Below are 56561 nucleotides of genomic sequence, written 5' to 3'. Positions count from 1 at the left end.
TGAGGAACGCCAGCGGCTTGTCGGCGCCCGCATCCAGCATCCGGACCACGACCTTCTTGCCGGGGAACGCCGCCAGCAGTTCGCGATACGACTCGCGCTGCTGCGCGATGGTGGGTGCCTGCGCCGAGGACAGGAACAGGAACTCGGTGCGGAACAGCCCGACGCCCTCGGCCCCCCGAACGACCGCATCGGCCGCGTCTGCAGGCTTCCCCAGATTCGCGAGCAGCGCGACAGGCGTGCCGTCGGCGAGAGCGCCGGGAGTGGGTGGGGCCGCGTCGGCCGACTGGCGAGCGGCTGCGCGCTCCGTGGCTCGGGCCTTCTCGTCATCCGTCGGTTCGCGTGTGACGACGCCGCTGGCCGCGTCGACGATCACGGTCTCGCCGGTGGTGAGCATCTCGCCGTCGGCGACTCCGACGATCGCGACGATGCCCTTCTCCCGAGCGAGGATCGCGGTGTGGGAGGTCGGGCCGCCATCGGTGGTGATCAGCGCGAGCACCTGCTCCAGATCGAGGAGCGCCGTGTCGGCGGGGGCGAGGTCGCGTGCGACCAGGACGAACGGGTGTCCCGGGTTCGGAACGCCGGGGGCGTCGACGCCGCGGAGGCGTGCGAGCACGCGCTGCGCGATGTCGTCGAGGTCGGCTGCGCGCTCGCCGAGGTAGCCGCCGACGGCTTCGAGCGTGGCGCGGAATCCGGCGAATGCATCGTGCACAGCCCATTCGGCCGTCGCGCCCGCGTCGATCCGGCTGTCGACCTCGTCCTGGAGGGTCGGGTCCTCGGCGATCATGGCCTGGGCCTCGAGCACCTCCTGCGCGGATCCGCCGGCGGCCTCGCCCCGTTCGTTCAGCTCGTTCGCAACGGTGGAGACGGCGTCGCGGACTCGGGCGCGTTCCGCATCAGCACCCGCGGTGCTGGGTGTGTTCTCCGGAGCGGGCATCGCCTCGGCCATGCGGACGATCGGCCCCTGGGCGACCCCGAGACCGATCCCCACTCCCCGGAGCTCGCTCATGCGGAGTCCTGATCGTGGTCGGTGGTGAGGAGTTCGGTGAGCGTGTCGAGTACGTTCTCGGCGCCCTCGCCGTCGGCCGTGAGCGTCACGTAGTCGCCGTGCTCGACGGCCAGGGCGATGACCCCGAGGATGCTCGCCGCGTTGACCGGCTTGCCCGAGTCCTTGGCGATCGTCACGGCGATGCCGGAATCCTTCGCGGCCTGCGCGAAGAGCTTCGCGGGGCGGGCGTGCAATCCGTGCGAGGAGCCGATCCGAACGGTGCGGGTGGCGGTCATGATGTTCCTTTCGGGGTTTCGCCGGCGGCGGCGAGGATCGATAGGGCGAGGTCGAGCGTGCGCGAGCCGTCGAGATCGGCGAAGACGTCGTCCGGAAGCACCGCGACGGGCGCGCGCGCACCTTCGCGGATGGCGTCGAGGCGGTCGCTCAGATGAGGGCCGACGAGGACGAGGTCATGGTCGGATCCGGCGACGGAGCTCTCCATGCCGGCCGCCGCGTCCCAATCGAGACCGGCCGCGGCTGCCGCACGGCGGAGCCGCTGCGCGACGAACGTGCTCGATGCTCCCGCACCGCACACCACGAGAATCCTCATCGATGCCCACCCTTCCTGAGAACAGTCTGGGAACGGTGGAGGGGTGCGCGCCAACACGTTCCTTTCCGCCCCCGCGGAACAGGCCCTTCCGCCCGAGGGCGCCGGGCACCTGACATCATGGAGAACACGTCGAGACAGTGCGGTCAGCACGCGGAAGGGGAGGATCATGTCGCGCCAGCGCCAGGACCAGCTCCTCGCGGCGTTGCTGCGCCAGGAGGGGTGGGCGACGGCGGCGAGCCTCGCCGACCTGATGGGCGTCACCCCGCGCAGCATCCGCTCCTATGTCGCGGCGCTGAACGCCCGCACGCCCGGGGCCGCGGTGATCGAGTCGGGTCCTGCGGGCTACCGTGCCGGATCCGGCGCCCGTGGCGCGCTGCGGATGCGCCAGACGGGGGATTCCGCACCCCGCGACCGTCTGCACACCCTGGTACGGCTCCTGCTCGACGAGCACGGAGGCATCGACGTGTTCGACACCGCCGAGGATCTGCACGTCAGTGAAGCGACGCTCGAAGCGGACCTGGTGCGCGTGCGGGGTCTGCTCGACGGCACGGACCTGGTGCTCGAGCGCGAGCGCGAGACCGTGCGACTGCGCGGCAACGAGACGGCGCAGCGCCGCCTGCTCAGCAGGCTCGCCCACGACGAGATGGACGACGCCTCGTTCCATCCGGAGACATTCCGTCGGGCGCTCTCCGGATCGGCGGTGGCCGCCAGCGCGGTCGGGCCGTTCAAGTCCGCGCTCGTGCGCGAACTCGGTGAGCTCGGCTACTACGTGAACGAGCTCGCGATCTCCGATGTGCTGCTGCACATCGCGATCGCCGCCGAGCGGGTCGCCGCTGGACACACCCTCGAATCGACCCCGGCCGGCACCCGCGAGGAGATCCCGCGCGTCGGGACCGTCGTCGCCCGCCTCGCCTTCGAGCATTTCTCCGTGGTCCTCGGCGAGGGGGACAGCGGTCATCTCGCATCCCTCGTGCTCACCCGCATCGTCGCGCCGGGCGAGGACGCGACGCGTGAGGTCGCCCGCAGCGGCGTGGATCCGGGAGTCGAGGCCGCGGTACGCGCGGAGATCGCCCGAGCGGCGGAGGACTTCCAGGTCGACCTCGTCGACGAGACCTTCGTGCTGCGTCTCGCCCTGCACGTGCAGAATCTGCTGCGCCGCGCCGAGGAGAGCGCGCTCACCCGCAATCCGCTCACCCGGTCGCTGAAGACGACGTACCCGATGATCTTCGAGGTGGCCGTCTCGATCGCCAGCGGCCTGCACGACCGGGTCGGCACACCCATCCACGACGACGAGATCGCCTACATCGCCATGCACGTGGGTGGGCGTCTCGAACGCAGCCGCAAGGCCGAGTCGATCCTCACCGCCACCATCGTCTGCCCGGGCTATCACGAGTTGCATGAGCTGCTCCGCTCCAGCGTCGACCGCTCTCTGGGATCGGCGATCGAGGTCACGACCGTCGTGACCAACGTCGACCCCGACTGGGCGTCCTTCGACACCGACCTCGTGCTCAGCACGATCGAACCGGGGTCGTCCGGCGACCGATTCGTGCGCATCCAGCCGTTCCTGACCGACGCCGACGTCGACCGGATCCAGCAGGCGGCCGCTCGGGTGCGCCGGGGGCGCCGTCTCACGCGCCTCCGTGGGGAACTCGCCCGCTACTTCCTCGCCGACGCGTACGTGTTCCCGCTTCCCGATGAGGGGGAGGAGGCGATCATCCGTCGTCTCGGCGGTCTCCTGGTGCAGGCCGGCCTGATCGGCGAGGACTACGTCGAGAACACCATCGTGCGCGAGCGGATGTCGTCGACGGCGTTCACCGATGCACTCGCCGTCCCCCACGCACTCCAGATGACCGCCACCCGCACCGCGATCGCCATCGGCGTCGCGGACGGCTCAGCGGCCTGGGGTGGCGGACGCGTGCAGGTCGTCGCGCTCGCCGCGTTCAGCGAGAGCGATCGTGCGGCGTTCCAGACCGTGTTCGAGCAGCTCGTCGAAGTGTTCAGCGAACGCGAGAGCGTGCAGCGGATCGTCCGGAAGGGAACGACGTTCGAGGCGTTCCTCGATGAGCTCGTCGCTGTGATCGACGGCTGACGGCGCAGCGGTCACCCGCGGGGAGCGAGTACCTCCGCGAGCTGGTCGAGAACGGCCTCCGCCGTCGCGGAGGGCGCCGTCTCGATCACCACGGAGTCCCCGGAGGCGATCCCCAGGTCCATGACCGCCAGCACGCTCGTCAGATCGACGGTCGTGCCGTCGGCCGTGCGCAGGGTCACCGGAGCGTCGTGCGACTGCGCGAGTCGCACGAGCTCGGCCACCGGACGCGCGTGAACCCCGTTGTGCGCGCTGACGATGAGGCTTCGGACCGGCATGCTCAGGAGCGTTCGTCGAGGAGGGCGCGGACGCCCGCTTCGAGCTCCGCGACGGCGTCACGTGCGCTCTCGGCCGACTCCGCCCTCGCATCGATGTAGACCTTCAGCTTGGGCTCGGTCCCGCTGGGGCGCACGATCACACGGGAGCCGTCGCCGAGACGGTACCGCAGCACGTCTCCGGAGGGCTGACCCGGTGCGGCCTGCAGCAGGTCCTCGGCCGAGGCGATCGATCGGCCGCCGATGTGCGTCGGCGGGAGTGTGCGCAGCGCGAGCATCACGGAGCCGATGACGGCGAGGTCCTCGACCCGCACCGACACCTGACCGCTCGCGAAATGCCCGTACGTCTCACCCAGCTCGTCGAGCAGATCGACGAGCGTGGCTCCGCGATCGCGGGCCTCGGCGGCGAGGCCGAGGATGGCGATGGCCGCCGACACCCCGTCCTTGTCGCGCACGGTCTCCGGATTCACCAGGTAGCCGAGAGCCTCTTCGAAGCCGAAGACGATACCCGGGGCCCGGGAGATCCATTTGAAGCCGGTGAGGGTCTCGTGGAAGTCCAACCCGTGATGGGCGGCGATGGCGCCGAGGCCGGGGGAGGAGACGAGAGAGCAGGCGAGCGAGGCGCCCGGTGTGCCGGCCGCCGCGCGTGCGGCTCTCGCGCCGAGCAGGAGACCGACCTCGTTGCCGGTGAGACGACGCCAGCCGTCGGGGGCGGAGTCGTCGGGGACCGCGACGGCCAGTCGATCCGCATCGGGGTCGTTCGCCAGGATGAAGTCGGCCTTCACCCGCCGGGCTCGCGCGAACGCGAGATCCATCGCCCCCGGTTCCTCCGGATTCGGGAACGACACGGTGCGGAACGTGGCGTCGGGGGTGAGCTGCTCGTCGACGACGAACGGCTGCGGGTATCCCGCTTCCTTGACGATGCGGGACAGCGTCTCCCAGCCGACCCCGTGCATCGCGGTGTACACCCACCGCATCCCGGTCGTCCCGGCGGGTGCTGGCGCCACGGCCACGGTTGCCGCGATGTAGGCTTCGACGACCTCTTCGCCGGCCGTCTCATACTCGGTGGAGCGCGGCAACGTGGTGATGGAGCCCGCGTCGGCGATGCGCTGGATGTGCGCGGCGATCTCGGCGTCCGCCGGGGCGACGATCTGGGATCCCTGGTCGGCGCCACCGAGGTACACCTTGTAGCCGTTGTCGTTCGGCGGGTTGTGGCTCGCCGTCACCATCACGCCGGCATCGGCGCCGAAGTGGCGCACGGCGAAGGCGAGGACGGGCGTCGGGAGCAGGCGGGGAAGCAGGATCGCCCGCAGACCGGCTCCGGCGAACAGCTCGGCGGAGTCCGTCGCGAACACGCGGGAGTTCCGGCGCCCGTCGTAGCCGATCACGACCGTCGGGGTCGCGCCGTGCGACTTCTCGCGCAGGTAGGCGGCGAAGCCGGCTGCGGCCTGGCCGACGAGAACCCGGTTCATCCGGTTGCTGCCGGCGCCGAGTTCGCCGCGGAGACCCGCGGTTCCGAAGGCGAGGCGAGTGCGGAAGCGGTCGTCGAGGTCGGCGACGGCCTCTCGGTCGCCGGCGGCCGCACGTGTGATCACGCCGGCCAGCTCGTCGCGCGTCTGCGGATCCGGGTCCTGTCGCAACCAGGCGCGGGCCTGGGCGAGCCGCTCGTCGCTCACAGGGCCTCGACCACCCTGGCCAGAAGCGCGGAGATCACCGGTTCGGCCTCGCGCCCGGCCTCGATCACCTCGGCATGGCTGAGCGGTGTCTGCTGGATACCGGCGGCGAGGTTGGTGATGAGCGAGAACCCGAGGATCTCCATGCCGGCCTCGCGGGCGGCGATCGCCTCGAGCGCGGTCGACATGCCCACGATGTGGCCACCGATGTGCTTCGCCATCTGCACCTCCGCCGGCGTCTCGTAGTGGGGGCCGCGGAACTGCGTGTAGACGCCCTCGTCGAGCATCGGGTCGATCGTCCGGGCGATCTCGCGCAGACGCTTCGAGTAGAGGTCGGTGAGGTCGACGAACGTGGCGCCTTCGAGCGGAGAGTCGGCGGTGAGGTTGATGTGGTCGCTGATGAGCACGGGCTGACCGGGCGTCCACGTCTCGCGGATGCCGCCGGCGCCGTTCGTGAGCACCATGATCTTGGCGCCCGTCGCGGCGGCGGTGCGCACGCTGTGCACGACACGGCGCACACCGTGGGCTTCGTAGTAGTGGGTGCGCGCGCCGATGACGAGGACGTTCTTGCCGTCGGGGGTGCGGATGCTGCGCAGCGTACCGACGTGTCCTTCGAGCGCGGGCTTGGAGAAGCCGGTGACCTCGGTCGCGGGGATCGTCGCCACGGTCTCGCCGATGATGTCCGCGGCCTTGCCCCAGCCGCTGCCGAGGGTGAGGGCGATGTCGTGCTTCTCGACGCCGGTCAGACGGGCGATGTCGGCGGCGGCCTGTGCGGCGACCTCGAACGGGTTCGCGGTCGGGTCGTCGAGGGGGTTGCTGTGCGTTTCGGGCATGAATCCACTCTAGGAAGGTGCAGGCTCGGGTGCCAGGATTGCGCGAGAATGGATTCCATGTCTTCCACCACTTTCGAGCGCACTCAGCGCGTCGCCGTCCTCGGCGGCGGTCCCGGCGGCTACGAGGCGGCCCTCGCGGCAGCCCAGTTGGGGGCCGAGGTCACCCTGGTCGAGCGCGTGGGAGTCGGCGGATCCGCCGTCCTCACCGACGTCGTGCCCTCGAAGAGCCTGATCGCCACCGCCGATGCGGCCGTCGCCATCTCCGAGGCGAGCGACCTCGGGGTCAACTTCTACGCCAAGGGCGACCACTCGCGACCCCTCAAGCCCGAGATCGCGATCAACCTCGCCGCCGTGAACAAGCGGCTCCTCGCGCTGGCGGGTCAGCAGTCCGAGGACATGCGTGCGACGCTCCTCGAAGCCGGCGTACGCATCCTCTCCGGTCACGGTCGCCTCGAGGGACCCACCGCGATCATCGTGTCGACGGGCCAGGGCGGGACCGACTTCGATCGGGTCGAGGCCGACACGATCATCGTGGCGGTCGGTGCCTCTCCGCGCGAGCTGGACTCGGCCAAGCCCGACGGCAAGCGCATCCTGACGTGGACGCAGCTGTACGACATGAAGGCGCTCCCCGAGCACCTCATCGTGGTCGGTTCCGGTGTCACCGGTGCGGAGTTCGCCTCCGCCTACATGAACCTCGGTGCCAAGGTGACCTTGATCTCCAGCCGCGAGCAGGTGCTCCCGGGCGAGGACAAGGATGCGGCGAGCGTTCTGGAGAAGGTCTTCAAGCGCGGGGGCATGCAGGTGCTCTCCAAGTCCCGTGCCGACCGCGTCGAGGTCACGGATGACGGGGTCACGGTCACCCTGTCGGACGGGCGCACGGTCGATGGCAGCCACTGCCTGATGGCGGTCGGTTCCATCCCGAACACCGCAGGCATCGGTCTAGAGGAGGCGGGTGTCGAGCTCGACGAGTCGGGACACGTGCGGGTGAACCGGGTCGCGCGCACCTCGGTCCCCAACGTGTACGCGGTCGGCGACTGCACGAACTTCTTCCCGCTGGCCTCAGTGGCCTCGATGCAGGGGCGCACGGCCGTCTTCCACGCCCTCGGCGACATCGTCATCCCGCTCGAACAGATCAAGATCACCTCGAACATCTTCACCGCGCCCGAGATCGCCACGGTCGGCTACGGCGAGAAGGATGTCGAGGACGGTGTGGCCGACGGCCTGGTCTACAAGCTCCCGCTCGCGGCGAACCCGCGCGCGAAGATGATGGGCATCAAGGACGGCTTCGTCAAGCTCATCGCGCGCAAGGGATCGGGCACCGTGATCGGCGGCGTGATCGTGGCGCCGAAGGCATCGGAGCTGATCTACCCGATCGCGGTCGCCGTCGAACGCCGTCTCACGGTCGACCAGGTCTCGCGGGTCTTCGCGGCATACCCCTCGCTCTCCAGCAGCATCACCGATGCGAGCAGGGCGATGCATCTCGTGAACATCTCCTGATCCCGGGAGAGATGCGGAAAGGGCGCCCCACCTCGGTGGGGCGCCCTTTCCGCTGATGCCGGGTGTCAGCTGATCGTGAGCAGCTGGTGTCCTGCGGAGACCGTGGCGCCGGCATCCGCGTTGATGTTGCCGACCACGCCGTCCTTGTGCGCCTGCAGCGGCTGCTCCATCTTCATGGCTTCGAGCACGACCACCAGGTCGCCCTTGACGACCTGCTGTCCGTCGGCGACGGCGATCTTGACGACGGTCGCCTGCATGGGCGACTTCACCGCGTCGCCGGAGGCCCCGGCGTTGGCGGTGGTGGCGTGGCTGCGGCGCGACGGCGGAACCGCTGCCGGGCGTCCGGCGGTACCGGCGGCGACGGCCACGCGGTCGGGGAGGCTCACCTCGAGGCGCTTGCCGGAGACCTCGACGACCACGGTGTGACGTGCTTCGGCGGAGGTCGGTGCTTCGAGCTCCCCGTCCCACGCGGGGATGTCGTTGACGAACTCGGTCTCGATCCAGCGGGTGAAGATCCCGAACTCGCCGTCCTCCGCCGTGAACGCGGGATCGCGCACGACCTTGCGGTGGAACGGGATGACGGTGGGGAGACCGGCGACCTCGAACTCATCGAGTGCGCGGCGCGAGCGCTCCAGCGCTTCCGCCCTGTCCTTGCCTGTCACGATGATCTTCGCGAGCAGGGAGTCGAAGGCGCCGGACACCGAGTCGCCGGCGGTGACGCCGGAGTCGAGACGGATGCCGGGGCCTCCGAAGGTCTTGAAGACGTGGATCGGGCCGGGCTGGGGCAGGAATCCGCGACCGGGGTCCTCGCCGTTGATGCGGAACTCGATCGAGTGCCCCTGGGGCTTCGGGTCGTCGTAGTCGATGGTGCCGCCGGCCGCGATGCGGAACTGCTCGCGCACCAGATCGATACCGGTGACCTCTTCGGAGACGGGGTGCTCGACCTGCAGGCGCGTGTTCACCTCGAGGAATGAGACCGTGCCGTCGGCGCCGATGAGGAACTCGCAGGTGCCGGCACCGACGTATCCGACCTCCTTCAGGATGGCCTTCGATGCCGAGTAGAGCAGCTCGTTCTGCTCCTCCGTGAGGAACGGGGCCGGTGCCTCTTCGACGAGCTTCTGGTGGCGGCGCTGCAGCGAGCAGTCGCGCGTCGAGATGACGACGACGTTTCCTGCGGCATCGGCCAGACACTGGGTCTCGACGTGACGCGGCTTGTCGAGGTACTTCTCGACGAAGCACTCGCCGCGTCCGAAGGCGGCGACGGCCTCGCGGGTGGCGGATTCGAAGAGCTCGGCGACCTCGTCGAGCTCGCGGGCGACCTTGAGGCCGCGTCCGCCGCCGCCGTACGCGGCCTTGATGGCGATCGGGAGGCCGAACTCCTTCGCGAAGGCGATGACCTCATCGGCGCCTTCGACGGGGCCGGGGGTGCCGGGAGCGAGAGGCGCGCCGACCTTCTCAGCGACGTGACGCGCGGTCACCTTGTCGCCGAGAGCCTCGATGGCCTCCGGAGACGGGCCGATCCAGGTCATCCCCGCCTCGATGATGGCGCGTGCGAACTCGGCGTTCTCGGCGAGGAACCCGTAGCCGGGGTGCACGGCGTCGGCACCGGCGCGGCGGGCGATGGAGAGGATCTTCTCGATCTGGAGGTAGGTCTCCGCGCTGGTCGAGCCGCCGAGAGCGTAGGCCTCGTCGGCGAGGCGGGTGTGCAGGGCATCCCGGTCCTGGTCGGCGTAGACGGCGACCGAGGCGATCCCGGAGTCGCGGGCGGCGCGGATGATGCGGACGGCGATCTCGCCGCGGTTGGCGATGAGCACCTTGGCGATAGCAGGCATGCTTGCCAGCCTAGCGAGAACGACCCCGATCCCTTTGACGACTCCCCACAAGAAAGTCGGGAAAACGTGGAGGGGAGTCTACGACCAGAGGTCGGTCCAACGGACACCGAGCTCGGTGGCGAGACGGCGGACGGTCGACAGGGACATGCCGACGACCGTCGAAGGATCGCCGTCCACACGGGTGATGAATGCCCCGCCCAGGCTGTCGACGGTGAAGGCTCCCGCCACGAGGAGCGGCTCTCCGGAGGCGACGTACGCGGCGATCTCGGCGTCGCTCACGTCGTCGGCGAACGTCACGGCGGCCGCGGCGACCGCGGTGGCCTCTTTGGGTTCGGCGTCGGGGGAGACCCGGAACACCGAGTGCCCGGAATGCAGGATGCCGGTCTCGCCGCGCATCTCCTGCCAGCGCCTGGTCGCCTCCTCGGCGGTGTACGGCTTGCCGTAGACCCGCCCGCCGAGCGCGAACATCGAATCCCCGCCGATCACCAGGCCGTCGAAGGTCCCGTCCGCAGCGAGGCTCCGTGCGACGGCGGCCGCCTTCGCGCGGGCGAGCAGAAGCACCAGTTCCTCGGGCGCGAGGGGGGCGCCCCTCTTCTCCTCCTCGGCGGCAGCGACCGCATCCTCATCGACGTCGGGCGACACCGTGAGCGGTTCGATTCCCGCCTGCCGGAGCAGCATGAGGCGGGCGGGCGAGGTGGAGGCGAGGCAGACGCGCATGTCCACCACCGTATCCTCGAAGAATGACTTCCTCCCCAGCCGACGTGCTCGAACTCGACATCACCGGCATCGCGCACGGGGGCACGTTCATCGCCCGCCACGAGGGACGCGTGGTCTTCGTCTCCGACGCGATCCCCGGAGAGCGGGTCCGGGCCCGGGTGATCGCCCCGCAGGAGGGGGCGGACGCCTCGACCCGCAGCTTCTGGCGGGCCGAGACCATCGAGGTGCTGGAGGCGTCGGAGCACCGTCGCCCGCACGTGTGGGCGGAAGCCGACGTGTCGCGGGACCCGGCCGACCGCCCCGGTGGCGCCGACCTCGGCCATATCGACATCGACCACCAGCGTGAGCTCAAGCAGCGCGTGCTGACCGAGGCGCTGGAGCGTTTCGCAGGCAGCGGTCTGGTCGCCCCCGAGATCGAGTCGGTGGAATCGGGCGACGGTCTCGGATGGCGCACACGCGTCACCCTGCATGTCGACGACACGGGAGTCGCCGGTCCGTTCGCCGCACGCAGCCACCGCGTCGTCCCCGTGACCTCGCATCCGCTGGCCAGGCCCGCGATCGCCGAAGCGGCGCTCGCGCTGCAGGGCGAGGCCCCCGGCCGCATCGAACTCGTCGAGCCCGCCGACGGCACGGTGCGCGTCATCCGACGTGAGGAGACCGAGCGCGCCCCCCGCGTGCAGCGTGGGTTCCGCAAGCGTCCCACTCCCGAGGTGATCCACGAGATGGTCAACGACCGTCGATTCGAGGTCGACGCCACGGGCTTCTGGCAGGTGCACCCGCGTGCGGCCTCCGTGCTCGACGCCGCGGTCTACGGAATCCTCGACGGACATGTCGACGACCAGAAGACGCACTACGACCTGTATGGAGGGGTCGGACTGTTCGCCGCGACGCTCGCCGATCTCGGCGGGACCGACATCGTGACGGTCGAGTCCAGTGCACGCGCCACTGCGCACGCCGCCGCGAATCTCGCGCCGCTCGAAGTGAACGCCGTGACGGCGCGCGTCGATCGCTTCCTGGCGACGCAGAAGAGCGGGCGCACGGGCGCCGTCGTGCTCGACCCGCCCCGCGCCGGTGCCGGTCGGCAGGTCGTCGAAGCGGTGCACGCACTCGCGCCGGAGGCCATCGCGTACGTCGCGTGCGACCCCGTGGCACTCGCCCGGGATCTCGGCACCTTCCGCACCCTCGGTTGGAACGTCGACCGACTTCGGGGCTTCGATCTGTTCCCGCACTCGCACCACTTCGAAGTCGTCGCGCTGCTCACACGATGAGCGATCCGCGGCTTCTCGGGGGGACTCAGTAGGCTGAGGGGATGAGCACGGTCGCACTCATCGACGATCACGAGTCCGTTCGCCTCGGCCTCGAGGCCGCGTGCGCGCGTGATTCGCAGACCGTGGTCTTCTCCGGGAGCACGGTGGTCTCCTACCTCGAATGGCGCAAAGCCACCGCGGCCGCACCTGCCGAGGTGGTCGTCCTCGACCTCACCCTCGGCGACGGCACGACCGTGACCGAGAACGTGACCTCGCTGGTCAACGACGGCGCGAGCGTCGTGATCCACAGCGTCGCCGATCGGCCGGCAGCCGTGCGCGAGGCGCTCGCCGCCGGGGCCGCCGGCGTGGTGAGCAAGTCCTCCGCCCTCGACGACGTGCTCGACGCGATCCGCACGGTGGCGCAAGGCGAGGCTCTCAACAACGTCGAATGGGCGAGCGCGGTCGAGGGAGACCGGGCGTTCGCCGATGCGCAGCTCGCCACGCGCGAACGCGAGGTGCTCCGTCTGTATGCGACGGGGCTGCCGTTGAAGGCCGTCGCCGAGAAGCTGGGTGTCGCCTACTCCACGGCCAAGGAGAACATCACCCGCATCCGCGTGAAGTACGTCGAGGTCGGGCGTCCGGCGCCGACGAAGGTCGATCTGCTGCGCCGGGCGATGGAAGACGGGATCGTCACGGCTGACGAGGCACCCGGTGGCCGCTGAGCCGCTCAGCATCCGCGACGCGTGGAGCAAGATCCCCTCTCCGGGGAGCACGGAGACGGCGTACGAGCGCTTCACCGGCACACGCATGGAGCGGATCCTCGCGATCGTCGTCGCGATCGGCTCGGCGGTTCTCGGCGCGCAGGCGCTGATCTCTGCGATGGCGTCGCTCTCGCACGCGGATCCTGCGCACGTCGTCACCCTGATCGTGGTGTTCGTGCCGTTGGCTGCGATGCTGGTCGCTTGTCTGGTGGGCCGGGGGGTGCGCACCTTCTCCGGTATCTTCGCCGTGGTCTACGTCCTCGCGCTCGCCGCCTGGCCGACGATCGTCGACCCGTCGGACAAGGGCGCCGGCGAGCAGCCCTGGATCTTCTTCCTGGTCAATGTCGGCGTGGTCGCGGCGATGCTCGCGTTCCCGTTGCCGCTCCAGTTCGCCTGGGCGGCGGGGATGCCGTTCGTCTACGGCTACGTGCGGCTCGTCCAGGGGGAGTTCTCGCGCGAGTTCTGGGTGACGACGGCGTTCGACGTGTCGTTCACCCTCATCCTCGGGGTCGTCATCATCTCCCTGGGCTGGATGTTCCGTTCCGTCGCCGCCGGCGTGGACGAGGCCAGGGGACAGGCGGTGGCGTCGTACTCGACAGCGGCTGCGGCGGCCGCCGCGGAGGAGGAGCGGGCGACGATGTCCGCACTGATGCATGACAGCGTCCTCGCCGCGCTGATCGCCGCGGAGCGGGCTGAGGGGGAGCGTGCCGAAGAGCTCGCCGTCGCCATGGCCCGGGAGGCACTCACTCGCCTCGCCAATACCGAAGCGGCCGTCGCGCAGGAGGGCAGTGACGAGCCGGTCGGCACGGCGCAGATCGTCGTGGAGCTGCGTAGAGCCCTGTCCGAGCTCGGCGCTGATGCGATCGTCGAGGAGCGCGGCGGCATCGGCCTCATACCCGGGCGGGCCGCTCGCGCACTCGTGCTCGCCGCGCGGCAGGCGATCGGCAACGCCGTGTCCCACGCCAACGGTCGTGGACTCCACATCATCGTCGAGGGGCACGGCGACGAGGGGATCGGCGTGACGGTTTCGGACACCGGCGGCGGCTTCGACGTGGCGTCGATCGGTGCCGACCGTCTCGGGATCCGGGCGTCGATCTTCGCACGTATGGCGGGCGTCGCCGGCACGGCCGACATCGTCTCCGACGCGCACGGCACGACCGTGACGCTGGGATGGGAGCGCGCGTGAACCGCACCGTGCGCAGCGTCGCCACCTCTCTCGCCGTCGGCTTCGCCCTGTACTTCGTCGCACGGGGGATCTGGTGGATCGAGCAGCCGACCGCTCCGCTGCTCATGGTCCTCGCCATCGGCCTGTATCTCGTGGTCGTGAACATCGCCATCCTCGGCGACGGCTCCTCGGTGCGGATGCCGACGTGGTCGGCGGTCCTCGCGCTGCTCGCGAGCATGGCGATTCCCGTGCTCGTGACCTTCTCGCTCGAGCCGGCGGATCGTACCGCCCCGTTCGCGACCTGGTACATCGGGGCGCTCGGACTGCTCGCGGTCGTGTGTGTGGTGCGTCGGCGGTCTCTGATCGGCTGGCTCGTGTTGGCGGTGCTCGTCCTGGCCGCGTCGGTGGCTCTGGGGTTCGTCGTGGCCCTCAACCTGGGGCTGGTCGGCTCGATCATGTGGGTGGCCGTCGCTCGACTCCTCGTGATGTTCTGGGATCGTGCGGTGCGCGACACCGAGCGCCTCGCCGAGATCCAGCAGGCGGTGTCCGCGTGGCATGCCACGCAGCGGGTGCGTCAGCGCGAGAGGCGTCTGCGCACGCAGTTCGCTCTGGCTGTCGCCGGTCCGGTGCTCAGCAGAGTGGTCGCGGCGCGAGGTGTGTTGAACGATCAGGAACGTCTGGACGCGCGGCTCGCCGAGGGCAGGCTGCGCGACGAACTGCGCGGCGCCGACCTCCTCAACGACGCGGTACGCAACGCGATCGAAGCTGCCCGACGGCGTGGAGTGGTCGTGACCGTCTTCGATGAGGGCGGGTTCGACGGCATAGACGAGTCCCGTCGCAAGGCGATCAGGGACGAACTGGCGGTCGTGCTGAGTCATGCACAGACATCTCGGCTCATCATCCGCTCGGGGCGGGACCCGCGTGTCGCCGTGACGGTGGTGGGCCGCGCGGGCACCCGCTCCTCGGGTGATGACGACGCGGTCGACCTCTGGCACGAGATTCCGCGCTGACGGAAGAACTTTCGGCAGGACCGGTGAGCGACCTCGGCTCCGTCCTCGGCCCCGGCCTGGGGAGGTGACCGGAGTCGAGGATGTGAGAGTGGGAGAGGGGCGGCGAATCCGCCTGCCCCTCTCCGTGCGGACAGTTACCCGAAAACCATCCGCTGGTGGCCGATCAGCGTCTGTCTACCCTGGGACAGAGAGACCAGCCGAACGCGAAGCGTCCTCTTCAGTCTGAGGGGTTCCGCAAACATTGTCTGTAGGTATTTTGGGGGACAAGATTCGGCATTTCGGGGGACACGATTTTCCCGTCGATGGGGGATCATTGGACGATGGGAACGCGTCGTGGCACCAATCTTCCGCGTATGGGCGACTTCAACCAGTCCGTGATCCTGGAGGCGATCCGCCAATCAGGCGAGGGGTTGAGCAGGATCGAGCTGTCGACCGCGACCCGGCTGTCGGCGCAGACCGTCACCAACATCACTCGGCGACTGCTCGATGACGGCTTCATCCGAGAGGCCGGCCGCACGATCAATGGACCGGGCAAGCCGCGCGTGACCCTGCGGCTCGTCGCCGACAGCCGCTTCGCGGTCGGCGTGCACCTCGATCCCGCCCTGATGACGTTCGTGCTGCTCGACCTGTCCGGCGCCATCGTCAGACGCCGGAGTGTGCGCACGCCGGCCGATGATCCGCTCCGGATCGTGGAGGCCATGGCGGAGACGATCGATGCCCTGATCGCGGAGTCCGGTGTGGATCGTTCGCGGATCGCAGGGGTGGGAGTCGCGGCTCCCGGTCCGCTCGACGCCGAGAAGGGCACGGTCATCGACCCGCCGAAGCTCGCCGGGTGGCATCGTGTGCCGCTGCGCGCGGTGCTGGCGGAGATGACGGCGATGCCGGTGGTGCTCGAGAAGGACACGACGTCGGCCGCGGTCGGAGAGCTGTGGACACGACGCGAGTCGGCCGACGACTCCTTCGTGTTCGTCTACCTGGGGATCGGCATCGGCGCCGCCCTGGCGAGAGACGGCGAGGCGGTCCGCGGGAGCACACGCAACATCGGCGAGGTCGGGCACATCATCGTCGACCCCGACGGGCCCTCATGCTGGTGCGGGTCCCGAGGGTGCGTGGAGGTCGTCTGCACCCCGCAGGCGATCGTCGAACGGGCTGAGCGCGCGGGAGTGTTCGACGACGCCCACCAGGCGTCCGATGCTGCGGCAGTCGATGCGAGATTCAGCCGACTGTGCGAGTACGCAGCGGACGGGAATGCCGCGGCGGTCGAGGTTCTGCGACAGGCAGCGGCACACATCGCGGTGCTGACGGCGGCTCTGACGAACATGCTCGATGTGGATCGGGTCGTGTTCGGAGGCCCTTTCTGGTCACGGCTCGCCGATGTGTACCTCCGAGAGGTTCCCGGCAGGCTCGATCACGCGAGTGCGACCCGCGCGGTGCGCACTCTCCCCGTCGATGGCACCGTCGTCGGGGACGACGTCGGTGCCGTGGGGGCCGCGTGCGTCGTGCTCGATTCCGTTCTCAGCCCTCGCGCCTCCGACCTGTTGCTCGAGAGCTGATCTCCGGACCCTACGCCGTCCGGCAGCGGTCGAGGTCGCGGGTTTGCGACTATAAGTCTATTCGATGTAGTATTTGGCGTTCCCCCAACGATCAGACCAGGGGAATCCACCGTCTCCCCGTGCGCTCGGCACCGTCGCACGTCGAGAAAGCGATTCCGGTCTGAGCCGGGGTGGACGCCCGACCCTTCACGGGAAGGGTGAGGCGGCAACGGGGAACGTCGCCGAGCGGGGCTCTGGGGGTCCTGCGACGATCGTCTGCGTGATTCGTGAAGCGGAGGGTTCTCGGATCACGCAGACGCACTCTTACGTCACCGGAGGCGACGCATGATGCTCCGCAGCTGTCAGCCCGCGAAACGTCCCCACGGGATGTCGCGCCGCAGCGGACGGCGGAGCGGACGCTGTGTCCGCGTCCACGCCGATACAGACGGCTCCTCGGCGACGGCATCCGCCGCCTCGGTCGCGTAGGCCTCGCTGATCACGGCGATGAGGGCGGCGAGTTCTTCTTCCGTAGCCGTCCCGCGCATGATGTCGAGCATCGGCGCCTCCGAACTCGAAGCACCGTGGTCCTGCGTGTCATGCCCGGTCACAGCGGGATGTTCCCGTGCTTCTTCGGGGGCAGCTCGGCACGCTTGCCACGCAGCGCGCGCAGCGCCTTCGCGATCGAGACGCGGGTGTTGGCCGGCTCGATGATCCCGTCGAGCTCGCCGCGCTCTGCCGCGAGGAACGGGGAGGCCACGTTGTAGGTGTACTCGTTCGCGAGTCGGGTGCGGACGGCCGCGACGTCCTCGCCGGCCTCCTCCGCCTTCTTGATCTCGCCCCGATACAGGATGTTGACCGCGCCCTGGCCGCCCATCACCGCGATCTCGGCCGTCGGCCATGCGAGGTTCACGTCGGCGCCGAGCTGCTTCGAGCCCATCACGATGTAGGCACCGCCGTAGGCCTTGCGCAGGATGACGGTGACCAGCGGCACGGTCGCCTCGGCGTATGCATAGAGCAGTTTCGCACCGCGGCGGATGACGCCGGTCCACTCCTGATCGGTGCCGGGGAGGTAGCCGGGGACATCGACGAGCGTGACGATCGAGATCGAGAAGGCATCGCAGAAGCGTACGAAGCGGCTCGCCTTCTCGCCGGCTTCGATGTTTAGCGTGCCGGCCATCTGCGAAGGCTGGTTGGCGATGATGCCGACCGACCGGCCCTCGATGCGTCCGAAGCCGATCACGATGTTGGGCGCGAAGAGCGGCTGGACCTCGAGGAAGTCGCCTTCGTCGACCACGTGCTCGATGACGGTGTGGATGTCGTACGGCTGGTTGGTCGAGTCGGGGACGAGCGTGTTCAGCGCGCGGTCGGCGTCGGTCGTCTCGAACTCGAAGGTGCTCTCGTATGTGGGAAGCTCCGCCATGTTGTTGTCCGGCAGGAAGCTGAGGAGCGTGCGGGCGTAGTCGATCGCGTCGTCCTCGTCTTCGGCGAGATAGTGCGCGACGCCCGATCGGGTGTTGTGCGTGTAGGCGCCGCCGAGCTCTTCCATTCCGACGTCCTCGCCGGTGACCGTCTTGATCACGTCGGGGCCGGTCACGAACATCTGGCTGGTCTTGTCGACCATGATCACGAAGTCGGTGAGGGCGGGGGAGTACACCGCGCCGCCCGCAGCCGGCCCCATGATGATGGAGATCTGCGGGATCACTCCGGACGCGCGGGTGTTCAGGCGGAAGATCTCGCCGTACTTGCCGAGGGCGACGACGCCTTCCTGGATGCGTGCGCCCCCCGAGTCGAGGATCCCGATGCAGGGCATCCCGCCGGCGAGGGCGAACTCCATGATCTTGATGATCTTCTCGCCGGCGACTTCGCCGAGCGAACCGCCGAAGGTGGAGAAGTCCTGCGAGTACACCGCGACCGTGCGGCCGTTGATCGTGCCGACGCCGGTGACGACCGAGTCGCCGTACGGTCGCGAACGATCCATGCCGAAGGCCGTGGTGCGGTGGCGCACATACTCGTCGAACTCGACGAAGCTCCCGGGGTCGACGAGCAGCTCGATGCGCTCGCGGGCGGTCATCTTGCCCTTCGCGTGCTGCTTCTCCTTCGCCTTCGCTTCTGCGTCGACGACGGCTTCTGTATAGCGAGCGCGCAGATCCGCGATCTTGCCGGCGGTGGTAAAGAGGTCGGGCTTGTCCGTCACGGATTCCACCTTATCGTCGGCTCGCCTCCGGCTGTTGGATGCTCGCCACAACGGGTCGCCCGATCCTTTGGCGAAGTGCGCTCAGCGCTCGGGTTCACCGGACTCGAGCTCCGGGTCGGTCTTGGGGCGGCGGCCGATCGAGCGGGCCTTGCGTCCCGCCCACTCCACCCCGCGCACGGTCGTGCCGGCCGCTCCCGCGACCGCGTTGCCCGCGTAGCGGGCACCTCGCAGCATCCGCAGCTCCAGCTTCTCGGCGCCGGGCACGGGTTCCAACTCGAGGGGAAGGTCCATCGGGGCGGCACCGAAGGCCTTGTGGGACGTCGTCAGCACGCGACGGCCGAGGATGTTGTTCCCCGCGCCTCCGATCGCAGCGCCGATGCCGAACGGGAGTGCCTTGCCGATGACCGAAGCGCCGCCCTTCGCCGCGAACTGCTTCACGAACATGCTCTTGAGCTGATCGACGAGGGGGCCGACCGCGGCGCGGGGGAGCGACTTCGTGACGAGCTCGCCCCAGTACGACGATCTGCTTCCTCCGCGCCCGGCCACCTGACCGGCGAGCTGTCCGACGAGGTCGACGCCCTCTTTGCCGAGCATCAGCGTCATCACCAGCGCTCTGGCGCGATCCGGGTTCGCGACCGCGATCCCGTGCACCTCGGCGACCGACTGCGCGAACAGAGCGGTGGACTCCACGAAGCCGACCGTCTCCACGCCGGAGAGCGCGAGCGTGATGCCAGTGCCGATCCCGGGGACGACCGCCGTCGCGCCGACCGCCGCTCCGCCCGTCGTCACGGCTGCGAGGTATCGACGCTCCAGGATGCGGATGATCTCCGCAGGCGATGCCTGCGGATTGCGCAGGCGGATGCTCCGGATGTGCGCCAGGACGAGCGGGCGCTGGATCGACAGCACCCGGTCGAGGCCGCGCACCATCATCGGGTGCTCCGCCGATCCGGCAGGGGGCACGCCCTTGTCCCACGGAGCGTCGTCCGGGAGCGAATGGATCTTGTGCACCTTGGGAGCCATGGTGCGATCCTATGGAGCCCGCCCGCGAAAACGCCGAAAGCCCGGCCCCTCCGAGAGGCCGGGCTTTCGAGTCGAGCGATCAGACGAAGAGGTTCGCACGCTCCAGGTCTTCCGCGAAATCGACCTCGACCGCGTACAGGTCGGACACGTCCATCGGCTCGAGCAGCAGGCCGTCCTCGGCGATCGCGAGTTCGAGCCCGCGCTCGAAGTAGTCCTGGTCCTCGACGCGCTGCAGCTGACGCATGAACGCCTTCTTGTGCGCGGAGGAGATGTAGTTGATTCCCACGGCCTCGCCGAGTCCGCCCTTGACGGTCTTGGACAGCTCATTGATGAAGCCCTCGGCCGTGACCGTGTACTTCACCTCTTCGTCGCTGACCTTGGAGGTGTTCACCGTGACGAACGACTGGTCGCGCTCGATGTACTCGAGTGCGCGGCCGAGGATCATCGGGTCGAAGACGACATCGCCGTTCATCCAGAGAACTCCGCCGCGACCGGTCGCGCCCAGGGCGCGCAGGAGGCTCTTCGAGGTGTTGGTCTCGTCATAACGCTCGTTGTGGACGTAGTTGACCTGCGGGAACGCGTCGATGATGGTCTCGGCGCGGTAGCCGACGACGGTGGTGATGCGGGCGTCCGAACCGAATGCGGCGCGGATGTTGTCGTGCTGCTGGCCCATGATCGTGCGGCCGTCGCTCAGTTCGGTGAGCGGCTTCGGCAGCGCGCGGCCGAGGCGCGAGCCCATTCCGGCGGCGAGGATGACGGTCTGAAGAGTCACGAGTGCTCCTAAAGGAAGTTGTGTTCACGGTCGATTAACCGACCAGACACTTCGTCGTGCCGCGTTCATGGTATCGATTCCGCCTGGGAAGCTCAGGGCCGGGAGGCCCCTGTTGTCATTTCGTGACCGACTACACACCGGATGCACAGGGTTCCGTCTCCCGTGCGATCGCGGCGGAAATGCGCGATCCGAGGGCAGTTTATTGCGCGGCGGCCTTGGCGTACAGGCACCCGTTGATACCGTAGGACGGTGACTGCCTCCCCTGACGACCGCACCGCCCAGGTGGACCAAACCGAGACCGCGCAAGAGAAGACGTCGGCGAAGCGCGCGCCGGCGAAGAAGCAGAGTCCGGACGCGGCATCCGCCGCCGAGAAGTCGGCGCGACCGCCCGCGGTGAAGAAGCCCGCCGCGAAGACGCCCGCCGCGAAGAAACCCGCGGTGAAGAAGCCTGCGAGCGCGAGCACCTCCGCGGGTTCGAAGGCCGGCAGTGCCGCGGTGTCGAAGTCGTCGGCTGGGAAGTCGTCGGCAGCGACGTCCGGGACGCAGGCTGCTGCCGAGAAAGCGGCTCCCAGTGCGGATGTCGTGGTCGAGCCGCTCGTTAAGGCCGTCAACGGCTCGACGGCGAACCTCTCGTCGACCGCGAGCTCCGCCCGGAGCACCGCCGCGGCGCGCAATGCCGACGCGAAGGCCACGGCTGCGAAGACCACCGCGGCCAAGACGACGGCTGCGAGGACGACGGCGGCGAGGACGACGGCTGCGAAGACGACGGCTGCGAAGACGACGGCGGCGAAGACCACGGCGGCGAAGACCACGGCGGCGAAGACGACGGCGGCGAAGACAGCGGCTGCGAAGACGACGGCCGCGGCCAAGACGGCCGCGGCCAAGACGACGGCGGCCAAGACGACGGCGGCCAAGACGACGGCAGCCAAGACGACGGCGGCGAAGGCCGCTGCATCCAAAGCGGCCGCGGCGAAGACCACGGCGCGCTCGGCTGCCGCGAAGACCACGGCCGCGAAGGCCACGGCCGCCAAGATGGCGGCCGCGAAGAAGGCGGCGGCGAAGAAGGCCGCAGAGGAGGCGAAGGCGGCCACGGAGACGGCGGTGACCGCACCCGAAGCTCCGTCCGTCGCGGCCGCTCCTCTTGCGGCCTCTCCCGTGCTCGAGACCGAATCGGTCGTCGAGACCGTTCCTCCGGCCGCATCCGCTGCGGCGCCGACCGGGTCTGTCGCGGAGCCTGCGCCCGCCGCCGAGCCTGCGCCCGTGCCCGCCTCGGAGTCGCCTCTCGCCGCGGATCCTGTCGAGGAATCTGTCAGTGCGGAACTTCTCGAGACCGAAACGGCCGCCGGCGATCCGTCCGAGGCGGAGTCGATCGAGGTCATCCAGGCGATCGGGGACTCCGACGACGCAGCTTCCGACGCCGTGAAGCCCGATGAGGTCCTCTCCGCCGGCGAGGCGATCAGCATCCGCGGGCTCGTGAAGCAGTTCGGCGACAACCGCGCAGTCGACGGCATCGACCTGACCGTGCCCGCGGGGTCGTTCTACGGAATCGTCGGGCCCAACGGTGCCGGCAAGACCACGACGCTCTCGATCGTCGCCGGGCTTCTCCGCGCCGACGCGGGCAGCGTCGTCATCTGCGGTGTCGACCAGGCCAAGAAGCCGCTCGCGGCGAAGAGGCTGATGGGTGTGCTCCCCGATCGGTTGCGCACGTTCGACCGCCTCACCGGTCGGCAACTGCTCTACTACTACGGGTTGCTGCGCGGCCTCGCCGCGGATGTGATCGAGAAGCGCGCGGCCGACCTCGCTCGTGCCTTCGATCTGGGCGATGCCCTCGGCCGCGTGGTCTCGGACTACTCGGCCGGCATGACGAAGAAGATCATGCTCGCAGGGGCCATGATCCATTCGCCGCGCGTGCTGGTCCTCGATGAGCCGTTCGAGTCGGTGGACCCCGTCTCGTCGGCGGTCATCCTGGACATCCTCCGCGCCTATGTGTCGCACGGCGGCACGGTGATCCTCTCCAGCCACGGCATGGATCTCGTCGAACGCGTGTGTTCGCGCGTCGCGATCATCGTCGGCGGAGAAGTGCTGGCCGAGGGGACGATCGACGAGGTGCGCGCGGGTCAGACGCTCGAAGCGCGCTTCGTGGAACTCGCCGGCACCAGCGGAGAGGTGGAGGGGCTCGAGTGGCTGCACACGTTCTCCGACTGAGACTCGCGCTTCTTCTCGGTTCCCTGCGCGGCGACCGTCGGGTTCGATCGATCGTCTCGTTCGTCGCGGTGGTCGCGGTCACCGCCGCGGTGTGCGTCGCCGTGTTCAGCCTTGCCGCAGCCTCTGTACCGGTGGCCCGCGCGGTCACGGTGCTCGGTGGCGCGGCCCTTCTCATCGGATTCCTCGTCGGCCCGATCCTCGTCGGGGCCGTCGATCAGCTCGACCCGAGACGCTTCGCGGTCTTCGGCGTCGATGATCGCCAGATGCCCTGGGTGCTGGCACTGGCCGCCTTCGTCAGCGTGCCGAGCATGGCGCTTCTCGCCGTCTACATCAGTGTCTGCATCGTCGCGATCGGAGCAGGCACGCCCTGGCCTCTGGCTGTGCTGGTGACGATCGCCGGTGTCCTGACCACGATGCTGGTCTCGCGGATCGGTATGGCCCTCAACGCACTGCTCCTTCCCGAGCGCCGCTCCCGCGAGCTCACGGCGCTGTTCGCACTCGCGCTGATCGTGGTCGCCTTCCCTGTCGCGGTCTTCTTCGGATCGCTTCGTTGGGACGGTCTCGTGCCCCCGTCTCTGGCGACCCTGTCGAGCGTGTTCGGCTACAGCCCGTTCGCTGCTGCCCCCGCCTTCCTCTTCGATTCCGCGGCCGGTGCGACCGCTTCCGCGTGGATCAGCGGTGTCATCGTGGTGCTCACCGTCGCTCTCCTCTGGATGGTGTGGACGTGGCTCGTCCGGCGTCTGCTGACCACGACCGAGCGTCCGGTCGCCTTGCGCGAGCGCACCGGACTCGGGTGGTTCGGGCTGCTGCCGTCGAACGCCTTCGGTGCGATCGCGGCGCGAAGCCTCGTGTATTGGCTTCGTGACCGTCGCTACATCATGAACATCATCGTCGTCCCCGTGGCCGGCGTGCTCTCGATGCTCCCGCTCGTCGTGGCCGGAGTCCCGTTGGAGATCGCCGCGCTCGTGCCCGTGCCGGTGATGGCGCTGTTCTTCGGGTGGCTGCCGCACAACGACGTCGCCTACGACTCGACGGCATTGTGGACCCACGTCGCGAGTGGCGTCCGGGGTCTTCCTGATCGTCTCGGGCGTCTCGTTCCTGTGCTGCTCGTCGCCATCCCTGTTCTCGCAATCGCCGTTCCGCTCTCACTCGCGCTGATCGGGGACTGGAGTCTGCTGCTGCCGTTGGGCGGCTTGGCGGCCAGTCTGCTGTTCTGCGCGCTCGGCGTCTCGAGCATCGTCTCGGTCGTGGCTCCATATGCGGTCTCGCGGCCTGGTGACAGTCCGTTCCAGCAGCCGCAGCGACCGACCTCTCGCGGGGCGTACGGTCCTGCAGCGGCGTTGCTCGGCGCCATCGTGCTGAGCGTGCCGACCATCTGGTTGTTCGCAGCGACGATTCTCGACGGTTCGGCGTACGCTCCGGCGACCTTCTGGGTCGGGCTTCTCGTCGGTCTCGTGACCGCGGCAGCCGGAGCCGTCGTCGGCGGTCGCATCTTCGAGCGCAGTGGAGAGCGCCTGATGGAGTTCGTCGAGACCGCGTGAGGACCGCCCGCTGGGCGTTCGACGCCGCTAGACTCACGGGATGAGTACTCCGCTGGACAGCCCCGATCAGGGCGGCGTGGCAACGCTTGATCGCGAACTGGAAGAGCTCCTCCGCGAGGAGAATCTCGAACCGGGTGACCATGAGCGCTTCTCGCATTACGTGAAGAAGGACAAGATCCTCGAGTCCGCGATCACCGGCAAGCCGGTGCGCGCGCTGTGCGGCAAGAAGTGGACCCCGGGCCGTGACCCGGAGAAGTTCCCGATCTGCCCCACATGCAAGGAGATCTACGAGTCGATGATCGGCTGACCTCAGTCGGCTTCGAGATACACGGTGGGAATCGCCGGGTCGGACTTGCTGAGCGCGAGCGCACGTACCGGGAGCTCTTCGCGCACACGCAGATGATGAGCGCGTGCCGCTGCCGTGCCGTCGACTCCCTCGTACGAGGAGTCGATCTCGCCTGCCTCGACGAACGTCACCTGCAGCGGGCGGCCGTCGGGGTGCTCGGCCGCAGTGTCGAGATCTTCGAAGCCGTCCGACACGACGACCGTCTCTGCGGTGGCGACGCCGTCGACCAGAGTGCGGAACGCCGCTTTGCGTCCGCCATGCGATGCCTTGTCGGCGGACGCCTTCGCGACGCCGATCCAGGACCCCTCCGCATCCTGGCGCGCCACCAGCTTGTAGACCATGCTGGCGGTCGGATACCCGGACCCGGTCACGACCGAGGTTCCGACCCCGTAGGCGTCGACGGGCGAGGCGGCGAGGGCGGCGATCGCGTACTCGTCGAGGTCGCTGGTCACGGTGATGCGTGTCGACGTCGCACCGAGTTCGTCGAGCTGCGCGCGGACATCGCCCGCGACGATCGGGAGGTCACCGGAATCGATCCGGACGCCGCCGAGCTCCGTGCCGGCGACGCGGATCGCCGTCTCGACACCCGTGCGGATGTCGTACGTGTCGACGAGCAGCGTCGTTCCGGTGCCCATGCTCGCGACCTGGGAGCGGAAGGCTTCCTCCTCTGTGTCGTGCAGCAGCGTCCAGGAGTGCGCGGCGGTGCCCATCGTGGGGATGCCCCAGCGTCGTCCGGCCTCGAGATTGCTGGTCGCCCCGAAACCGGCGATGTATGCGGCTCGGGCTGCGGCGACGGCCGAGCGCTCGGCGGCCCGGCGGGAGCCCATCTCGGCCAGCGGACGTTCGCCGGCGGCGATGCTCATGCGCGATGCGGCGGTGGCGACGGCGGAGTCGTGGTTGAGCACGCTCAGCGCGAGAGTCTCGAGCACCACCGCATCGGCGAACGTGCCCTCGACTGTGAGGATCGGAGAGCCCGGGAAGTACAGCTCGCCTTCGCGGTAGCCGCGGATGGATCCGGTGAACCGATAGTTCTCGAGGTGAGCGATGGACGCGGCATCCACGACGTTCTCGTCTCTGAGGAACCGCAGTTCGTCGTCGCCGAAGCGGAAGTCGCGCAAGAGGCCCAAAAGGCGGCCGGTGCCCGCGACGACACCGAAACGGCGGCCGCCGGACAACCGTCGGGAGAACAACTCGAAGACGCTGGGGCGGAACGCCGTCCCATCACGCAGGGAAGCGGCGAGCATCGTCAGCTCATAGCGGTCGGTGAGCAGCGCCGTCGACGTGGTCATGCGCTCAGTTTAGTGAGAGCGCCGATGCACGCGGCGGGTTCCGCGCGGGTAGGCTGGGGAGTCATGAACGACGCGCCGATCGGGATCTTCGACTCCGGTGTCGGCGGGCTCACGGTGGCGCGAGCCATCCGCGCCCAGCTGCCCCGGGAGTCGTTCGTCTACATCGGCGACACCGCCCACTCGCCGTACGGTCCGAAGCCCATCGCGGACGTGCGCCGCTACTCCCTCGAAGTGCTCGACACCCTGGTCGAGCAGGGCGTCAAGATGCTGGTGATCGCGTGCAACACCGCTTCCGCCGCCATGCTCCGCGACGCTCGCGAGCGCTACGACGTTCCCGTGGTCGAGGTGATCGGCCCCGCGGTGCGCCGCGCGGTCTCCACCACGCGCAACGGACGTGTCGGTGTGATCGGCACTGTCGGCACCATCGGCTCGCGCGCCTACCAGGACATGCTCGAGGTCAACGAGAGGCTGCAGGTGTTCACCGCCGCCTGCCCGCGCTTCGTCGAATTCGTCGAGGCCGGGATCACGGGTACCCCGGAGGTGCTCGCGGTCGCCGAGGAGTATCTCGCGCCCCTTCGAGACGCCGAGGTCGACACACTCGTGCTCGGCTGCACGCACTATCCGTTCCTTCGGGGCGCGATCAGCTACGTCATGGGAGAGGGCGTCACCCTCGTCTCCAGCGACGATGAGACGGCAGGCGACGTCTACCGCCAGCTCGTCCGGGGTGATCTGCTCGCGTCGCCGGATGCCACCGCCAGCTACGTGTACGAGGCCACCGGCGCCTCGACCGACGACTTCACCGCGCTGGCCAACCGCCTGATGGGCCGCGAGGTCCGGGACGTGCAACTGGTCCAGACCGGCGTGATCACCCTCCCCGAGATCGCTTTCGAGTAACCCGGATCGAGTCGCTCCGATTCGTTCCGCCATCCCGACCTGAAAGAAGCACATGTCCGAAATCGTCCGCGTCGACGGCCGCTCCACCGATCAGCTTCGTGAGATCACGATCGAGCGCGGTTGGAGCGCGCACGCCGAGGGATCGGCATTGATCAGCTTCGGCGGCACCAAGGTGCTGTGCACCGCCTCCTTCACCAACGGCGTCCCGCGCTGGCTGACCGGCAAGGGCAAGGGCTGGGTCACGGCCGAGTACTCTATGCTCCCGCGCGCCACGAACAGCCGGAACGACCGAGAGAGCGTCAAGGGCCGCATCGGCGGTCGCACCCACGAGATCTCGCGACTGATCGGGCGCGCGCTGCGGGCCGTCGTCGACACGAAGGCGCTCGGCGAGAACACGATCGTCATCGACTGCGACGTGCTGCAGGCCGATGGCGGCACGCGCACGGCGGCCATCACCGGCGCGTACGTGGCGCTCGCCGACGCGATCGAATGGGGCCGGGAGAAGAAGTTCATCGGCAAGAACTCCACGCCGCTGCTCGACTCGGTCGCGGCGGTGTCGGTCGGGATCATCGACGGCGAGCCCATGCTCGACCTGGCATATGTCGAGGACGTGCGCGCCGAGACCGACATGAACGTCGTGGTCACCGGCCGTGGGCTCTTCGTCGAGGTGCAGGGAACAGCCGAGGGCGCACCGTTCGACAAGCGGGAGCTGGATGCGCTGCTCGAGCTCGGTCTGGCCGGATGCGCCGACCTGAAGGGCACGCAGCTCGCCGCGTTGAAGGGGGAACGATGATGCGAGTCGTTCTCGCGACGCACAATCCGCACAAGGTCGCGGAGTTCCAGCAGATCGTGGAGCAGACACGCCCCGACCTCGAGATCGTCGGCTACGACGGTCCGGAGCCGGTGGAAGACGGCGTGACGTTCGCCGAGAATGCGCTCATCAAGGCGCGAGCGGCCGCCGCTCACACAGGACTCGCTGCGCTCGCCGACGACTCCGGCATCTGCGTCGACGTGCTCGGCGGGTCACCGGGGGTGTTCTCCGCCTACTGGGCGGGGCAGAAGAAGGACGCGACGGCGAATCTCGAGCTGCTGCTCGACCAGCTGCACGACATCGCCGACCCCCACCGCTCCGCGCACTTCACCTCGACGATCGCCCTCGTGCTGCCGGACGGCCGGGAGCAGGTCGTGGAGGGACGCTGGCCGGGTCGCCTGGCGCATACGGCGTCGGGCGCCGGCGGCTTCGGGTACGACCCGATCTTCATCCCTGACGGCCAGCCGGCAGGGGAGGAGCGGTCGGTGGGTGAGTTCTCCTCCGATGAGAAGCAGGCGCAGTCGCACCGAGCGCGCGCCTTCGCGGAACTGGTTCCGCTGCTTGCCGCGCTCTGAGCGCGGCGGCCGCGAGAAACCGCTGCTGAAGCTGAGAATCGTTACCCTTCCCGACTAGCCGGAACCCGCCTTCCGGCCCTCGATCCCGGTCTAGCCTGGGGGCATGCACGATCACGCACCCGCCCCCGGTGGCATCCGTTCCGCGAGCAGCAGACGCCTGCTCGCGATCTCGCTGTCCCTCACTGCGACGGTGATGCTCGTGCAGGTCGTCGGCGCACTGCTCTCCGGCTCTCTGGCGCTACTCGCCGATGCGGCGCACATGTTCACAGATGCGTCCGGTCTCGTGATCGCCCTCATCGCCGCCACCGTCGCCGCACGTCCGGCCGACGACCGGCGCACTTTCGGGTATCAGCGCGCCGAGGTGTTCGGCGCGCTGATCAACGCGGTGATCCTGATCGCCCTCGCGACCTGGGTCGCGATCGAGGGGATCGGGCGACTCATCAATCCGGGGGAGGTCGAGGTCGCCGGCGGGCTGATGCTGGTCGTCGCCGTGGTCGGGCTCCTCGCGAACGCGGTGTCGATGTGGCTGTTGAGTCGTGCGCAGCGCACCAGCATCAACGTGCGCGGTGCGTACCTCGAGGTGATGGGAGATCTGATCGGTTCCGTGGCGGTCATCGTGGCAGCCGCGGTCATCCTCATCACCGGATGGATGCCGGCCGATGCCATCGCCTCGCTGTTCATCGCGGCGATGATCATCCCCCGGGCCATCGCGCTGCTGCGGGAGGTGTTCTCGGTTCTCGCCGAGTCCGCGCCGAAGGGCACGGCGGTGAGCGAGATCCGGACCCACCTGCTCGGGTACGACGGTGTCGTCGGGGTGCACGACGTCCATGTCTGGCAGCTGACCCGCGGGGCCCCGGTGTTCACGGCCCACGTCAGCATCGACCCGGAGCTGTTCGCCGACGGACGCTCGTCGCAGCTGTTGACCGAGATGCAGGCATGCCTCGCCGACCACTTCGACGTGGCGCACTCGACCTTCCAGATCGAGCCTGCGGAACAGGCGGACTGCGAACCGCGACACGCCTGAGCGATCCGGTCCTGACCTCAGCTTTCGACGGCGATCTCGTGCGGGCTCTTGTCCGGGCGGAGCCCCCGCCAACGGGCATGGCGGAGCACACCGTCGGGCGTCCAGTTCGCGAACTCGACCTCGCCCACGACTTCCGGACGCACCCACAGGGCGTCGGAGGCATCGGGCGCGGGGACGCCGTCGAGTGGGGCAGCGTCCACGCGCAGCGGATCGAGTCGTGCGAGCAGGTCGCGCAGTATTCGGTCGGTGAATCCGGTCCCCACACGTCCGACGTAGCGGAGACCGCCCGTTCCTCGGTCCGGATCGGGCACGGCGAGCAGCAGAGATCCGAGCGTGCTCTCCCTGTCGCCCTTCCCTGGCCGGATACCGACGATCACCGCCTCCTGCATCCGCGTGTGCTTCAGCTTCAGCCACGAGGGGGAGCGCTGCCCTGGCCGGTATCGCGACTGAGGATCCTTGACGACGACGCCCTCGAGTCCGAACTCCCTGCTCGCGGCGAGTGCCGCGTCCACGTCGTCGAACACGGGAGGGATCTGCACGGGGGCGTCGAGATCGTCGATCAGCTCCTCGAGCAGGGTCCTGCGTTCGCGCAGAGTCATACCGGTGAGGTCGTGTCCGTCGAGACGCAGCAGGTCGAACAGCATGTAGACGACGGGGGTGCGGACCACTTCGCGTTCGATCTCCCGTGGCCGGGTGAGGTGCATCCGGTTCTGGAGGAGGGAGAAGCTCGGCCGGCCGTGGGAGTCGAACGCGACGATCTCGCCGTCGACGACGGCGTCCGCCACGGGGAGGAAGGGCGCGCCGTCAGCAGTGAGTTCGGGATACCGGGCCGTGATGTCCGTGCCGCGGCGCGCGTGCAGCAGCATGCGCCCGTCTGCCCAGGTGCCCATCGCACGGATGCCGTCCCACTTCACCTCGACCCACGAGGGGTCGCTCAGTGCACGTGCCACTCCGGGGGTGCCGTTCTCCGCGAGCATCGGCGCCATCGACGCCGTGGCCGGAGGGGCGACAGCGGCGCCAGGGGCGGGAGAGCTTCGGGGATATCGATGGGAGTGATGGGTCTTCGCGGGTTGCGGGAGCGGAGTCGTCGCCGGCGGGCGGAGCATCGCGAGCGGGTCGATTCCCGCGGCGGCTCGCGCGAGCACCTCGTCGAGGTCGAGCTGCGCGAGTTCCGGGGCGTCGAGTTCCTCCCACGTGCGAGGGGCCGCCACCCAGGGCTGTGCACGTCCGCGGAGGGAGTAGGGCGAGATGGTGGTCTTCTTGCCGTTGTTCTGGCTCCAGTCGAGGAACACCTTTCCCCCTCGGACCGCCTTCGCCATGACGCTGGTCGCGAGGTCCGGGTGATCGCTCTCGATCATCCGTGCGAGCTCCTTGACGACGGCGGAGACCTCGTCGCTCGTCTGCTCGCCGGGCAATGACGCGTAGAGGTGGATGCCCTTGCTTCCGCTGGTCACCGGCAGAGGGTCGAGCCCCATGCCGGACAGGAGGACGCGCGCGATGCGGGCGACCTCGGCACACTGCGCCAGCCCCACGCCGGGGCCGGGATCGAGATCGAGGACGAGTCGATCGGGGTTGCCGGGAAGGCCCGCGGAGGAGAAGCGCCACTGCGGCACATGCAGCTCGATGGCGGCGACCTGCGCAAGCCACACGAGAGTCGGGATGTCCTGGACGAGGGGGTATTCCTTCGGACCGTCCGAGTGCTGGATCGCCTGTCGAGGAATCCACGAGGGTGCGCCCGGTTCGAGCTGTTTCGTGAAGAAGGCGTCGGCCGGGGCATCCGCGGTCCCGACGCCCTCGACCCAGCGTTTGCGCGTGACGGGGCGCCCGGCGAGGAGGGGGAGCAGGAGTGGAGCGATGGCCGTGTAGTAGGCGATGACCTCGCCCTTGGTGGTGCCGGTGGAGGGGTAGACGACTTTGTCGAGGTTCGTCACCCGCAGACGACGACCGTCGACCTGCACGATCTGCGCGTCTGCGACCATGGGGCCAGCGTAGTCAAGGCGCAGCATCGCCAGGGGTAGCGTCGCCAGGAGTAGCGCCGCCAGGGGTAGCGTCGCCAGGGGTAGCGCCGCCAGGGGCTGGCGCCGTCAAGGGGCTGGTCGTGACGGCTGTGACTGGTGTCTACTGGTGTGATGAGGACGATCTGGAAGGGCGCACTGACGTTCGGGCTCGTGAATGTGCCGGTCAAGGTGTACTCCGCGACCGAGGACCACGACGTGCCGCTGCATCAGGTGCACGAGAAGGACGGCGGGCGCATCCGCTATCAGCGCACCTGCGAAGTCTGCGGAGAGACCGTGGCGTACGCCGACATCGACCGCGCCTACGTCGACGAAGGCCAGACCGTCGTGCTGACGAAGGACGACCTCGCCGCCCTCCCCGCGGAGAAGAGCCGGGAGATCGACGTCGTCGAGTTCGTGCCCTCCGAGCAGGTCGACCTGCTCACCCTCGACAAGCCGTACTACCTCGAACCCGATTCGAAGTCGCCCAAGGCGTATGTGCTGCTGCGGAAGACGCTCGAACAGACGGACCGCACGGCGATCGTGCGCTTCACACTTCGGCAGAAGACACGGCTCGCCGCGCTCCGGGTGCGGGGGAAGGTCCTCGTGCTGCAGACCCTGCTCTGGGCCGATGAGGTGCGCGAAGCCGCGTTCCCTGCGCTGGACGAGGACGTGCGGATCTCGAAGAAGGAGCTGGAGCTCTCGGCCTCGCTCGTCGACAGCTACTCGGCGGACTTCGACCCCGAGGCATTCGTCGACGAGTACCAGAAGGAGCTCCGTACCCTCATCGACGCGAAGATCGAGGCGGGCGACACGTTCGACGTGGCCGAGACCTTCGGGGAAGCAGAGAAAGCGGCCGAGGGCGGCGAGGTCATCGACCTCATGGAGGCGCTGCGCGCGAGCGTGGCGCGCTCGAAGGAAGAGCGCGCGAAGAACGCGGGGTGATCATCGGGTGCCGAGGAACCGGCACCCGATGATCGATCAGTGCTTGCCGTCGCCGTCCAGGTCAGGGGCGCGGTCGAACACGTCGGCGTCGAGCACGAGTTCCTGCGCTTCCTCGGCATCGGTGACCACGTCTTCGCCGGCCGCCTCGGCCTTCTTCGCCTTGTGGCGCTCGGACAGGTAGTGCCACAGCGTGACGAGTGCGGTGCCGCCGACGGCCGCGAGCAGGATGAGGTCGATGTAGCTCTCCACGAACTCGGCGACCGGCGGGATGAACCCGATGAGGTAGCCGAACATCGTGAGCCCGAAGCCCCAGAGGACCGCACCGATCAGGTTGTAGAGCGTGTACTTGCGCCACGGCATGTGGCCGACGCCGGCGGCGACCGGGGCGAAGGTCCGCACGATCGGCACGAAGCGCGCGAGGATCACGGTGATGCCGCCGAAGCGCTCGAAGAACGCGTTCGTGCGTTCGACGTTCTTCTTGCTGAAGAGGCCCGATTCCTTGCGCTCGAAGACCGCCGGTCCGCCCTTGTGGCCGATGACGTATCCGACTTCACCGCCGACGAACGCCGCGAGGCCGATCAGGAGGGCGACCCACCAGACGCTGATGCCGAAGACGCCGTGCTCGGAGCCCGCGATCGGGTGCGAGAGGAGGCCGGCGATCACCAGGAGGGTGTCACCGGGAAGTAGGAATCCGACGAGCAGACCGGTCTCGGCGAAGATGATGAAGCACACCACGAGCAGTGCCCACGGCCCGGCGGTCCCGATGATCGTCGCAGGATCGAGCCAGGGGATGAGAGCGGTCGGTGCGTGCAGCATGGTTTCGAGCACTGGGGGAGTCCCGTCGGTCGTGAATGGTCGGCGGTAGAACAGAGCGATGTCGTGACGACCGGAGAAAGGTCGTCGTCGTCTCTCGTGCGGAAGGTGGGACTTGAACCCACACGCCCTGGGGCACAGGAACCTAAATCCTGCGTGTCTGCCAATTCCACCACTCCCGCGCGGTGGAATCAGTCTACTGATCACCGAATCCGCGTGTCTGGGGATCAGCCCGTAGTCCGCGCCGGCCGACGGTCGGGCGCGGGGAAGGCCTGTGGATAACTTCCGAGGCAGGCCTCGGATTGTTGCGAGGATGCCGGGGTGAGTCATCCGTCCGCCCTTGTCGCCGAGCGCGTGCGGTCGCGTCTGCGTGCAGAGGGCATCGATCCGTCCGTCGATCCGGGCGCGGCGTGGCGGATCACCCACGCCGAGGTCCGGCGTCACGACGATCTCGCCCTCGCCCGCGGCGAGGCCCTGATCGACGATGAAGCGGCGTGTGTGAGAGAGGTCATGGCGTCGCTCAGCGGATTCGGTGCGCTGCAACCGCTGCTCGACGATCCGGAGATCGAGGAGATCTGGCTCAACGGAACGGGACACGTGCACGTCGCGCGAGAGGGAACGGCCGAGCGGACGACCCTTCGTCTCGACGAAGGGACCGTGCGCGACGTCGTCGAGCGCATGCTGCAGTCGACCGGTCGGCGGGTCGACATCAGCCAGCCGTTCGTGGATGCTTCGCTGCCGGACGGGTCCCGTCTGCATGTGGCGATCGCTGATGTGGTGAGGGGCTCATGGGCGGTCAACATCCGCAAGTTCCTGCCGAAGTACCGATCTCTCGGAGCGCTCGCCGCGCAGGGGATGATGCCCGCCGATGTCGCCGAGCTGCTGCGGACGGCGATGAACGACGGCAAGAGCGTGATCGTCTCCGGCGCCACGCACGCGGGGAAGACCACGATGCTCGGCGCGCTGCTGGCCTCGTGCGCCGACGTTCAACGCATCGTCACGGTGGAGGAGACATTCGAACTGGCCGTGGAGGGGCCCGATCTCGTCGCGTTGCAGGGGCGACAGGCGAGCCTCGAGGGGACCGGGGAGATCACGTTGCGCAGGCTGGTGAAGGAGGCGTTGAGGATGCGACCGGACCGTCTCGTGGTCGGCGAGGTCCGCGACGCGGAAGCTCTCGATCTGGTCCTCGCGCTCAACACCGGGGTGCCGGGCGCATGCACCGTGCATGCGAATTCTGCGGCTGAGGCCATCGAGAAGCTCACGATCCTTCCACTCTTGGCCGGGCGGAACATCGATCGCGAGTTCATCGCCCCTGCACTCGCCGCGTCTGTCGACCTGGTCGTGCACTGCGCCAGGGACCGCGCGGGGCAGCGACACGTGCAGGAGATCATCGCCCCGACCGGCGACCTCGCCGAAGGACGGCTCCAGACCAGGAACGTCTACCGGGCAGGAGCGCCAACGAGCGACGGCATCGGCACCGGCCGCAGCGAGCCACGCCTGATCGGGATCGTGTCGTGACAGTTTTCGTCGGCGCCCTCCTCGCGGCCGGGGTGCTTCTGTGCCTGTCGCCCTGGATGTGGCCGCGATCAGACGCGGCCGAGGTGGCCACCCGGCGAGGGCGACTCGTCCGCCTGATCGAGGAGGCCGGCTTCGACCGGCTCTCCCGGCGCACGCTCCTCGTCATCGTCACCGCGGCCGGACTGATAGCCGCATCGGTCGCCTGGCTCCTGACCGGGATCGCCGTACTCGCGCTGCTGGCGGGCGTCGCGGGAGCCGTCGCACCCATCGTGTTGTTGCGGGGGCGCCGAGCGCGGTTGCGACGGTTGCGGCGACAGCTCTGGCCGGACGTGTGCGATCTCCTGATCGCGGCGATTCGCGTGGGCCTGTCGCTCCCCGACGCAGTGGCGAGCCTGGCGGAGTCCGCGCCGAAGACGCTGAGACCGGCATTCGTCGTGTTCGCGAGGGATCTGCGTGCGAGCGGCAGATTCGAGACCAGCCTCGACCGACTCAAATCCACGCTGGCCGACCCCATCGGCGATCGCATCGCCGAGACATTGCGGATGGCGCGTCAGGTCGGTGGCACGGAACTGATCAGTGTGCTGCGCGCGCTGTCGAGTTCGGTGCGGGCGGATGCCGCCCTGCGGGGCGAAGTCGAGGCTCGCCAGTCATGGATCCGGGGCGCGGCCGTCCTCGGCGCGATCGCCCCCTGGGTGATCATGGGGCTGCTCGTTCTCCGGCCTGAGGGAGCAGCAGCGTACGGCACTCCCGAAGGGATGCTCGTGATCTGCCTGGGAGCAGCGGTGTCGGTGGTCGCGTTTCACATCATGGTCCGCATCGGCAGGCTTCCTGAGCCGCGGCGGTGGTTCGGGTGAACGGGGTCTCGGCGCTCGCGATCGCGGTTCTGATCGGGTGCGGCTTCGCTGCGGGGGTGCTGAGCATCCTCTCCGTGCTTCCGCGCTGGAGAGCGGCATCTCTCGTCGTGCGGATCGGGCCGTATGTGCGCGATGTCGTCGCTGACGACTACCTGCCCCGAGGTGTCCTCCCCGCGGTGGGATCACTTCCCACGAGCGGGCGGACGCTGTGGGAGCGTGCGCGGGGCGCTTTCGAGAGGCTGGTCGGCGGGGGAGAGGCTCTCCGCCAGCGCCTCGCGCAGGCGGGTGTGCGCACGAGCCCCGCATCGTTCCGTGGTCGGCAACTGGGCTGGGGCCTCGCCGGGATCGGTGTGGGCGCAGTCGTGCTGACCGTGCTCGCGCTGGCCGGGCGGCTGACGGTGCCGACGAGTGTGATGCCGCTTCTCTGCGGGGCGGCTGCCGCCGCTGCGTACGACCTTCAGCTCTCTGTGAGGGCCAAGGCTCGCCGGGTGCGACTCACCGACGAGCTCCCGACGACTCTCGAGTTCCTGGCTCTGTGCCTCTCCGCAGGTGAGGGGTTCCTCGATTCTCTGCGTCGGGTGGCCGATGTGGGCTCCGGCGAACTCACTGCTGAACTGCGACAGGTGGTGCTCGCGGTCGGCACGGGCTCGCCGCTGGCCGACGCACTGCACGAGATGGCGCGACGCCTCCAGCTTCCCGAACTGTCGCGCGTCGTCGACCAGGTGATCGCGGCGCTCGAGCATGGTGCGCCCCTCGCCGCGGTACTGCACGCTCAGGCGGGTGATGCGCGCGAAGACGCGAAACGTGTGCTGATCGAGCAGGCGGGACGCAAAGAGATCCTGATGCTTCTCCCGCTCGTCTTCCTGATCCTTCCGCTCTCGGTGCTCTTAGCGAAAGTCAAGTTAAGGGTATGTAGCGTGCCAAGAAGCCCGACATACTGTCACCACTGAGGGGCGCGACACGCCAGCGACACGCCGAAGGGGATTTTCCACAGGCATCCGAATGTCCGCGGGGCGACGTTGCACGCCTCTTGTGGATGGATCACACAACGCGGCTCAACACCCTTGAAATCTCGCGGCACTACCACCGAAAGGGGGGAGCGCTACCTGTGGATGAAATGGTGCTCGACCTGTGTTGTACCCGTTGAGAACGGTGGATAACTACACGGATGTAACTACTACCCCTTGTGGTCGTTCCCCAATGTCGGTCCCCATATGTAGTATTGGGACATCGGCAAGCAGGCGCGGAAAAACCCCTCAGTTCAGGTTGCAACTGTTCTGAGGGGCGGAAGATTCCTTTGTATAGCGGAAACTTCCTCCAAGGTACGCACGTCGATCACATCCAGCAAGTTGTTGGGCGTGTCCTACAAAAACCCTTGGAGGGTTAGCACTATGAGTACTAACAGCAACAACCAGCTCCGCCCCGGCGAGATCGCGCGTCAGTCCGGACAGTACGAGATCGTTGGGCCGCGTGGCCGTCGCACGGGTGATGAGCGGACGGTGGTTCGCGGCGAGCCGATGCCCCCGACGCCGAAGCCCAACATGAGCTTCAACCTCGTGGACCGCACCAAGAACGGTCGTCGCTGATGGTTATCCGGTACAACACCGTGACCTGTCCGCACTGCCACCGCAAGCTGGGACCGTTCGGTTCCTACCGCCCCGGACTCATTCGTTGCGGTAACTGCGGGAAGAGCTTCAACCTCCGCTGATGCTCTCCAGCCTCAGGGCGTCGGACTCTGTCCGGCGCCCTGAGTGCTGTCAGGGCTGGGGGAGGTTTGCGAGAGCTTGGCTGATGCTGCTGAGGACGACGAAGAGGCCAATGAGCGTTGATGCGCCTCCGATGATCCCGACGACAGCGCCCACCACAGCCCACCACGGGGCCTTCGGTTTCTGCTGCGCCTTCATCTCGGTCACGTCGGCCTCCAGCTTCCTAAGCCGATCGTCCATCCCCTGGAGGTGTGACACCTTCTCCTCAATTCTCCCTAGGGTGACGGCGATGCCGGTGATGTCAGTGCTCGATGCGTTTTCATTCATAGGTGTTGTACGCCTCTGGTTGCCCGTTCGAAGTGTCTCCGACGTTCAGTAGAGCCATGACCAGCGGGAGCAGCACGGGTGCCGCCTCAGCCGGAAGCAGCTTGAAGTAGATGAGGACCGGCACGGCGGCGATGCAGACGCCGTAGATGTACTTGCGGGTCTTGGGGGTGAAGATGTTAGTCATTGATGACTCCAATCAGGGTGAGGGTGATGAGCCATCGCTCAGGGGTGATGTCGTGCGAGAGCGCGACAATCTGGGAGTCCTGCTCCGTACCGTCGAAGCGGACGATGATGCGCTGTCCTACGTCCAGGACGGAGGCCATCGCTAGGTCCTCTTGGGCGTTCCACTTCACGGAGGAGATGAGCCGCGCTGTGTGGTCGTTCGTGTCCAGAATCTCGGCCAGACGGTTGTTCAGTGACTCGTCATACGGGACCTCACTCCAGAGGTTTGTTTCTAGCCGCTCGGACCTCACGCCGTACTTGACGATGGAGGGATCAGAGGTAACGACCAGCTCGTCATTTTCCTCATTGGCACGGGCAGCATCCACGCCGTAGTTGGTGACCTCCAGGCGGTTGGTGAGGCTGCGAGTGCTGTAGGCGGCGGCCACGTCCACGTAGTGGAGGGCGTTGTCATCCACCAGGTCTGTGAAGACGGCGGTGACGGGCAGCGCGGAGCCGGGGAGACGGAAGCGGGTAACGCCGTCCATCCCGACGTACCAGGACGCACCTACCGAGTTGCAAGCAAGGTCCAGGTGGTTGGCCAGGTTGGACTCATAGATGGTTTCGCGGAGTCGCTGGTCATAGTCGGTGACGGCCTGGGTGAGGCGGACGGTGTGGAACGCGATACGCTCCACCTCCTCCGTGGCACCAGGGACTGTCACAGCACCGGCAAGGGTGATGCGAAGTACCGCTGTCGTGGCATCGGCTACGAAGTCCAGGTACGGAAGCGTCGTGTCTGGACCAACGGTGACCGCTGCGGCTGCGCCCTCGGTGAGCACGGAGAGGCGGTAGCTGGTCGCCAACGGCGCGCCCGCGATAGAGGCCCGCGCCTCGAAGCGGTACGTCTTACCGACGATGAGGCCCGTAGCGGTCTTCTCGATTCCGAGAACGTCGGCAGCAATCGACGTGGCCCCGGTGCTCAGGCTCTCCACCCAGAGCGCCTGGTTGGTACCGGAGACACCGCGCCGGATGCCCTCAGCGGTGATGTAGCTGATGTTGGTGGGCTTGGTCCCAATCCGGGTCCAACCGTCCAGGTCACCGGCATCCAGCACCAGCATGGAGCTGCGCGAGCTGGAGTAGGCATTGACGCCTCCAGCGGTGACAGCCGCCACACGCGCGTACCAGATGCGTCCACCAGCAAGACCGCCCACCGCGAGGGTCAGGACGTTGCCTAGGTCGTAGTTGTAGACCGTGCCGCTGAAGTTGGCGTCACGGGCCACCTGGAGGCGGTAGCCGGTGAGTCCCGTGGTGGTGCTCGGGGCGCTCCAGGTCGCAACAAGGTGCGCTGTGCCGTTCTGTGCCCAGGTGTTCAGCGTCGGCGCGGGAAGGCCCACGTAGGCGCTGACGACGTTGGACCAGCCTGACCAGCCCACAGCGTTGGAACCGCGCGAGCGGAAGTAGTACGTGCGTCCAGGGAGAAGGCCCGTGAAGGTCGTGGTGCCGTTGGACGCCACGGTCTGTACGTTCTGGGTGAAGGCCGCATCGGTGGCGCACTGAGCCTGCCAACCGGTGATAGCGGAGCCACCGTCAGTGGTGCCACTGAACCGGTAGCGGGCAGTGGTGGCGGTGAGTTCGTCAACGCCGATCGACGTAGGCGCACCAGGGACCGTGGGGCGGAAAATGTACGTATTGAAGCTGGCAGCTCCACCAAGTCCGGAAGTGCCTGTGGCCTGCTGTCCGATGTTGACGTACTGCGTGTAACCGACGCCCCAAGCGCCAAGCTCACGGATGCCGAAGCCCTTACCTAGGCTGACCGTTCCACCAACACCGATACCGTTGACCGTGCCGTACCAGCGATACGAACCCACGAACGTCTGGGGGTCAGAGCAGAGGACGTAGAAGCGGACGACAGACCCGTCATCCGTGACGCGGAGGGTACCGCGATTACCAACACCGTAATCAGCCATTAGAAGCTATACACCACCTTTGGAGCACCCACCGGGGGTGACTCAATAGGAGCGAGCGCGGAGCTAGATAGGCGAGCAATGCGCTGCTCGAAAGTCTCGTAATAGGGGGCACCGATCATCGCGCCGTAGCGGGGCGTGGTGCCGTGAATCTTGACGGCATCGGAAACCGTCACAACAACCGATGTGCGCTTCTCACCTGTGCTCTTCTTGAAGGGGTAGGTGGAGGAAACATCTGTGACCGTGCCCGTGAAGATCGGGGTTGCCGGGTAGAAGCGGGTTACTTGGATGTCGTCCAGATAGGAGTTGCCAGCCGCAACCTGATTGAGCTTGAAGGCGATAGCCTCCGTAGCCGTGCGCGCCTTGAACTCGTAGACGCGCTTTTCATAGGTGTTGGCGGTCGCCAGAGCCACGGCGGCAGAGCTTCCACCTCCGGCCTCGATGGACACCAGAGTGGTGGCGTTGCCCTTCACCCAACCCTCAACGCGATACCAGCCACCAGGGGCTAGCCCGGTGAAGTTGCGCGTGACGGTCTTTACGCCGGTAGTTGTCGATGTCGAACCTGCGTAAGTGCCTGAGTGTGCGTTGAGGGGAGTGATCCCGGTTAGGCCTGTCCAGGAGTCCAGGCCGTTGTTGGTCACCTGAGTCCACGCCGTACGGGTCAGCGTGAAATCATCCCAGTGAGAGGCGTTAGGCGCATTGATAATGAAGCTGTTCGTTGCAGCTCCCGTGGTGTTCTGGGTCACCTGAGTCCACGCGGACGTTGCCGTGTTCCAGTAGTACCCGGCGAGCTGGTACGGGTGACCCACCAGGAGGCCTGTGAAGGTCTTTGACTGACCAGAGCCATAAGCTGCTGAGCGGGTGCCTGTGCGCGCTCGTACGTTGGAGTTGGTGCCTAGCCAGCCGTCCATAGCGTTAGTACCGGTGGTATACGCTGCGCCGGTTAGGGTGACGTCATCCCAAGAGAAGCCACCGCTACCGACATTTGTAAGGCGTAGTTCATGAGAGGTTGAGGTTGCTGTGAATGTGTAGGAGACATTCCCATAGGTACTAGCCGGAATCGCCACGTCGGCGCTGTTGCTTATGCCGGTCACGCCGATTCTTGCGGATCGACCAGAGTTCAGAGGGCGCGCCCAGGCAGAGAAGGTGTAGGACCGACCAACTACCAGACCGTTGACAACTCGGGTTACAGACGTGGCGGTGTTGTACGAGACAGAGAGGGCCTTGATTCCGGTTCGCGCGGTTCCGGCGTTGTCGAGGAGAAAGGTTGTTCCATTGGCTACCCAGCCGCCAGTATTGGACTCAAAACCTTCTGAATATGCAACCTCTCCAGCCGGGTAAGTTGCTTCTGTGAATCCCTCAAAGCCGTGTGAGTAAACCTGCTGAGCTGGCCAGCTCGTAGCGGCGTACGTGTCAAAATCGTGCGTGTAGATGACCTGATCCGACTTGCCGGGAATGACAGCTCGGACAACCTGCCCAGGCTCGAAGACACCACCGCTGAGCGGGTCCTGATCGTTGTGCAGCGTGAAGCTCATAAGCCCCACGTCCGTCTTGATGCCAAGGCCCGTGCGAGAGCCGCCACGGGTGATAGAGCAGCGCGTGGCCTTAGCCAGTGAGACAGGGCCAGAGGGTGCGCCCTTGTGTGTCATGAGGCCCGACACGTCCATGAACGTGGTGGCAGATACGGTGACGGACGCCACGCGAACGGTCACGGAGTAGCGTGTAGCTCCAGCGGGAACTACACCCGTCCACGTCGGCTTCACCCAGGCGGTACCGGAACCAGCACCCGTGTACGCACCGAAGGACGTTCCGCCTATCCACGCCCCAGTTCCGTTATGGAACCGAACGCCGACGATGTAGCCGGGTGTCGGCACGTTCATACGGACCCAACGGCTGACCGTGATGGTTTCGCCGGGGGTGACCGTTGGCCCAGAGAAGATGACGTCTGATCCCTGCGCCTCGATGGTGGGTGCAACGTCCTGGTTGCCGTAGGAGTCGATGCCGCGCCCAGCGACGGTGCCGGACTCCGGGGACGTGAAGCGTGCAAGCGTGCCGAACGGTAGGACATTCTCAGCACCGTTGGCTACCCATGTACGGGTCCAGCCGAAGCGGGTACCGAAGGCGGCGGCGCTTCCCGTGGAGACAGCCGTGGGGTTGGACTCCAGGGTGGTGTAGTCGCTCCAGGAGGGGACCCGCTCAATATCGACCTTGCCGAATAGGGGGCGCTCTACAACGGTCATAGTCGGCCTCCGCCCTTGTAGTACTCGTCAAGGGCAATCGCGACACGTCGCCCAATTTCGGGGCCAGTGTCTAGACCGCCGTCAACACTGATGTTGATGACGGTGGGGGCAGGAGCACCGGCACCCGCGTAAGCGAACTCAAGGGACGGCGAAGTCAGCTCGGGGTTGAAACCGTCAGCGACCTTGGATGACAGGGAGTCCATCGCGCCGTCCACCAGAGAGGCGTTCTTGAGCAGACCTTGAGCGAGACCCTGGACGGTGTTCTTTCCGTACCCGGCCATGAGGCGAGACGGGGAGTGGATGCCCAGGAAGGACAGGAAGTTGCCAACGGCATCCTGGGCGATCTTGAGCAGCGCGGAACCAACCGAGCCAGCGGCCTGGAAGATACCCTTGACTAGCCCGCCGATGAGGTCCACACCGGCACGGATGAGCTGCGGGACCAGCCCGATGAGCGTGCTGATCATCTTGGGCGCAAGGTCGATAAGAGCGCTGATGAGCTGCGGAATCACCTTGGGGATTGCCTGCACCAGACCAGTGAAGAGCTGCACCGCTGCGTCGATGAGGCGCGGGATCATCCCTACGACGGTGGAAACGATCTTGGGCAGAAGGTCCAGGATCGCGTTGAGCAGCAACGGCAGGATGACTGGCAGCGACTCGACCAACGCCGTGAAGAGGTTGATAGCGGCATCCAGGATGCCGGGGATCATGTTGAGGATGGACTCCACCAGCTTGGGGAGAAGATCCACAATCGCGGTGATGAGCTGCGGGATGATGACCGGTAGCGCCTCAACCAGAGAGTTGAAGAGCTGGACGGCGACCTCAAGGAGCTGCGGGATCATTCCGAGAATGAGCGTGACAAGCTGCGGAAGGATCGTGACCAGAGTGTTGAGGATCGACGGCAGCACAACCGGAATGGCCTGCACCAGCGCGGTGAACGCCTGGACAGCGGCAGCAAGAATCTGGGGCGCGCTCTGGACCAGGAGGTCCACGATGCCGACGATGAACGTCATGACCGCTGTGACCAGCGCCGGGAGAATCTGGGGGAGGGCCTGAGCGATAGCGGAGAACGCCTGGACGGCAGCGTTGAGCAGCGCGGAGCGACCCTCACCAATGGACGCGATGATGGGCGTGAGGCCTCCACCAGCAAGCCAGGCAGCAGCGCTCTGGATACCCGCAATGAGGGCAGGGAGAAGCCCGGCGATCAGGCCGGAGAAGTCCAGCGTGCCGGTGCCGTTGAGGAGGTTGAAGATGAAGTCAGCGAAGGCGTTAGAGGCGGCGGTGATTCCAGCGGTGAAGGACGCGAACGCGTCAGACCCGGCAATGCTGTTGACCAGGCTTCCGAGCGCGGCGGTGACCGCCGTGACGGCGGGGAGCAGCGCGGTACCCAGGGTCGCGTAGAGGTTCTCTGTACCGGCGCTGAGGCGCTGCTGAGCACCGGCAAGCGTGGTGGACTCACGGGCGAACGCACCCATAGAGTCAGCGGCCTGCTCGTTCAGGAGCGCCATGGTGGCGGTGAACTTGGCGTTCTTCTCCGCCTCACCGGACAGGCCACTAAGGCCCATCTCGGCCATCTTGGCCTTGAGGGCAGCCTCATTGATGCTGATTCCGTAGCGCTCGATGGGATCACGCTCACCCCGGAGCAGCGAGGACAGAGCCGCCACCGCGTCAGAGGTGGAGCCACCGAACTGGGCGGCGAGGTCGGCACCCATTCGGATGAGGCCGTCCGTCTGACCGGATAGCTGGTCCTGCGCCACGCCCATGTTCTTAAGCTGCGATCCCAGGACGGTTGCCAGTCCGGCGTACTCACTCTTGGCGAGACCTACGCTGTCAGCAGCCTTGTTGGCCCAGTCCTCCATTTGGCCCGCGCTGGACTTGAAGACGGACTCCATTGCGCCCATATTCTGCTCCAGCGTGGAAGCAGCCTTGACGGCCTTGACGCCAACTGCAGTGGCGATGACACCGGCGGCGACGGCTACAGCCCCCGCACCCTTGGCGAACTTGGCCATGGCGGACTCTGAATCACCAAAGGCCTTCTGGAGGCCCTTAGCGTTGGCGGTGATTGAGACAATTACCTGGTTCTTAGCCATTGCGGGCCTCCTTACTTCTGTCTCGGTTTGGTGCCCCCTGGGTCTGCGAGACTCAGCCCAGGGGGCGGCTTATGGGCGCTTACGGTTGCGCTTGCTCAGGGCCTTGGAGATTGCGTCTCGTTCACCAAGGGTGAGGTTGTCGTACTCAGAAGGCTGGATGCCTCCGAAGACCACGAAGTCCGCCTTTAGGCGGTCTCGCTCGGCTCGGAGGCGTCGCCTTCCCCCTCTTCCTCGGTCTCCTCGACTTCCTCGTTCAGGCCGACAATGTCGTTGATCTCGGATAGGGGGAGGGCGAGTACGTCGTTGAACTTGAGGGTGGGGTTGCCCTCGCGACGCTTGACGACCAGAGCGAGGGCATAAAGGCCCTTGATCATCGGACGCTCAGTGTCGCCAATGCGGGCGATAGATGCACCGGAGAGGTCCTCAATTAGGGACAGCTCGTTGCCGGTTAGTGAATTGAAATCGAACATGATTAGTCTCGTTTCTCAGTTGAGGTTGTTTGACCGGAGAATGTCGTCAATACCGTCGGTCAGCTTGGTAATGACCTGCGACTGGCTGCGCTTAAGCGCGTCAGTCAAGAAGGGATCGGCACGGTGGCCACGGTGCGGGTCTCCGTAGTGGACGACGCCCGCGTAAGCACCGCGCCTGGCGTACCCGGCGCGGACAACGGCCTTGGTCTTGCCACGTCCAGCACGGAGGGTGCCAGCGACCTCACCCGAGTCACGGGGAGGGTTAGCAGCGGCGACGACGGTGGTGCCCAGGCTGTGCATGAGGTCGCTCATCTGGTTGAGGCTCGCGTTCGCGTCCCTCAGCTTCTTGAGGACCTCATTGACTCCCTCAATAAGGACGGTGCCGCCCTTATGGAAGCCGGAGCCAGCCTGGGCACTAGCCATTACGCGCCGTCGTCCTTGGTGGGTACACCGTCAATCTCGAACTCGAACTCGAAGACGAAAGCGGACGATGCGGAAGTGTTGGCCTCGCCACCGATAGTCGGCTTGGGGCCAATGGTCAGCGTGCCGACAAAGTGCGGCTCGGCAGCCGTCGCAACGGCGTTACCGTGCGGGGCGATTGTGTAAGCAACTCCCGTGTCACCACTGTTCTCCCAGACATAGCTCCAGAAGGACGTAGAAGCGGTGGACTGGATAGCCGAACCGCGAAGGTAGAACTGGCGAGAACCACCAGAAGCGGCATCCTCGAAAGTGATTACGTCGGAGTCCGCCTCCTCGTTCTCGATGGTGTAGCTGATCAGGTCAGCGGCGTACTCGGCTCCGGGCGAACCGAGCGTCAGGACGGGCTGCTTGTTGCCCTTAATGCGGGATGAACCCACGATGATGCTCCTTAGTTAAAGGTCACGCCGGAAGCGGTGACGTTGATTGCGATGGTGAATGCCTGGCCGTTGTTGATTGCCCACTCAAAGGGCTGCGAGAATCCGGAGACCTCGTAGCCGTCCTCAATCAGAGGACTGTCATATGAATGGATCGCCTCAATAGCGGCGTTGACTAGCTCGTCTGCCTGGTTGGTTTCAGAGCCGTTGTCTCCCTTGGATGCGGATACCCAGACCTCAAGACGCAGAGTCCACGTCTCGAAGGTCTGGCCCGCTTCTCCGTAGGGAGACCCACCCAGGACGACAGCGCTTGGTTGAGCCGTAGAGCCTGGAATGTGGTTGTAGGTGTAGACCTCAAGGCCTTCTAGGGCCTTTCGGAGGTCTTCACGGACCTCGGATAGGTGTGCTCGGTTCATGCGAAACCTCCAGGGAGGTAGGGCGCGAGCATCGGGCGTACGGCGTCCAGCGGGTCACGTCGTAGACGGATCGCGGACCCGTCCACAGCGGTGAACTGTGAGACACCCTGAGGGGCGCTTTTCCGGTAGAAGAGGTCAGCGCCAACCTCGATGTACGCGCGCTCCAGCACCTCGACGGGGACCGGGGAGACCCGGACCGGGGTGGATGGTTCCACCCCGGTCGCATAGGTGGTGCCGGTGTGACGATCAACCAGAGCAATTGCCTCGGACAGGCAGCCCTCAATGAAGGCGTCGTGTATTCCGGGGGCGCTACCAGCACCGCTTGAAACAAACTGCTTCAAACGGTCAGCTAGCTCTGGCGTTGCGGGCATGCTTAGGAAGCCGCGAACTTGACCGGGACGATGAGCGAGGTGTTCTCGTCAGCGATAGCGCCGTAGCGGTAGACCGAAACGTCGCGAGTCAGGTTGACGATGTTGTCGTCCTGGAGCGAGACAAGAGCGGAGTCGTACTGACGGATAGCAGCACCGTTGACGAACACCGCCTGGCCAGTAGCCGCACCGCTCGAAGGGGTGTCGTCAACCTCAACCGGGATGCCAAACAGCGTTGCCTGGAGGCCACGAACGTTAGCGTTACCGGCGCTGTTGCCCTCAGCTACGCGAAGAACACGGTCACCCGAAGTGGTGAGACCCACCAGGTGAGCGAATACATCTTCCGTGACGATGAGCTTGTCAACGCTGTAGCCCTGCGCCTTGAAGCGCTTGTTGGCAGCAAGAATTGCGGTCAGCCACTTAGCGGGGTCCATGGAAGCCAGTACGGCTCCACCAACAACAACACCAGCGTTGGACGCAATGGCGCGGTTTGCGGCGACGATAGCGTCAACCTCGGCGCGTAGGACGGCCTTCTTGTTGACACCGGCCTGAACGGCCATGTACTCCAGGTTGCGCTGGACAACCGGAAGGGTGGAACGCTGAATCTCCTGGAAGGAGAACTGAGTGCGGCCACCGTAGGTGTGAACCGTGGTAGATGCCGTCTCCAGCTTGAGGTTCAGGTAGGCGAGGTCGTCACCCTCGTTGAGCTGCTCCTGGATGGTTCCGGTAGCGCTCTTGAGCTTCGCGTACTCCAGGGTCATGCCCTTGCTCGGAAGTGTGCCGCGCGAGAAGGTCTCCGCGTAGATGCCAGAAGAGTTGTCGAAGATACGGGTCAGGTCACCAACCCACTGGTTCTGGAGGGGAGCGTCAGCCAGCGTGCCACCTGTGTAAGCACGGGTCAGAGCCTCCTCAGTGACGCGACCGTTGCTGGCGTTGTAGGCCTCCGTGACGGCCTCGTCGCCCTTGGCAATCGCAAGGACGGCCTCGGCAGCAGAACGGGTGTCTACCTTGGGCTTCTCGTCGCGTGCGGCGAGCTTCTCCGGAAGCATCGAAAGCTCCTGGCGGAACTCCTCTAGCTCGGCTCGGACCTCAACCAGGTCCTTGTTTTCGTCAGTCATTTCTGACCTTTCATTAGTAAGGACCTGGGGGTCCGTGGACTCCTCGCGAACTGCGAGGATGGATGCGAGGGAGTAGGCCGGTCTTGCGACAACGGACACCTCCCGAAGTCGTGTGCGGGTGCGAACGGTGATGCCGTTCTCGTCGCGGTGTTCCTGGGGGGTGAAGCCGACGGAGAGCTTGTTGAGGGCACCGTTCTTGAGCTGCTCATAGACCGACTTGGCGAGGTCGGAGAGCGCGAGCTTGGCGCGGATGAAGAGACCCTCAGAACGGGTCTCAGCGGCCTCCACAACGCCGATAGGGGTGTGGTGTGAGTCGTACAGCCAGACAGTGCCGTCAAGCTCCACAGAGCCGCTCTGGAAGCGCTCCTGGAAGCTGGTCCCCGTCTTGGGGTCATGGATAGTGACTGTCTGGTCCCAGGGGACAGCGATTCCCTCTAGGTAGCCCTCACCGGAGTCCTCGCGGTACTCCAGCTCGGCGGAGCGAATCTCAAGGTCACTCATCGGAGGCCTCCTCTTCCTGGTCGGGAGCGGCGGTCTCGTCTGTCTGCTCGAACTGCTCGGCCTGGGCGTCAAGCTCGGCCTGGGTCTTGTGATCGCCGCCGGGGATCGGCGGGAGGTTCTCGATGGAGCGGACCTCGTTGACGCTCATGAACCCGGCAGTGAGGGCCTGGGTGTGTAGCGCGTAGCGCGTGGTGGCGTCGGGGCGAAGAAGGCCCTCTAGGTTGAAGCGGGCGACTGTGCCGCGCGGGAGGAGGTCAGAGAAGGCCTCTTCGATTTCGCGGAGGTAGCGCGTTAGCGTGTACTTGGCGAAAGTGGTTTCGGCCTGGCCGATGTTGGCGTACGTTTCGGAGGAGCCTTCGACGGCTGCAAGCATGAGTACGGCGGGGATGCCAAAGAGGCGGGCAATAGCCGTGTTGTCGAACTGGCGGACCTGGAGCCACTGGGCGTCCTCGGGGCTGAGATAGACGCTCTGCCAGGACCAATCGCCGTCAAGGATCGCGGGGCCACGGTGACCGCCCTGAGTCTCGATCCAGCGGGCCTTAGCCTTCTCGGCGTTTTCGGCGTTCAGGGGGGTCTTGCTGGAGAGGATGCCAGTGGGGACACCTGAGTCCTGGAACCAGTTGGCTCCGTGGTCACGAACGTCCAGCGCGCCGCGTAGCTCGGCGTGGCAAGCCTGGATAGGGCCTCGTCCTTCCGGCTGTCCGAAAACGCGGAGGTGGCTGAGGTGCTTAATCTCAGTCGTGTCGTACTTGCGGCCCAGGTATGTGTAGCCGGTGACGTTGCCGAAGCTGTCAACCTCGATCTTCACGTCCAGAGGGTTGAGAACGCGGATACCAGTAACGCGGCCTTGGTTGTCTCTGAACACTCGCCAGAAGGCGTTCCCGTTGAGGCAAAGGGATAGGGACGTTCGCTCAAGAGAAGCTGACAAGCTTTCGTCAGAGTCGGGCCTACGGAGTAGGAGGGGCTTCTCAATCGGCTCGTCACCCTTGTACGCGTCAAGGGTGAGCTGCATAACGGATGTGGAAATGACCTGTGCGGCTCGGAAGACCGAGATGAGGCTAAGAGCTGCACCAGGGGAAACCTTCTGGTCGAAGTCCGCACGGGTAGGAACATCGTTGACCGTGGTTCCGTCATGGACGGTGCCGTTATCGGCAACATAGGGGTTGGTAGAGCGGGCCTGAGGAGCATTGCTCGACTCAGACCCGCTCGAATTGGTTCCCCAGAAGGAAGACCAGAAACCGGCCAATTGAGACCCTTAGAAGTAGTAAACGTTGACTACTTCAATGGTCCCGTTAGGCCGATCTAGTTATCCGGGACAAGGTGTCTAGTAGACGCCGACTGACCGTTCTTGCTGCTGCTCTACGACGTAGGCACCTAGAGCGGTGGCGATTACTGCGTCAATCTCTACTGAGCTGCTTGTCTTGTCGATGCGGTAGACGTCACCCTTTTGCTTTCGCACAGCTCGGGGCATCTGCACACTGAGCAGCGGCTCACCGCCGTGCACAAGGCCCTTTTGCATCACTTTGGAGTAAAGGAAGGACGCGGAGTTGACGGCGTCGGTAGCGGTACCAATCCAGACGGGATAGTTCCGCTTCTTCAACTCCATGAGGAACGGACGGAGCTTGTAGCCGTCCCCCGCGTACATCACCGGGCCATGCGCCCAGAGCTTCTCCGCAAGCCGAATGAGCTGCTCCGTTGTCGGGTGCACCAACCACGCCACAAGCTCGGTGTGAATGCGTCCGTCGGGGGTCTTCCGGTGAGCTGTGACCGTCGCGTATCCGTCCTCCGGGGTCTGGTCGAACGTGAAGACCAGGGGTCCCTCAGCCGGCCATATGTAGCCCTCACCGCGTTGGCAACTCATCCACCTGTCGGCGGGCATGTACGGGTTGGAGGACGCTGTGAACCGGTTGAGGTCATAGCGGAGAACGTCCGGCTCGGGGGTGCCCGCAAGATCAGCGAGGACGGCCCTCTCAGACTTGCGGCCAGAGGCAAGGGCGGGCTGACAGGCGTACAGGAACTCCAGCAGCTCGTCACGGTCGGTCGGTACGCGAGACTCGGGGGCCTCCCAAGCGAAGAAGCCGAACTGCTCGAAGTCAGGGTCCCCGGCCATGGCCTTCTCACCGTTGGCGTACAGGTTCACCAGTAGCTCTGAGTCCTCGTAGGCTCCTGCCGTGGTGATGCCCACCAGGATGGTGTTGTGTCGGCCACCCATACCCTTGAGCAGTGCCGTCCACAGCTCGGACTTGAGGACGTGGACCTCATCGACGATGCCGGTACTGACAGGGAGACCCTGGAGGGTGGACCCCTTGGCGGCGCGGATCTCGTACCGGCCTCCGGTGGTGGAGCGGATGCCTCGACCCTCGGTGAGCTTGTCGAACTTCTTCTTCATGGAGGGGTTGCCGTTGATGGCCTCCATGGTGCGGTTGTAAACAAGACTCGCTTGTTGCGCGGTGGACGCAATGCCGATCACCAGCGGCTTGGCTTCCCTCAGGAGCGCAACCAAGCCCAGGGCAGCGGCAATCTCGGTCTTACCCGACTGGCGAGGGATGCTGACAACAACCTGGCGGTAGCGGAGCTTCCCGGCCAGCTCATGGCTCTTGGGGTAGACCTCCAGGGCATGACGGAGTAGCCAGCACTGCCACGGCTCCAGCGTGTATCCGAACGCCACGCGCCAGACAATCTGAATGATCTTCTCGTACCGGTCCCAGAGGCTCGGGAAGTCGGGAGAGAGGGGAGCGGTGAACCGTGCTGGCTTGAGTAGGTGGGGCGTCACTGGTCCTGCTCCGCCTCAGCTAGAGCCTTAGCCAGCTCGTCCTCCTGCTCGACCTTCACGGGCTTCTTCTTGAGAAGGGACCGGTAGGTCAAGCCGAACTGCGAGAGCAGCGCGGGAGTCATCTTGGTGTCAAGCTGGGCTGCGGTTTGCTCAAGGAACACCACAGCGGGGGAGTCCTCATCTGCCAACCAGTCAGCGGCATCGGTCAGGAATGTTTCAACGGCCTCCGTGAAAGTCTTCATGGGGTTGTGCGTCCAATCTGCGAATATTTGCAACTCGCTGCGTTAAAAGGAGAGGTGGGGGCGGGGTGAGGGTGACCCCCACCAGGAAAAGCGGAGGAGGCGGAGCGGCTCACCAGAGCGAATCCAGCCAGCGAGGGTTGAACCCGGCATTTCGGATTAGTACCCTGTCCTGCTTCTTTGAGTTGCATGGAAGGCATGCAGCAACAAGGTTGCTTAGTTCATCGCGTCCACCTTGTGCCTTGGGTGTTACATGGTCAGCAGTGGTGGCCTCTCTACCGCAATAGGCACAGGTGTACCCATCCCTCTCTAGAACGGCCTGTCTGAGGGCCTCCCATGCGGGGCCTCTGGAGGACTGCTTACTCATAGGTGTCCTCCTCACGGCGGAACCCTGCATAGGAGGGCTGTGGACGCCCTTCTATATAGGCCCCCATATCAACCTCCCGCTCAGAGGCCTCCTCTGGGGTGGCCTTCTTGGAGGGCTTGACCTCGATGGTGAAGCTGAACCGGATTCTCATGAGGCCTCTCTGAGGGCGCGCCTGTAGTGGGTGTTGCAGAGGCCCTTTGCATGGGAGTCCTCTGTGCAGTCCTCGGCGGTGCACATCGGCTTGTCCTCTAGGGGGGGTCTGCCACCGGGGTGCCTGATGAGGCGGGCCTTGTCGTAGGCGGTCCAGTCGAAGGGCGCTTCTTCGGCGTGCATCTCGGCGTGCTTGAGGCGGAAGGCGGCGGCGGCTTCTAGGTCGAGTACCCAGGTGCCGTAGGTCTTGTCGCACCTTTCGCACCGGACTACCTGTGTGATTCCGGAGTCGTCTACCCATACGACGCCTGGGGGACGGGGTGGCTTGTCCTTGTTCTTCTCGGCCTTGCGCTTGAGGTAGTACTCAGAGCGGTACTTGCGTGCCGCTTCTGCGCAGAGGGCGCATCGGCACTTGTATGAGCCGTTGTACCGCGTGATGGTGCCGTGTTCGGGGAGCGTTGGGTTGATTCGTGCTGTTTGGTTGCCTCGGATGCGTCGTTGGTCGGCTAGGCACCCGGCGCATGGGCACCCGTACTGCTGTCGGGTCCATGCGGACACTGGGCGGTTGGGTAGGTGTCCCTCAGGGGTCTCCTGAGGGGGGTCTAGTCGCTCGGTCACTCGGAGTCGGCCTCCTGTGTGATGAGGTCACCAATCTCAAGGTCACCAAGTACGCCAAGACCAATGCCGCCTTCTTCCATGAAGCCGATGACCTCAACGTCGTGGGTGTACTGACGTAGGGACTCAATGATGAGGGAGTCGTGTACGCGGGTATGTACTCGGTGGATGGTGACGGGGCGGTCGTCTCGGATGCTTCCTGCTACTACGTGGACCCCGGCGATGGTTCCGAACTTGGGGGAGCGGAAGATTTCCTGGACTACTGCTGTGCCTCCCCGGAAGGTTGCTTCCTTGGTGGCCTTGATGCGCTTGCTTGCCATGCTATGTCTCGTTTCTGTTGGGTGCATGTACTGTTACATACAATGGTACCTGGAATGAGACAGGGTGATGATCTATTAGATAACCTCAGGCATCCGTAGACAGCGTCAGTGCAGCACCAAAACCATGTGGGCCTAGAGGCCCACTATATGGTTGATATGGTCCAAGCCCTGCAATCTCGCGGGAGTTGAAGAACCATATGAAGGCGTCAACATATGGTTTCATATGGTCTTGACGGAATGGGCATCTAGGGTAGAGAGCTAGACCTTCTATAATGGAATCACCCTGTTTCAAACCTGGTATCCTAGATGTACCAGGTTGGGAATGCTCAGAAGGCTCTAGGCGTTACATCTGGTACAGGCCGCGAAGCCAAGCCCCAAGGGTGAAGAGCTGATCCGCCTAGCTGGTCCGGAGGACGCTTCCTATTCCTTCTTTCTGCCCCTCCGGGCCAGCACCCTTCATCTACAGCGAGAGTCGAAACTGGCTGTGACCCCTAGGCTTCAGGCCCCGGACTTGGGTACTTCGACTCTCCCCATGTCCGGGGTCTGTCTACTTAGAGAGTCGAACAATGAACAACAACGAAGAGTCCTTCAACTGGGACGAAGTGATCCGAGAAGCAAACGCGCTACCCGCTGACTACATGGCGGAGGCGTTCGGGAAGCAGTCCACCCACTACCTGACGCTGGCAATGAACGCCACGGATCAGGGCGAGCGTGACCGCTACCTGGCGCTGTGCCTCAGCTTCACCGAAGCCGCGTTCGCTGAGCTGGGCAAGGAGGGTGCAGCGTGAACCCGCTAGACAAGGCCCTCCAGCTTGCTGACCTGGGCATGTACGTGTTCCCCCTGAACGGCAATAAGCGGCCCACCCTCCCTGAGGGGTACAACGGCCACCAGCGTGGACAGGGCGGCTTCTACCACGGCACTACGGACCCGGCAGTCATCCGGCAGATGTGGACCGACCACCCCGGCACGGAGGTTGGTGTGTGGGCGGGGCCGTCCAAGGTCGCATGCCTGGACATTGACTTCGACCCCACCAAGGGCATTGACGGCATCGGGACGCTGGAGCTGTATGAGCTTCCCTACGGCTCCCCGATCAGTCACCCCTCCCCGCGAGGAGGGGAACACCACATCTACCGGGCACCCGAGAACACACCCGGACCGAAGCCCGGACTCCTCAGCGGTGTGGACCGCAAGTGCGGGGCAAGCTACTTTGCTTGGCGGGGTGACGTTCCCACACGCCAGGAGCTGGACTCCCTACCGGAAGCTCCAGAGTGGTTCATGGGACCAGCTCACTCCTCCCGTGCAACCCTCACCGGCGTCGCCCCCATCACGGACACGGAGCTGGACAGCGTGCTCAAGCTCCTCCCGGAGGGTGCCAAGCGGTGGAATATCAACACCGAGACACACCACTATCAGGAGATGTTTGAGGCGGTCGGTGAGGTCATGTACTTCACCGTCTATGACCCCAAGGCCTCGGGCCTGGCTGACCAGTTCGGTGAGATTGTGAACTCGTTCATGGCCTCCGCCGTCACCTCCATCCCGGAGCATGAGCGACCCAAGAAGCTGCGTGACGCTGCTGCATGGTGGTACGCGCGTTGGACCGCCGATGAGTTCGCGGCAGGGTACCGCTGGGCGTGGAACATCCTTGCGTACGGTCCTGCCACCTCCGCTTCCCCGGCTGCGGAAGTTCCCGCGCCTCTGGCTGCTGCGGTAGCGGAACACTCGGAGGGCAGCTCCTGGGAGCCGGTTGACCTGGAGCTGTTCCTGTCTGGTGAGTTCAAGCAGGAGTACCCGGCGATCATGCACCGCGAGGACGGACCGGCCATGTTCTACGCCGGGAAGGTCAACGATGTCCACGGTGAGAGTGAGTCCGGCAAGTCTTGGATCGCGCTGTCGGCAACGTCTGAAACTCTCCAGCTCGGTCAGCGGGTCATCTTCATGGATCACGAGTCTGACCCTCAGACGGTCATTGGGCGTCTGCTGCGACTCGGCGTCACCAAGGATCAGATACGCGCCGGACTCGACTACCGACGCCCTCAGGAGTTCCACCTGTCGGAGGAGATGACCAAGGACATGGCGGCGTTCGATGCTCTGGCTTCCAACAAGGCCGCGCTGATCGTCATTGACGGTGTGACAGAGGCTATGGGCCTGATGGACATGTCACCTCTGGACAACGATGAGATCCGCAAGTGGTGGAACTCGTACCCGCGCCGCCTGGCCCGCGCTACCGGCGCGGCTGTCGTCCTCATCGACCACGTAGTCAAGTCATCGGACGGTCGCGGACGGTTCGCGTTCGGTGGTCAGCACAAGATGGCAGCGGTTGACGGGGCGTCGTACTTTGTGGACGTGGAGGAGGCCCTAGGCCCCGGCAAGATCGGTTCACTCAAGGTGTACGTCACGAAGGACCGCCCCGGTGGCGTGCGTGAGTTCACCGGGAAGGCCGACAAGGACCGTAAGGCCCTCTTCGCAATCTACGAGCTGGACTCGATGACAGGGCTTCTCTCCGGACGCTCCAAGGCCACGCTGCACCACTTTGGTCAGTCCAAGGCACTCCAGCTTGAGCTTGAGAAGAACGCCACACGGAAGGCCAACGTCCTTGAGGCGCTGGAAGCCCTCGGCGGCTACGCCACCAGCCAGAGTCAGCTAGTGGCAGAGGTGAAGAAGAAGTGGGAGACAGTGACCCCCAATGAGGTGTCCTCAGTCCTCAAGGACCTGGAGTCCGAAGGCAAGATCACCCGCCCCGAAATGCCGAACGGTAAGGCCAAGCCGGTGAAGCTGCTGGAACCGACCGCCTAAACAGAAGAAGCCCCCGCCTCGGTTGAGGTCGGGGGCTTCTTGTCTGTACAAGCAGAGTCTTATGTATCTTATCTACAAGTAGGTAGCAGTGCTTATCTGCAAAGTTCAGTGCTCCTGGTCGTAAGCCTCGATGACCGTCTGAGGCATGCGGCCTCGGTGTGTCGGCTCAACCAGTCCCTTCTCCTTGGCCCAAGCGAGGATGCCGGGGCGGGTGCCCTTCTTGTAGTTGCCGGAGGCCGCGACCTTGGTGGCCTTCTTGACGAAGGGCTTCACCGCGTCCTTGAGTGCCGCCAGCGACTCGGGGCCAAGGTCGATGGTGTAGCGCTCTCCGTCAACGGAGAAGGTCACAGCCTTAACCCCTTCCTCGGTCTTGCCGTCAAAGTCGTCAACGCGAATAGTCTTGGTAGCCATGAAGGTCAATATAGGCCTTAGAGGGTGAAGTGTTCAACCTCCCCCTTGATCAAAATGCGCTTGGCACCCTTGCCACCCTTAGCAACCTCAATGGTGAGGGTCTTAGCAAGGTCCCGCTTCTCCTCAACAGTGAGGGTCTTGAAGTACTCGATCCACGCAACGGTGAACTCCACGCCGGTACCCTGCACGCCGCCCATGAGATCTGCGATCCGTGCGGCCTCTGAGGTCGCGGTGCGGTTCTCCAGCCGCTCACGCTCTAGCCGCTCGATCTCGTCGGCTAGCTCAGACAGGCGGGCCTCCACGCCCTTCCGGTCCACACCCTTGATGAACAGGAGCTGGGTTGTCTCCTGCCGGTCCTTCTGCGCCTCCAGGAGATCGTCCTCAATCTTGCGCACCTTGGCTACGTCTGCGGCTTCTACGGTGCCCCAGCGGGCGCGGTGGTTCGCCTCGAAGTAGAGGGCGTGCATGATCCGATCCTCAGCAACATGCTTGGCAATAGAGCAGTGCTTGCGGGTGTCCCCGGCTTCACGCTTCCGCTCGGTCTGCGTCTGGCACTGGTAGTAGTCCTTGCGGGGGTACATCTTCAAACCACACACTCCACAGGTCATGACGCCGGACAGCCACGACTTGGCGACGGGGCGACCGTTGGGGGAGGGCTGGAGGGCCAGCTTGAGGCGGATCGCGTCCAGGTCCTCGCGAGAGACAATCGCGGTGATCTGAGACTCAACGTCCAGCGGCTGGCCCTTGTGCTCGACTACGCCCGCGTTCCTCCAGCGGCGGAGGACGTTCTTGACGCTCGCGGTGCTCCAGAGCTTCCCGGACGGGCCAAGCAAACCGGCAGCGTTCCACTGCCTCATGAGCGAGGTTGTGGACCCTCCAGCGAGGACGTGGGCAACCCCGTCCCGGATCGCGTCCGCCTCGGCTGGCTCCAGCTCCAGGCCGCCCTTCTTCCAACCGAACGGGGTACGCCCGCTGATCGGCTTGCCCTCCTGGAGCCTCTGCCGGTGCGCGGCCTTGATGCGGTCGGCCTTGTGCTCGGACTCGTGCGCCGCCACGTCCACCTTGATTCGGAGGAACAGCTTCCCGTTGGCGGTGGTGAGGTCCACGCTCTCGGACACGGTGCGGATGTTGGCACCGGACTTGGCGTTGAGGTCGATCAACCGTTCGCCGTCCTCGGGCTTTCGGATGAGGCGGTCAAGGTCCCAAGCTAGGAGCGTGTCGAACTCGCCGCCCTCGGTGCGCTTGAGCATTTCCTCAAAGGCGGGGCGTACCCGCTTGCTGTAGCCGGACGCGGATATGTCGTTGTCCTCGAAGACCTGCGTGATGTTCAGGCCGATCCTGGAGGCCAGCGCCTCGCACTCTGCGCGCTGGCGGGCGACGCCGCGCCCTAGCTTGTCGGAGTCGCGCGAGATGCGGAGGTAGAGGGCTGTCCGTGACATGCCCCTAAATCTATCGTGCTATTCGCCGTGTATCCAGGGCTGTTCATCCTCCGGCTCGGCATCGGCTGACCGCACGACGAAAGGACCACCATGACCGCACGAACGCAGGAGCAGCGGCGACGCCCCTGGCATGACGCCGCACCCCGGTTCCGCGCCTTCATCGACGACGAAACGGGTGATGTTCCCGGATGGGTGCTCGTCACGTTCGTGACTGTGTCCTGATCC

55 protein-coding genes and 1 tRNA gene (1 of these 56 running past the window's edge) are annotated in these 56561 nt (G+C 66.1%); 22 read left to right on the top strand and 34 right to left on the bottom strand.

Annotation, left to right across the window (positions count from 1 at the left end):
* The 3 genes in view from ptsP to L687_RS31000 are tightly spaced (each overlapping or abutting the next) and all read right to left on the bottom strand, a layout consistent with a single transcriptional unit that may run on beyond the window.
* A protein-coding gene (gene ptsP / locus L687_RS31010; protein WP_021199695.1) for a phosphoenolpyruvate--protein phosphotransferase crosses the window boundary here: on the bottom strand, nucleotides 1-1006 show its 5' portion. The gene continues 680 nt to the left of window position 1, outside the view; the window shows 1006 of its 1686 coding nt (coding positions 1-1006); the start codon lies at nucleotides 1004-1006; its stop codon lies beyond the left edge, outside the window.
* Nucleotides 1003-1281, bottom strand: coding sequence for an HPr family phosphocarrier protein (locus tag L687_RS31005; protein WP_021199694.1), 279 nt, complete (start codon nucleotides 1279-1281; stop codon nucleotides 1003-1005). Before L687_RS31005 ends, ptsP begins: the two co-directional genes overlap by 4 nt.
* Nucleotides 1278-1595, bottom strand: coding sequence for a PTS sugar transporter subunit IIB (locus tag L687_RS31000; protein ID WP_031207284.1), 318 nt, complete (start codon nucleotides 1593-1595; stop codon nucleotides 1278-1280). The genes L687_RS31005 and L687_RS31000 overlap by 4 nt, the downstream gene beginning before the upstream one ends.
* Before the next feature lie 166 nt (nucleotides 1596-1761).
* Here L687_RS31000 and L687_RS30995 point away from each other — a divergent pair, with 166 nt between their 5' ends.
* Nucleotides 1762-3684 carry a BglG family transcription antiterminator gene (locus tag L687_RS30995; RefSeq protein WP_021199692.1) on the top strand — a complete coding sequence of 641 codons (1923 nt, stop codon included), beginning with the start codon at nucleotides 1762-1764 and terminating at the stop codon, nucleotides 3682-3684.
* 11 nt (nucleotides 3685-3695) lie between these two features.
* On the opposite strand, the gene L687_RS30990 is transcribed toward L687_RS30995, so the two are convergent.
* Genes L687_RS30990 through L687_RS30980 form a run of 3 tightly spaced genes read right to left on the bottom strand, consistent with a single transcriptional unit; the run spans nucleotide 3696 to nucleotide 6462 of the window.
* A complete protein-coding gene (locus L687_RS30990; protein ID WP_021199691.1) occupies nucleotides 3696-3959 on the bottom strand; it encodes an HPr family phosphocarrier protein in 264 nt (87 codons plus the stop codon).
* A gap of 2 nt (nucleotides 3960-3961) precedes the next feature.
* Nucleotides 3962-5632 (bottom strand): phospho-sugar mutase, encoded by a 1671-nt coding sequence (locus L687_RS30985; protein ID WP_021199690.1) that lies wholly within the window; start codon nucleotides 5630-5632, stop codon nucleotides 3962-3964.
* Nucleotides 5629-6462, bottom strand: coding sequence for a purine-nucleoside phosphorylase (locus L687_RS30980; protein ID WP_021199689.1), 834 nt, complete (start codon nucleotides 6460-6462; stop codon nucleotides 5629-5631). The genes L687_RS30985 and L687_RS30980 overlap by 4 nt, the downstream gene beginning before the upstream one ends.
* A gap of 48 nt (nucleotides 6463-6510) precedes the next feature.
* Here L687_RS30980 and L687_RS30975 point away from each other — a divergent pair, with 48 nt between their 5' ends.
* Nucleotides 6511-7959 (top strand): NAD(P)H-quinone dehydrogenase, encoded by a 1449-nt coding sequence (locus tag L687_RS30975; RefSeq protein ID WP_021199688.1) that lies wholly within the window; start codon nucleotides 6511-6513, stop codon nucleotides 7957-7959.
* 65 nt (nucleotides 7960-8024) lie between these two features.
* On the opposite strand, the gene L687_RS30970 is transcribed toward L687_RS30975, so the two are convergent.
* Nucleotides 8025-9791, bottom strand: a complete 1767-nt coding sequence (locus L687_RS30970; RefSeq protein WP_021199687.1) for an acetyl/propionyl/methylcrotonyl-CoA carboxylase subunit alpha — start codon at nucleotides 9789-9791, stop codon at nucleotides 8025-8027.
* A 78-nt stretch (nucleotides 9792-9869) separates the two neighbouring features.
* On the bottom strand, nucleotides 9870-10508 hold the full coding sequence (locus L687_RS30965) for a Maf family protein (protein ID WP_031207282.1): 639 nt from the start codon (nucleotides 10506-10508) through the stop codon (nucleotides 9870-9872).
* 23 nt (nucleotides 10509-10531) lie between these two features.
* Between L687_RS30965 and L687_RS30960 the strand changes: the two genes are divergently transcribed.
* The 5 genes from L687_RS30960 (at nucleotide 10532) to L687_RS30940 (ending at nucleotide 16244) form a co-directional block, all read left to right on the top strand.
* Nucleotides 10532-11776, top strand: a complete 1245-nt coding sequence (locus tag L687_RS30960) for a class I SAM-dependent RNA methyltransferase (protein ID WP_021199685.1) — start codon at nucleotides 10532-10534, stop codon at nucleotides 11774-11776.
* A gap of 41 nt (nucleotides 11777-11817) precedes the next feature.
* Nucleotides 11818-12477 (top strand): response regulator transcription factor, encoded by a 660-nt coding sequence (locus tag L687_RS30955; RefSeq protein WP_021199684.1) that lies wholly within the window; start codon nucleotides 11818-11820, stop codon nucleotides 12475-12477.
* Entirely contained in the window at nucleotides 12467-13702 is a 1236-nt protein-coding gene (locus tag L687_RS30950) for an ATP-binding protein (protein ID WP_021199683.1), read from the top strand. Before L687_RS30955 ends, L687_RS30950 begins: the two co-directional genes overlap by 11 nt.
* On the top strand, nucleotides 13699-14691 hold the full coding sequence (locus tag L687_RS30945; RefSeq protein ID WP_231479847.1) for a hypothetical protein: 993 nt from the start codon (nucleotides 13699-13701) through the stop codon (nucleotides 14689-14691). The genes L687_RS30950 and L687_RS30945 overlap by 4 nt, the downstream gene beginning before the upstream one ends.
* Nucleotides 14692-15044: 353 nt before the next feature.
* Nucleotides 15045-16244: an ROK family transcriptional regulator gene (locus tag L687_RS30940; protein ID WP_021199681.1), complete on the top strand. Its 1200-nt coding sequence runs from the start codon at nucleotides 15045-15047 to the stop codon at nucleotides 16242-16244.
* A gap of 341 nt (nucleotides 16245-16585) precedes the next feature.
* On the opposite strand, the gene L687_RS30935 is transcribed toward L687_RS30940, so the two are convergent.
* The 4 genes from L687_RS30935 to L687_RS30920 form a co-directional block, all read right to left on the bottom strand.
* Entirely contained in the window at nucleotides 16586-16780 is a 195-nt protein-coding gene (locus L687_RS30935; RefSeq protein WP_036331215.1) for an acyl-CoA carboxylase subunit epsilon, read from the bottom strand.
* A gap of 47 nt (nucleotides 16781-16827) precedes the next feature.
* Nucleotides 16828-18417 carry an acyl-CoA carboxylase subunit beta gene (locus L687_RS30930; protein WP_373695048.1) on the bottom strand — a complete coding sequence of 530 codons (1590 nt, stop codon included), beginning with the start codon at nucleotides 18415-18417 and terminating at the stop codon, nucleotides 16828-16830.
* Between the two features lie 81 nt (nucleotides 18418-18498).
* Nucleotides 18499-19437: a hypothetical protein gene (locus tag L687_RS30925; RefSeq protein ID WP_021199678.1), complete on the bottom strand. Its 939-nt coding sequence runs from the start codon at nucleotides 19435-19437 to the stop codon at nucleotides 18499-18501.
* Nucleotides 19438-19516: 79 nt separating this feature from the next.
* Nucleotides 19517-20209: a phosphocholine cytidylyltransferase family protein gene (locus L687_RS30920; RefSeq protein WP_017828502.1), complete on the bottom strand. Its 693-nt coding sequence runs from the start codon at nucleotides 20207-20209 to the stop codon at nucleotides 19517-19519.
* 249 nt (nucleotides 20210-20458) lie between these two features.
* Between L687_RS30920 and L687_RS43280 the strand changes: the two genes are divergently transcribed.
* The 3 genes from L687_RS43280 to L687_RS30905 are packed head-to-tail and all read left to right on the top strand — an operon-like array spanning nucleotide 20459 to nucleotide 24262.
* Complete coding sequence (locus tag L687_RS43280) at nucleotides 20459-22414, top strand: ABC transporter ATP-binding protein (protein WP_323131859.1); 1956 nt, start codon at nucleotides 20459-20461, stop codon at nucleotides 22412-22414.
* Nucleotides 22390-23955, top strand: a complete 1566-nt coding sequence (locus L687_RS30910) for a hypothetical protein (protein WP_021199675.1) — start codon at nucleotides 22390-22392, stop codon at nucleotides 23953-23955. The genes L687_RS43280 and L687_RS30910 overlap by 25 nt, the downstream gene beginning before the upstream one ends.
* 40 nt (nucleotides 23956-23995) lie before the next feature.
* On the top strand, nucleotides 23996-24262 hold the full coding sequence (locus L687_RS30905) for a DUF3039 domain-containing protein (protein WP_026049764.1): 267 nt from the start codon (nucleotides 23996-23998) through the stop codon (nucleotides 24260-24262).
* A 2-nt stretch (nucleotides 24263-24264) separates the two neighbouring features.
* On the opposite strand, the gene L687_RS30900 is transcribed toward L687_RS30905, so the two are convergent.
* A complete protein-coding gene (locus tag L687_RS30900; protein ID WP_021199674.1) occupies nucleotides 24265-25590 on the bottom strand; it encodes a nicotinate phosphoribosyltransferase in 1326 nt (441 codons plus the stop codon).
* 63 nt (nucleotides 25591-25653) lie between these two features.
* Here L687_RS30900 and murI point away from each other — a divergent pair, with 63 nt between their 5' ends.
* From murI to L687_RS30880, 4 genes are all read left to right on the top strand, one after another.
* Complete coding sequence (gene murI, locus L687_RS30895) at nucleotides 25654-26484, top strand: glutamate racemase (RefSeq protein WP_021199673.1); 831 nt, start codon at nucleotides 25654-25656, stop codon at nucleotides 26482-26484.
* Nucleotides 26485-26536: 52 nt separating this feature from the next.
* Nucleotides 26537-27277, top strand: a complete 741-nt coding sequence (gene rph / locus L687_RS30890) for a ribonuclease PH (RefSeq protein ID WP_021199672.1) — start codon at nucleotides 26537-26539, stop codon at nucleotides 27275-27277.
* The gene (gene rdgB, locus L687_RS30885; protein ID WP_031207271.1) at nucleotides 27274-27870 is read left to right on the top strand and encodes an RdgB/HAM1 family non-canonical purine NTP pyrophosphatase; all 597 of its coding nucleotides are present in this window, start codon (nucleotides 27274-27276) and stop codon (nucleotides 27868-27870) included. The genes rph and rdgB overlap by 4 nt, the downstream gene beginning before the upstream one ends.
* 103 nt (nucleotides 27871-27973) lie before the next feature.
* Nucleotides 27974-28894: a cation diffusion facilitator family transporter gene (locus L687_RS30880; protein WP_021199670.1), complete on the top strand. Its 921-nt coding sequence runs from the start codon at nucleotides 27974-27976 to the stop codon at nucleotides 28892-28894.
* Nucleotides 28895-28911: 17 nt separating this feature from the next.
* Here the strand turns inward: L687_RS30880 and ligD are convergent, their stop codons facing one another.
* A complete protein-coding gene (gene ligD, locus L687_RS30875; RefSeq protein WP_021199669.1) occupies nucleotides 28912-30873 on the bottom strand; it encodes a non-homologous end-joining DNA ligase in 1962 nt (653 codons plus the stop codon).
* A 150-nt stretch (nucleotides 30874-31023) separates the two neighbouring features.
* On the opposite strand from ligD, the gene ku reads away from it, so the two are divergent.
* Nucleotides 31024-31833: a non-homologous end joining protein Ku gene (gene ku, locus L687_RS30870; RefSeq protein WP_021199668.1), complete on the top strand. Its 810-nt coding sequence runs from the start codon at nucleotides 31024-31026 to the stop codon at nucleotides 31831-31833.
* 36 nt (nucleotides 31834-31869) lie between these two features.
* On the opposite strand, the gene L687_RS30865 is transcribed toward ku, so the two are convergent.
* Together L687_RS30865 and L687_RS30860 are read right to left on the bottom strand one after the other, a co-directional pair.
* Nucleotides 31870-32649 carry a DedA family protein gene (locus L687_RS30865; RefSeq protein WP_021199667.1) on the bottom strand — a complete coding sequence of 260 codons (780 nt, stop codon included), beginning with the start codon at nucleotides 32647-32649 and terminating at the stop codon, nucleotides 31870-31872.
* A 97-nt stretch (nucleotides 32650-32746) separates the two neighbouring features.
* Nucleotides 32747-32828, bottom strand: a tRNA-Leu gene (locus L687_RS30860).
* Nucleotides 32829-32967: 139 nt separating this feature from the next.
* Here L687_RS30860 and L687_RS30855 point away from each other — a divergent pair.
* The 4 genes from L687_RS30855 (at nucleotide 32968) to L687_RS30840 (ending at nucleotide 36604) form a co-directional block, all read left to right on the top strand.
* Entirely contained in the window at nucleotides 32968-34164 is a 1197-nt protein-coding gene (locus L687_RS30855) for a CpaF family protein (RefSeq protein WP_021199666.1), read from the top strand.
* Nucleotides 34161-35018 carry a type II secretion system F family protein gene (locus tag L687_RS30850; protein ID WP_021199665.1) on the top strand — a complete coding sequence of 286 codons (858 nt, stop codon included), beginning with the start codon at nucleotides 34161-34163 and terminating at the stop codon, nucleotides 35016-35018. Before L687_RS30855 ends, L687_RS30850 begins: the two co-directional genes overlap by 4 nt.
* Nucleotides 35006-35968, top strand: coding sequence for a type II secretion system F family protein (locus tag L687_RS30845; RefSeq protein ID WP_021199664.1), 963 nt, complete (start codon nucleotides 35006-35008; stop codon nucleotides 35966-35968). The genes L687_RS30850 and L687_RS30845 overlap by 13 nt, the downstream gene beginning before the upstream one ends.
* 441 nt (nucleotides 35969-36409) lie before the next feature.
* Entirely contained in the window at nucleotides 36410-36604 is a 195-nt protein-coding gene (locus tag L687_RS30840; RefSeq protein WP_021199663.1) for a hypothetical protein, read from the top strand.
* 171 nt (nucleotides 36605-36775) lie between these two features.
* Here the strand turns inward: L687_RS30840 and L687_RS30835 are convergent, their stop codons facing one another.
* From L687_RS30835 to L687_RS30765, 16 genes are all read right to left on the bottom strand, one after another.
* Complete coding sequence (locus L687_RS30835; RefSeq protein ID WP_021199662.1) at nucleotides 36776-37051, bottom strand: hypothetical protein; 276 nt, start codon at nucleotides 37049-37051, stop codon at nucleotides 36776-36778.
* Nucleotides 37044-37235, bottom strand: a complete 192-nt coding sequence (locus tag L687_RS30830) for a hypothetical protein (protein WP_021199661.1) — start codon at nucleotides 37233-37235, stop codon at nucleotides 37044-37046. The genes L687_RS30835 and L687_RS30830 overlap by 8 nt, the downstream gene beginning before the upstream one ends.
* Nucleotides 37228-39177, bottom strand: a complete 1950-nt coding sequence (locus tag L687_RS0121570; protein ID WP_031207265.1) for a fibronectin type III domain-containing protein — start codon at nucleotides 39175-39177, stop codon at nucleotides 37228-37230. Before L687_RS0121570 ends, L687_RS30830 begins: the two co-directional genes overlap by 8 nt.
* A complete protein-coding gene (locus L687_RS42450; protein WP_152525880.1) occupies nucleotides 39177-41414 on the bottom strand; it encodes a hypothetical protein in 2238 nt (745 codons plus the stop codon). The genes L687_RS0121570 and L687_RS42450 overlap by 1 nt, the downstream gene beginning before the upstream one ends.
* Complete coding sequence (locus L687_RS41860; protein ID WP_021199659.1) at nucleotides 41411-43501, bottom strand: phage tail protein; 2091 nt, start codon at nucleotides 43499-43501, stop codon at nucleotides 41411-41413. Before L687_RS41860 ends, L687_RS42450 begins: the two co-directional genes overlap by 4 nt.
* Nucleotides 43502-43686: 185 nt before the next feature.
* On the bottom strand, nucleotides 43687-43971 hold the full coding sequence (locus tag L687_RS30820) for a hypothetical protein (protein ID WP_021199658.1): 285 nt from the start codon (nucleotides 43969-43971) through the stop codon (nucleotides 43687-43689).
* Nucleotides 43972-43986: 15 nt separating this feature from the next.
* The gene (locus L687_RS30815) at nucleotides 43987-44394 is read right to left on the bottom strand and encodes a hypothetical protein (protein WP_021199657.1); all 408 of its coding nucleotides are present in this window, start codon (nucleotides 44392-44394) and stop codon (nucleotides 43987-43989) included.
* Nucleotides 44394-44828 (bottom strand): hypothetical protein, encoded by a 435-nt coding sequence (locus L687_RS30810; protein WP_021199656.1) that lies wholly within the window; start codon nucleotides 44826-44828, stop codon nucleotides 44394-44396. Before L687_RS30810 ends, L687_RS30815 begins: the two co-directional genes overlap by 1 nt.
* A gap of 11 nt (nucleotides 44829-44839) precedes the next feature.
* Nucleotides 44840-45241: a hypothetical protein gene (locus L687_RS30805; protein ID WP_021199655.1), complete on the bottom strand. Its 402-nt coding sequence runs from the start codon at nucleotides 45239-45241 to the stop codon at nucleotides 44840-44842.
* A 373-nt stretch (nucleotides 45242-45614) separates the two neighbouring features.
* Nucleotides 45615-47228 (bottom strand): HK97 family phage prohead protease, encoded by a 1614-nt coding sequence (locus L687_RS30795; protein WP_021199653.1) that lies wholly within the window; start codon nucleotides 47226-47228, stop codon nucleotides 45615-45617.
* Entirely contained in the window at nucleotides 47221-48474 is a 1254-nt protein-coding gene (locus L687_RS30790; protein WP_084487311.1) for a phage portal protein, read from the bottom strand. The genes L687_RS30795 and L687_RS30790 overlap by 8 nt, the downstream gene beginning before the upstream one ends.
* 78 nt (nucleotides 48475-48552) lie before the next feature.
* On the bottom strand, nucleotides 48553-50001 hold the full coding sequence (locus L687_RS30785; RefSeq protein ID WP_021199651.1) for a terminase large subunit domain-containing protein: 1449 nt from the start codon (nucleotides 49999-50001) through the stop codon (nucleotides 48553-48555).
* Nucleotides 49998-50243: a hypothetical protein gene (locus L687_RS30780; RefSeq protein WP_021199650.1), complete on the bottom strand. Its 246-nt coding sequence runs from the start codon at nucleotides 50241-50243 to the stop codon at nucleotides 49998-50000. The genes L687_RS30785 and L687_RS30780 overlap by 4 nt, the downstream gene beginning before the upstream one ends.
* Before the next feature lie 109 nt (nucleotides 50244-50352).
* Entirely contained in the window at nucleotides 50353-50607 is a 255-nt protein-coding gene (locus tag L687_RS43315) for an HNH endonuclease (protein ID WP_040569709.1), read from the bottom strand.
* Between the two features lie 147 nt (nucleotides 50608-50754).
* Nucleotides 50755-51315 carry a hypothetical protein gene (locus L687_RS42445; RefSeq protein ID WP_152525879.1) on the bottom strand — a complete coding sequence of 187 codons (561 nt, stop codon included), beginning with the start codon at nucleotides 51313-51315 and terminating at the stop codon, nucleotides 50755-50757.
* Nucleotides 51316-51371: 56 nt separating this feature from the next.
* Entirely contained in the window at nucleotides 51372-51692 is a 321-nt protein-coding gene (locus tag L687_RS30765; protein ID WP_021199647.1) for a hypothetical protein, read from the bottom strand.
* Nucleotides 51693-52258: 566 nt separating this feature from the next.
* Between L687_RS30765 and L687_RS30760 the strand changes: the two genes are divergently transcribed.
* Both L687_RS30760 and L687_RS41855 read left to right on the top strand, forming a co-directional pair.
* Nucleotides 52259-52480, top strand: coding sequence for a hypothetical protein (locus L687_RS30760; RefSeq protein WP_021199646.1), 222 nt, complete (start codon nucleotides 52259-52261; stop codon nucleotides 52478-52480).
* Nucleotides 52477-54486, top strand: coding sequence for a bifunctional DNA primase/polymerase (locus L687_RS41855; RefSeq protein WP_021199645.1), 2010 nt, complete (start codon nucleotides 52477-52479; stop codon nucleotides 54484-54486). Before L687_RS30760 ends, L687_RS41855 begins: the two co-directional genes overlap by 4 nt.
* A 105-nt stretch (nucleotides 54487-54591) precedes the next feature.
* Here L687_RS41855 and L687_RS30755 read toward each other — a convergent pair whose 3' ends face one another.
* Entirely contained in the window at nucleotides 54592-54897 is a 306-nt protein-coding gene (locus L687_RS30755) for an Lsr2 dimerization domain-containing protein (protein ID WP_021199644.1), read from the bottom strand.
* A 17-nt stretch (nucleotides 54898-54914) separates the two neighbouring features.
* Nucleotides 54915-56336 (bottom strand): recombinase family protein, encoded by a 1422-nt coding sequence (locus L687_RS41850; RefSeq protein WP_021199643.1) that lies wholly within the window; start codon nucleotides 56334-56336, stop codon nucleotides 54915-54917.
* A 90-nt stretch (nucleotides 56337-56426) separates the two neighbouring features.
* Here L687_RS41850 and L687_RS43255 point away from each other — a divergent pair, with 90 nt between their 5' ends.
* Nucleotides 56427-56558 carry a hypothetical protein gene (locus L687_RS43255; protein WP_021199642.1) on the top strand — a complete coding sequence of 44 codons (132 nt, stop codon included), beginning with the start codon at nucleotides 56427-56429 and terminating at the stop codon, nucleotides 56556-56558.
* The last annotated feature ends 3 nt before the right edge of the window (nucleotides 56559-56561 follow it).

This window comes from Microbacterium maritypicum MF109 (assembly GCF_000455825.1).
In the GTDB taxonomy this organism is placed as follows: domain Bacteria; phylum Actinomycetota; class Actinomycetes; order Actinomycetales; family Microbacteriaceae; genus Microbacterium; species Microbacterium maritypicum_A.
This window is presented reverse-complemented; position numbering and strand designations above follow the sequence as displayed.

Coding starts and splice junctions, on each gene's coding strand:
- L687_RS30975 (WP_021199688.1), top strand. CDS start 6,511: ATGGATTCCATGTCTTCCACCACTTTCGAGCGCACTCAGCGCGTCGCC.
- L687_RS30925 (WP_021199678.1), bottom strand. CDS start 19,437: ATGGCTCCCAAGGTGCACAAGATCCATTCGCTCCCGGACGACGCTCCG.
- L687_RS31000 (WP_031207284.1), bottom strand. CDS start 1,595: ATGAGGATTCTCGTGGTGTGCGGTGCGGGAGCATCGAGCACGTTCGTC.
- L687_RS30865 (WP_021199667.1), bottom strand. CDS start 32,649: ATGCTGCACGCACCGACCGCTCTCATCCCCTGGCTCGATCCTGCGACG.
- L687_RS41860 (WP_021199659.1), bottom strand. CDS start 43,501: ATGGCTAAGAACCAGGTAATTGTCTCAATCACCGCCAACGCTAAGGGC.
- L687_RS30780 (WP_021199650.1), bottom strand. CDS start 50,243: ATGAAGACTTTCACGGAGGCCGTTGAAACATTCCTGACCGATGCCGCT.
- L687_RS30965 (WP_031207282.1), bottom strand. CDS start 10,508: ATGCGCGTCTGCCTCGCCTCCACCTCGCCCGCCCGCCTCATGCTGCTC.
- L687_RS30795 (WP_021199653.1), bottom strand. CDS start 47,228: ATGAGTGACCTTGAGATTCGCTCCGCCGAGCTGGAGTACCGCGAGGAC.
- rdgB (WP_031207271.1), top strand. CDS start 27,274: ATGATGCGAGTCGTTCTCGCGACGCACAATCCGCACAAGGTCGCGGAG.
- L687_RS42450 (WP_152525880.1), bottom strand. CDS start 41,414: ATGACCGTTGTAGAGCGCCCCCTATTCGGCAAGGTCGATATTGAGCGG.
- L687_RS30990 (WP_021199691.1), bottom strand. CDS start 3,959: ATGCCGGTCCGAAGCCTCATCGTCAGCGCGCACAACGGGGTTCACGCG.
- L687_RS30830 (WP_021199661.1), bottom strand. CDS start 37,235: ATGACTAACATCTTCACCCCCAAGACCCGCAAGTACATCTACGGCGTC.
- L687_RS30980 (WP_021199689.1), bottom strand. CDS start 6,462: ATGCCCGAAACGCACAGCAACCCCCTCGACGACCCGACCGCGAACCCG.
- L687_RS30765 (WP_021199647.1), bottom strand. CDS start 51,692: ATGGCAAGCAAGCGCATCAAGGCCACCAAGGAAGCAACCTTCCGGGGA.
- L687_RS30820 (WP_021199658.1), bottom strand. CDS start 43,971: ATGTTCGATTTCAATTCACTAACCGGCAACGAGCTGTCCCTAATTGAG.
- L687_RS30815 (WP_021199657.1), bottom strand. CDS start 44,394: ATGGCTAGTGCCCAGGCTGGCTCCGGCTTCCATAAGGGCGGCACCGTC.
- L687_RS30960 (WP_021199685.1), top strand. CDS start 10,532: ATGACTTCCTCCCCAGCCGACGTGCTCGAACTCGACATCACCGGCATC.
- L687_RS30880 (WP_021199670.1), top strand. CDS start 27,974: ATGCACGATCACGCACCCGCCCCCGGTGGCATCCGTTCCGCGAGCAGC.
- L687_RS30760 (WP_021199646.1), top strand. CDS start 52,259: ATGAACAACAACGAAGAGTCCTTCAACTGGGACGAAGTGATCCGAGAA.
- L687_RS30935 (WP_036331215.1), bottom strand. CDS start 16,780: ATGCTCGACATCATGCGCGGGACGGCTACGGAAGAAGAACTCGCCGCC.
- L687_RS30995 (WP_021199692.1), top strand. CDS start 1,762: ATGTCGCGCCAGCGCCAGGACCAGCTCCTCGCGGCGTTGCTGCGCCAG.
- L687_RS31005 (WP_021199694.1), bottom strand. CDS start 1,281: ATGACCGCCACCCGCACCGTTCGGATCGGCTCCTCGCACGGATTGCAC.
- L687_RS43315 (WP_040569709.1), bottom strand. CDS start 50,607: ATGAGTAAGCAGTCCTCCAGAGGCCCCGCATGGGAGGCCCTCAGACAG.
- ligD (WP_021199669.1), bottom strand. CDS start 30,873: ATGGTCGCAGACGCGCAGATCGTGCAGGTCGACGGTCGTCGTCTGCGG.
- L687_RS30835 (WP_021199662.1), bottom strand. CDS start 37,051: ATGAATGAAAACGCATCGAGCACTGACATCACCGGCATCGCCGTCACC.
- L687_RS43255 (WP_021199642.1), top strand. CDS start 56,427: ATGACCGCACGAACGCAGGAGCAGCGGCGACGCCCCTGGCATGACGCC.
- L687_RS41850 (WP_021199643.1), bottom strand. CDS start 56,336: ATGTCACGGACAGCCCTCTACCTCCGCATCTCGCGCGACTCCGACAAG.
- L687_RS0121570 (WP_031207265.1), bottom strand. CDS start 39,177: ATGGCTGATTACGGTGTTGGTAATCGCGGTACCCTCCGCGTCACGGAT.
- rph (WP_021199672.1), top strand. CDS start 26,537: ATGTCCGAAATCGTCCGCGTCGACGGCCGCTCCACCGATCAGCTTCGT.
- L687_RS30755 (WP_021199644.1), bottom strand. CDS start 54,897: ATGGCTACCAAGACTATTCGCGTTGACGACTTTGACGGCAAGACCGAG.
- murI (WP_021199673.1), top strand. CDS start 25,654: ATGAACGACGCGCCGATCGGGATCTTCGACTCCGGTGTCGGCGGGCTC.
- L687_RS30805 (WP_021199655.1), bottom strand. CDS start 45,241: ATGAACCGAGCACACCTATCCGAGGTCCGTGAAGACCTCCGAAAGGCC.
- L687_RS30940 (WP_021199681.1), top strand. CDS start 15,045: ATGGGCGACTTCAACCAGTCCGTGATCCTGGAGGCGATCCGCCAATCA.
- L687_RS30905 (WP_026049764.1), top strand. CDS start 23,996: ATGAGTACTCCGCTGGACAGCCCCGATCAGGGCGGCGTGGCAACGCTT.
- ku (WP_021199668.1), top strand. CDS start 31,024: ATGAGGACGATCTGGAAGGGCGCACTGACGTTCGGGCTCGTGAATGTG.
- L687_RS30840 (WP_021199663.1), top strand. CDS start 36,410: ATGAGTACTAACAGCAACAACCAGCTCCGCCCCGGCGAGATCGCGCGT.
- L687_RS30970 (WP_021199687.1), bottom strand. CDS start 9,791: ATGCCTGCTATCGCCAAGGTGCTCATCGCCAACCGCGGCGAGATCGCC.
- L687_RS30900 (WP_021199674.1), bottom strand. CDS start 25,590: ATGACCACGTCGACGGCGCTGCTCACCGACCGCTATGAGCTGACGATG.
- L687_RS30955 (WP_021199684.1), top strand. CDS start 11,818: ATGAGCACGGTCGCACTCATCGACGATCACGAGTCCGTTCGCCTCGGC.